This window comes from Flavobacterium cellulosilyticum (genome assembly GCF_004349355.1).
Lineage (GTDB): Bacteria > Bacteroidota > Bacteroidia > Flavobacteriales > Flavobacteriaceae > Flavobacterium > Flavobacterium cellulosilyticum.
In genome coordinates, this window is the sequence record NZ_SMFK01000007.1 from 1 (window position 1) to 57,671 (window position 57,671).

Below are 57,671 nucleotides of genomic sequence, written 5' to 3' on the forward strand. Positions count from 1 at the left end.
GAGGAGGAACAACGAAATACCATTGATTCATCATTCAGACAGAGGATTGCAATATTGTGCGAATGATTACCAAAATACTCTAAATAAAAACGGAATATTGCCAAGTATGACACAAAATTCTGATCCCTATGAGAATGCTGTAGCTGAAAGAATAAACGGAATATTAAAACAGGAATTCATGATTGATAAATACAATTTAGATTTAAACATCATCAGAAAAATTGTCAAAGAATCAGTCAATATATACAATGAATTAAGACCTCATTATTCTAATCATATGCTGACTCCAAACCAAATGCGTTTACAAAGTCAAATTAAAATGAGGACCTATAAAACAAAAAACACTTGCAAAAACGTTTTTGCAAGTGTTTAATTAAATATTTTTGTCTAATAATCTGTATCGGTTATTTAGGACAAGACATAAATTAAAAATTGACTTCCACTATTAACAAACTTTCAAAATCAGAAAAAAGACACTCGCAATTTTCAGGATGTCATCAAAAGCAATCTTGAAGATATAGAACCACAATTCTATTCACAGAATAAAAAGACTACCACAGATTCTATTTCGTATCATTTAATGTAAAAAATAAAAGCAAAATAGATAAATCAATGACAACAAAAAAGAGAACCCTTTGATGAAAATTATTTTTTACAAATCAAAAACACTCATAATTTCAAGTAAAATCTTAACTTATGTACAACAAACTAATAACATATCCTTAACAGCTAAAAGGGGAAAAGTATACGATCTTTGCAGTGTAATAAACTGGTTATTTATTACATGGTTTTGGTTAGTTAGTAAGAAAGTTGTCCCGCAAATTGCGGGACTTTTTTTATTTTATTTTGAAACACCAATAAATGCCAGCACTGCATTATTAAAAACAATAGGTTGCTACACATTTACCACATGACCACATTGTGCAATAACAAATAATTTTGACGATTTATAATGCCTTTCAACCACTTTTCGTACTGATGGCAAAAACATATAATCTTCTTCTCCCATCACATAAAGTGTAGGGATTTCTAACTCCACTTGGCGAAACAATTTCAATAACGGATTAATCTCAGCGGTAAGTTGGAACCATTTTATAAATTCTTTTTGGTATAATTTTTTAGCCTCATTTATAAAAAGCAAACGGGATTGTTTATGATTCCTTTTAGGCATTATCACAAAAGCAAAAAACCGATACAATACCAAATAAGGCAAAATGTATTTAAAAACATTCCCTAATTGCATCAAGATTTGCGATCGGTAATTCATTTTTAAGATTGCACCGCCCAATATCATGCTTTGTACCCGTTCTGGATGAATTTCAGCCAATTGTCGAATGAGAATTGTACCTAATGAAATTCCAACAAAATGGGATTTTTCAATTTTTAAATGGTCAATTACTTCCAAAAGATCATTTGCAATCGACTCGAAAGTATATTTTTTCTGAAAAGCCTTTTTCAAAATAGTTTTAGAATTTCCGTGACCTCTTAAATCTAATAATAAAACATTATATTCTTTCTGAAAATCCCGAATTTGCTTGAACCAAATAGTCGAACTTCCGCCTGCTCCGTGAACAAAAGTCACCCACTGCGTGCTGTTTTCGTTTTTATAAATGCTGTAGTTTATCAAACGTTATTTTTTTTTAATGAAACACGAATTATCTCGAATTAATCTGTAGAATTTCGTGAAATTCGCGGCTAATTTTATTTTAAAATCCCTTCCATTTCCTGTTGCATTTTCAAGGCTTCTTTCCTAGCTTTTTCGGCAAAATCAATGCCGTTTGAGGCATAGATGATCGCTCTTGAAGAATTAATAAGCAATCCCACATTGGCATTCATTCCGTATTTACACACTTCAGAAAGACTACCTCCTTGAGCACCAACTCCAGGAACTAACAAGAAACTATCGGGTACAATTTTGCGGATTTCGGTAAAATATTCTGCTTTAGTAGCACCAACAACATACATCAGGTTTTCAGAATTTTTCCAAGATTTTGAAGTTTCCAAAACTTGTTTGTATAATTCCTTTCCATCCACGTTTAAGGTCTGAAAATCAAAAGCACCTTCGTTCGAAGTCAAAGCCAACATAATAGTATGTTTGTTTTCGAATGCTAGAAAAGGCTCCACAGAATCTTTCCCCATATAAGGAGCAACGGTAACACTATCAAAATTCAAATCTTCGAAAAAAGCTTTGGCATACATGGAAGAAGTATTGCCAATATCGCCCCGTTTTGCATCAGCAATCGTGAAGATGTCTGGATGAGTTGAGTTGATGTAATTAATGGTTTTTTGCAATGACATCCACCCTTTTATCCCATAAGCTTCATAGAAAGCTGTATTGGGTTTATAAGAAACCGTCAAATCGTGTGTTGCATCTATTATCGCTTTATTGAATTCGAAAATAGGATCTTCTAATGTTAATAAATGCTTTGGAATTTTATTCAAATCAACATCCAGTCCTATGCATAGGAATGATTTTTTCAATTGAATTTGATTGTAAAGTTCTGGTGTTGTCATGTACTTTTTTTTTCTGTGGCAAATTTACAAACTAGAATCCAAATAACTTGGAATTATACAACAATCATAAAAAATTGTGTAATACAAATAACTTATACCTATAATAACTTTGTAATAAAGGTTGTAAATATATTTAAAACCTTCATTGCAATGTTGCATTAAAAGGTCTTAGGTAATTTCAAAATTGTCTAAAAACCGTTTCATCAAATTGACACAAACGATATTCGATGTATTAGAAAAGATTAGTCAATTCAATAGCAATGTAATTAGAAAGAAAATTCAAATAAAATTGACCATAAAGAGGTACTAAATAACAATAAACAAACCACAAAAAGCATACAAAGAATTAATTGTTTTTTTTGTCACAAGAATTGAAGAATTGGATGAATATGGCTGTTGTTAGCATGACACGACCTCAGTAAAATTATAAAACCAAATTAAGCATGTTGCGCAATTATGCAATCTAATAGTAACAATTACAAATAATAATAATAATAATAATAATAATAATATTTAAAACTAGAAATTATGAACTCTACAGAAATCAAAGGAAATTGGAACGAAATTAAGGGAAAATTAAAACAAAAGTATGCCGTTCTTACGGATGACGATTTGATGTACGAAAAAGGTAAAGAAGATGAGCTTTATGGAAAAATTCAAAAGAAAATAGGCAAAAGCAAAGACGAAATTACAAAATGGATTGCTGAATTGTAATTCATTCATTTAAGTACAAATTGGAACTGCCTTTTCATTAATAATCCTTTAGAGAAGATTATTTTTGTTAAGGCAGTTTTTTTTTAGAAAAATAACACTATAAACACAAGGCGAATCAAACACCATATTGTACAGGTATTATAGTATTTTTCAAATGTTTGATTTAAGATATTTAAGACCTCAATTTAGCATTACTCCATCACCATTACATTAAAAATCTCTTTTTGAACATTTTGATAAGATGCGCTCCATTTGTCTTTTATTAAGAGCATCATAAGAAAAAAGTTTAACAACAAGTCAATGAACCAATTGAAAATTTGAAAGGAATTAAAGTATAAAAAAAGTTATAAAATCAAATCTAAAATTTATCAAAAAAACAATATTTACAGCAAACATGTGTTAATAAATAAAGTCTTATAAGTTTTTTTATTAATTTAGAGGCAAAAATTACGACATATGAAGGTATATATAAAATTTGATTTCAATACAGTTTGTAATAAAATCCTAGAAGAAAAATTGGCCGAAAGCCAAATAAAACATAGGAATTTGGGTTTTGGAGAAGTTGAATTTTTAGAAAAAGTATCTCAAGAAAAACTTCGTTTTTTTAGAAATTCATTACAATCCTACGGAATAGAAATTGTAGAAAACCAAAAAGCCATCTTAATTCAAAAAATTAAAGACGCTGTTGTCGATTTGGTGTTCAATGAGGATATAGCTATAAATGTAAAAACTTCAGTTTATTTGGCTGAAAAACTTGAATTAAGTTACGGTCATTTGTCTAATCTATTTTCAGAAGTGACCTATACTTCTATAGAAAATTTTATCATACTTCAAAAAATTGAACGTGCCAAGCAATTAATCTTAAGCAATCAATTATCTTTAACCGAAATAGCTTTTCAATTAAATTATTCAAGTGTAGCTCATTTGAGTTCTCAGTTTAAAAATACAACTGGTATTACACCATCAGCATTTCAAAGAATTATCAAAAAACGAAAAGAAAACACTTCTAAAAATTAAAATCAAAAAAATATGCAACACGATTATATTTTAATCACATTAGCAGACGACGATGAAGACGATCGGTTATTTTTTACAGATGCCTTTGATGAATTAAAAGTCAATACGGTTGTAAACACATTTAAAAACGGCTTAGAATTAATGGATTTTTTAAACCATTCGGAAACCGTTTTACCTAATATCATTTTTCTAGATTTGAATATGCCAATTTTAAACGGTATTGAATGTCTCAAAGAAATCAAAAAAAATGATAAATTTAAAGACATTGCAATAGCTATTTATTCTACCTCATCATCAGAGCAGGATATAGAAAATACTTTTGTCTTAGGTGCCAATATTTATATAAAAAAACCAAGTGACTTTAATGAGCTAAAAAAAATATTGGCTGATGTTGTCATTATCAATTGGCAATACCATACTAACGGTTTAAATAAGGATAATTTTTTACTTCGTCTATAAATAATGAAAAACTTAAAGCTTAAATCTACTTTTTATCATAAAATAATTTTTGCAATAAGTTTGCTAATACTATTGGTTGTTGGTGTAATTACAATAAAACACATTAATAGCATCTCTGCCTCTTCAAAATTACTAATGCATACTTATGAAGTAAATTTAGAATTAGAACATTTGTACTCCTATATTAAAGATTCCGAAAATAGCATACGAGGTTATTTAATTTCTAGAGACACTGTCTATCTCAAACCGTATCGAGACGATATAAAACAAGTTAACAAATCATTTGAATTACTACAAGAGCTAACTAAGGATAGTCCCAAACAACAGAAAAATCTGGATTTTTTGTACAAAATCATCAATACCCGAAACCTGTACATGTCCAGCTATTCTAACTTCAATAATAATTTTGATGTTACTCAGAATATCACTTTTAAAAAAAACTTTAATGAAAGTGGTCTTTTATTAGCTGCCATCAGAATAAAACTGAATGAGATGGTAACTATTGAAGAATCATTTTTAAAGCAACGTAATTTCAATTATAATAGTCAAATCTACCTGACTCCAATTTTAACTTTAAGTATTTTATTTCTCACCTTACTACTTTTAGTTTTTGCTTATTATCAAACCACAAAAGATGTCGAAAAACTCCAGGCTTATAATTTTAAATTAAATAAATCCCATTTCTTAAGTTATCAGGCAGAAATACTTTCTGAATTTGGCACATGGGATTTGAATTTGAACACCAATACAATTGTCTGTTCCGATAATTTATATCGAATTTTGGGAGTAGCTCCTCAATCATTTCAAGCTTCTCAGAAGAACTTTCTAAAATTCATACATCCTGAAGACATTCCATTTGTAACCCGTATTTTTGACAAAATAGTAGCAGATGAAAACCTCCCAAATTCTTACTTTAGAATAATTAAACCAGATGGAGCGGTTCGACTGGTACGCTCGGTTGGAAAACTATTTGTAGACCAACTAGGGAATAGAACTATTTTAGGTGTAACAAGTGATATCACCAACGAACGCCGCAAAACCGAATTATTAGAAGAAAGAAACCAAGAACTCGAACAACGTATCAAGGAGTTGAACGAGTTTAATCATGTCGCCAGTCATGACTTACAAGAACCTTTACGAAAAATTCAGACTTTTATCTCCAGAATTAATGAGAAAGAGAAAGAAAATCTATCCAATTTTGGTATTGAATATTTATCGCGTATTGAAAATGCAGCGAACCGAATGCGTACTTTAATTAATGATTTGTTACAGTATTCAAGAACGAGTAGGCCAGAAAAAAATCTTGAAATAACGGATTTAAACGAAATACTAAACGATAGTTTAACAGAACTATCTCAAAACATTGAGAACAAAAAAGCAATAATAAACCATGAAATATTGCCAACAATTGAAGCAATACCTTTTCAAATGCAGCAACTTTTCTCCAACATGCTTAGTAATTCTTTGAAATATTCCAAACTGACTAGTACACCAGTAATTGACATAAATTACACCGAAATTACCGCCAAAAACGAGCCTCATTTAGTCGAATATGGGCAGAAAAAATATCATAAAATAACTTTCACTGACAACGGAATAGGATTTAATCAAGAACATGCCGATAAAATATTTCTATTATTTAACCGACTACATGGTAAAAGTGAATATAATGGAACTGGTGTAGGATTAGCCATTTGCAAAAAAATTGCAGAAAACCACAAAGGATTTATTTTCGCCGATAGCAAACTTGATGAAGGAAGTACTTTTACCGTATTTATTCCTGTGTAGAGAAGTGCTTTGTAATTTATTGTTTTATTACATGGTAATTATATAAATCTAAAATCAAATCATATAATTATAATATTCGCTTTTGTAGTCAACTTTGGGGTAACATATTGCCATGATAAATCTACTTCAAAAACGGATCTTTTTCTACTCGCTATTCTTTATAATTATGATTAGCACTGTTTTATTATGCACAAATCTAACTAAGGAATACCTGAACATTACTTTCGAAAAAAACTACAGAACTACCGGATCTGCAATAAATTTTAATTTGATTAATCAGCTAAATAAATCCAACCAAAAAGCGATTGAATTATCTACTTATATTTATACCAAAACAACCGATTTAAATACACTGCAATTGATTTTAAAAATCAAAAAAGAGCAGAAAGAAATTGAAACTGAATTAAAACAGCTCAGCGAAAAAAATTTGATTATCATACCAAATTCGATTTATAATAAAAGTTTAAAACTAGACTCCTCTAGTTTTAAAAACATTAAAAAGCTTTATTTTAACTTATTAGAAACCGAGCTCAACAAGCAAATCAATATCTTCGATAGCATAAAAATAAGCACTCGAAATCCAGATTTTAAACAATTTGCTATACGATCATTAGCAAAATTGAATAGCAATCATAAAATACTAGAAGCCCGTTATACTTTAATTCAATTTACTCCTAAAACTTCCTTTTGCAAGAAAAGTTTTTGATTAAAAAGTAAAATGGACTAGCAATATGGAAATTCTGTAACACATCCAAAATATATTATAACACAAAGGCAGTTAAGCTATCGCATCTTTGTAATGTAGCAATCAATATAGTAAAATTTATTAAAAAATAATTGAAACGCAATTTGAAATAAAGGTGGAAACAATTTTCACATTTCCACACATAACTTCATGACGGCGAGCATTTTAACTTATTTAAAACAAATAAAACTATTTAAAACATAGAAATCATGCAAAATTTATTGTACACCATCGCAGTTATTTTAGTACTACTTTGGGCCATTGGGTTCTTTGTATACAATGTTGGATCATTAATCCATATTTTATTAGTAATCGCTGTAATAGCCATTTTACTAAAATTAATCAGAGGATAAAAAAATTAAAATAAAAACAATTAAAAAAACAAAAAAGATGAAAACGAATAAAACAATTTTGGGAGTAGTAGGTGGATTAGCAGTTGGTGCTGTAATAGGAATATTATTTGCTCCAGACAAAGGATCCAAAACGAGAAAAAAAATTATCGATAAGAGCACAGAAGCTACTGATGATATAAAAGATAAATTTGATAAAGTAGTACATACTGTTTCTGACAAATACAATTCACTGATTAAAAAAGGAGAAGAATTGGTCGAAAAAGAAAAAAAAGAGATAGAAAATTTGAAACAAATCAACAAATAGTTGGGCAGAAAATATCGATTTAAAAGAAATCAATTAATTTATAAAAATGAAAAAAAAATGAAAAGTTTAAAAATATCATTCGCATTAATTGTAACTGCAATTGCTTTTACTGCGTGTAAGGATGAAAACCAAATGAAAGCGAATGAATCACTTGATGCCTTTGACAAATATACTGATTCTGTAAGCAACGTCGCTGAAGAAAAAGCAGCAGAAAACTGGGAAGCGATAGAGACTAAATACCGTGAATTGAAAATGAATGCCGAAAATTCATTGTCTGCTGCCAAAGACAAAGTTACACTTCAGACAGACTTCGATAAGACTTCGATGAAATATGAGGATTATAAACGTAAAGTTATGTCCGAAAAAGAAAAAAACCAAAAAACAGCCATGTATCTTTCCTTATTGGGGCCAAGCTATGTTAATGATGACATGCAGTTTAATTGGGTAAACAAAAACAATATTCTTAGTGTTTATCAAAACTTTGTAAACACCGTACAAAAAAACAAAGATTCGTATTCTCGTGAAGATTGGGACGAAATAAAGCTAGTTTATGAAGCCTTAGACACTAGAAAAAACACCGTTGAAAAAGAAGGTTTAAGCTCTTCCGATAATTTGAAAATTGCTGGACTAAAACTTAAATTCAGTCCGATGTACACCCTAAATAGAATGGGCGCCAAGTCGGAAGAAAATGCTGAAGCCAAAAAATAAGTATCGCATATTATGTTGCAAAAAAAATGAGGTCCGAAAAGACCTCATTTTTTTGTATACACTATTCTGAAATTAGAAAACTTCGCTGGCTTCTTTCAGTTTCTCCATATTATTAACCAACGCCAATTCGTCAACAATTTTCTGGATATCTCCATTCATAATATTTCCTAGATCGTACAAAGTCAATCCAACTCTATGATCCGTTACCCGACCTTGGGAGTAATTATAAGTTCTAATTTTTGCAGAACGGTCACCAGAACTCACTTGTGATGTACGTTTTGTAGCATCTTCGGCTTGTTTTTTGGCCAATTCTTGTTCGTACAAACGAGAACGCAATACGCCCAATGCTTTATCTTTATTCTTATGTTGCGATTTTTGATCCTGACATTGCGCCACTAATCCCGTAGGTAAATGCGTCAAACGAACCGCCGATTTAGTTGTATTTACAGATTGTCCACCAGGTCCCGAAGAACAAAAGAAATCGACACGAACCTCGTTCATATCAATTTGCACATCAAACTCCTCCGCTTCCGGAAGCACCATAACCGTTGCTGCTGATGTGTGAACACGACCTTGCGTTTCCGTTTGTGGCACGCGTTGTACCCGATGCACACCCGCTTCAAACTTCAAAGTTCCATAAACATCTTCGCCCGTAACTTCAAAAATCACCTCTTTAAAACCACCTGAAGTACCTTCGTTCATATCGACAACCGAAGTTCTCCATCCACGGTTTTCACAATATTTAGTGTACATACGAAACAAATCCCCTGCAAAAATACTGGCTTCATCCCCACCCGTTCCGGCGCGAATCTCGACCATCACATTCTTAGCATCTTCCTCGTCTTTCGGAATCAACAAAAACTTGATTTCTTCCTCCAGGACCGGCAATCTTTCCTTCGCTTCATCGAGTTGCATTTTGGCCATTTCGGTCATATCTGCATCACTTCCACCGGCAATTATTTCGTTGGCCTCTTCAATATTCGCCATTATCAGAATGTATTCATCACGCTTTTCGGCCAATGCTTTCAAGCCTTTGTATTCTTGATTCAATTGCACATAACGCTTCTGATCGCTGATTACATCGGGCTGAATAATCAAGTCCGAAATCTCGTCGAAACGCTGTTTTACTATTTGAAGTCTATCTAACATATACCTATTCCTTTTATTCTTCTAGTTAATATTTTTTTCCCATGGGCAGAAGTAACCTCTTAGAACGTTTTTTTATCTTCATCAAAAATCGTTTTTCGGTTCGGAGTGCAAAATTACGAAAAAGAATGCAGATTGCAGTTTTTAGATTTCAGAATTTTTTTTAGGAGCTATTTCCAGCTGTCATTCTAATCTTTTTTGATAAAACTTGCTTCGCGTTTTATCAAAAAAGGATTTTCCCTTCCATCTGGGCTAAGATTTGTGGTAAATGACTTCGTTTACGGTTTCCCGTAAAATTACTGAAGCAAAAGGAGTTAGATTTGAAAAAACATTTAAGAACTAGAATGATTTTATCAGTATTTTTGGTAGGAAGTATTATATTTGATATAATATAAAGTATGACGGTTATCATACATATCTACCCACAATTGGGTGGATTTGTATGATTTTGTCAGACCTATATGCTAGTTATGCACAATTATCCCTCAACATCACGAAATAAAAGACGTTAATATGGAAGACAACCTTCGCCCAAATAATCAAGAAACGGAATTTTTAACTTTAGCTTATAACCGATTTTATGATTTGTTTGATGAAGTTTTCGATGATTCCTTTTGGGAAAAAAGCGATTGGGAAAGATTCTCAAAAGTTAGCCAAACATTTTCTATATATTCAGAATTATTGAACTATGAACCGCTTAAATGGGTAATTAAAGAGCTTAAAACAAAAAGACCCCCAATGGAATCTGAAATTGGAAGTGAACTTTTCAAGTTTGTTAGAAATGTTCTTTCACATTTTCCGTTTTTTGAAAAGTGGGATGATGTTTGGATTGGAAAATCTATAATAAATTGGCATAAAGAAGGTCTAACTATTGATAAATTTTTACTGAAATATGAAGGAAAGAATGAAGTTAAATACCGATTTTGGGAACCCAAAAAAAAAGAAATGACGTATTTGACAATATCGTTTCCTGAGATATATGATGAAAATTCCAAAATATTCTTAAAAGACATAATCTCCGAAAAAGAAGGTGTAAAATTTTCATTGATTTTAATGAAACAAATATTAAACACTCAAGTTGAAACTATAAAACAATAATATTAATTCAAAACTTAAAAATATGCCATATTCAATTGGTCAAAAGGTTATTTATAATTCAATTGGCGGAAAAAACGTAGAAGCTAAGATAATTGCTAAAAAAGATCCTCAAACAGGAACAATTAAAACAGATCGCGCAAGTGGAAATTTTGATTATCTTGTTTCAGTTGATAAGAATGGAATAACGGAGGAACACTTTTGTAATGAAAAAGATATAAAATAACTGTGCATAACCGCCATTTTGAGCTAGCTGGAATTTAGTGGAATTACCGTTTCGCATCAAGTTTTCGTTAATCCGAAAATTGAGCAGTTACGAACTTCCAGCCATCTCAAAGTGGCATAACGTTATATGCTACTTGCGCCGAAAAGACACAGTTGAAAATAATTAGAATATTAACAGTTATTTAATGGCAAGCTTAGAGCCAAACAGAGATAAGCAATAACATAAAGTGATTGTTAACAGAAAAAATGACTAAAAAATAATATGAAGATTATAAGACCGAAAATTATTGGAACTTTAAAAGTACAAGCTATGATGGCTGGTAATTTAGCTGTTAAAAACGATATTAAAAATGCTCCGAACAAAATAATTGTGCAATGTAATTCGTATGAACACGGTAATGAAATTATTACTAAAATTAAAGAGGCGAAGTTTGGAGATGTTTTACATTTTTAACAATTAAAGAGTATTAAATTTAATAATCTGTTACGACGACCAAAGTCGAAAATAATTACGAAATTGTGAATGAAGGTGAAATAATAAAGTTTTAATCTGCTAACAGAAAGACGAATGTTGAAATCTGCCAACAGAAGTTGGAAAGTTTGAGGTTTAAAAAGCACAAAGTTTGAAATTATAAATTTATTTTTAGATTTATAACAGAAAAATTAGAAATGAAACGTTGAAAATTACGAACCGAAAATCAGAAGGGCGAAAGTTGGAATTTGCCAACAAAAACTTGAAAAATTTTGTGGTTTAAATCGTAATTTCGACCAAAAACAAGCAGCATATAACAGCTGTTTCAATATACTTGCGGATTTAGTGGAATTACGTGCTATAATCATAAATCTGCATAACCAAAAACACTCTGCTATTAGGTCCGCAAGCATCTTGAAGCAGCGACACGTTATGCCTCAGTTTAAAGAACCAAATAACCTAACAATGAAATTAGATATTAAAAGTATTTCTAACGGAAAAGCAAAAGATATAATTTTGGAATCTATAGTTCGTAAAGAGAATAATCTGAAACAAACTAAAGAATTCCAAAAAGAATTGTTCTTAAACGCAACTTTAGATGATGTAAACTTTTTGTTGAAATCCATTGTAGATTCAAAATTGGACTTAATTAAAGTAAATTTCGGTAATGAAACGTACGTCACGGAAATTGGACATATTAATCCATTTTTAAAAAACGGAGGTTTTGAAAAAATTGAAGCTGAAGAAATACAGAAAAATAGAAAAGATATTATTGATTTCAAAATTTCAAATTTTAAATATTATACTTTTTGGCCTTTGTTTTTATTTGCTTTTGTAGGTTTTGGGTTTAGTGTCTCTAACTTCATCAGTAACCGAAAAAATCAAGAGAATACAAAACTAAAAGAACAGCGAATTGAGCAAATGGAATTGGAATTAACCAAATTGCAAACTTCCATTTTAAACCAAAAAAATCTTGATTCTTTGCATAATCCCAAGGGGTTGACCAAGAAAATTGATAAATAAGCATTGCTAAATAAACAATGGCGAATATTGTAAAAATAAGTATGTATAAGTTATCTATTGACATAATAATTAATTTAAAATTGTTTCCGACTTAAACGGTGCGGAAGCGAAACCGAAAATTGAAACCGAAAAAAATGGCGTGAAAAAACCGAAGGCATAACCGCTGTTTTGAGCTAGCTGGAGTTTAGTGGAATTGCCGTTCCGCAATCATATTTTAGTTAAGCCGAAAATTGAGCGGTTACGAACTTCCAGCCATCTCAAAGTGGCAAAACGTTGTGGTTAATTTAAATAAACAGAATATGAAAACTAAAATAATACTATTACTTTTCTTTCAGCTTGCAGTATCTAGTCTTTATGCGCAACACAATGAACTTGAAATGAAAAAACATTCCAGTTCTGACACTCTCTCACAAAGTAAATATGCTAAGGAATATTCTAAAATAATGATAGAAATGCATACGAAAATGTCTAGTGTTGCAACAACCATGAATGATGACCTAGATTTCTTAAAAGAAATGATTCCACATCATCAGGGTGCAATCGATATGGCTAAAGCAATACTTCAAGGCACGAAAGATAAAAGAATACAAAATTTAGCACTTGGTATTATTACAGAGCAACAAAATGAAATCAATATTATGAAGCAATTAATTAGTGATATTGAACTTAAATCTAAACAACATGAAAACTAAAACTTTAACTTTAACTTTTGGGCTTTTACTAATTGTAGTTATAAGCATAAAAGCACAAACTACAGATGTGATCTACACAACTGATCAAAACTCAAATACTGTAACGGTAATTGACGGTGATAAACAAGAGATTTTAGGAACATTAGTTTTAGGTTATCCTAATACCGATTCTCGTGTGTTTAGTCCCTTGTATAATGGAGACATAAATGTGCATGGAATTAACCATGATCCAGTCCATCAAAAAGTTGCTGTGGTATCAACAGTCTCAAATTCGGTAACTATAATAGATGCAAACACTGCAAAAATAATTGGCCGCACTAATGTTGGCAGAAACCCACACGAACCGAGATTCACTAAAGACGGTCATGAAATATGGGTAACTGTGCGTGGAGATAACTATGTGAGTGTTTTAGATGCAAAATCTTTAAAAGAAAAACAACGTATTATTTTAAGCGAAGGACCTGGGATGATATCCTTTTCCAATGATGGAAAAAAAGCCTTTGTATGTTCCAGTTTTGATGATAATTTTTGGGTGATTGACGTAAAAACAAAAAAAATAATTAAAACCATAAAAGTACCATCAAAATTCTCGCCGTTTGTGAATACAACGCCTGATGGAAAGGAAGTATGGGTAACGCACAAAGACGTAGGGATGGTTTCTAGAATTGACGCAATTAATAATACCTTGATAGAATCTTTTGAAACAGGTAAAATCACCAATCATATTGGATTTTCTCCAAATAAATATTTCGTTACCGTAGGTGGAGAAAATAAAGTGAAAGTTTATGAAATAGGTTCCGATAACAAAGCAAAAATGGTAAATGAAATTAAGACAAATGATTTGCCACATGGGATTTGGGAAAGCACCGATGGGACAAAACAATATATTGTAAATGAACTGGCGGATTCATTCCAAATTATAGATGTAAAAAACATGGAAATTGTAAATACACTACCGATAGGAATGAGACCTCAAGCACTTATTGTAACTCCTTTTAAAGGGAATTTAGAAGTTCTGAAAAATAATATTAAAAATCAAAATCCAGAATTTAAAGGGCCGAAAAACTAAAAACATGAAAAACTACCCACAACAGCTAGAGTTTCGTTGGATGCGTAGCACCAACAATGAAACCCCCACTGGCGCTCGTTTGTCGGAAACTCTGGTGCTTGTCTGCGGCGAGTACCTATTTAAATTAGAAGAAAAATTGTAGCGTTTGCAACGCGGATAACAACTTTAGAAGCGTTAATTGTATTTTATGAAAGTGATTTTGTAAATAGTAGTTATACAGAAAAAGTTATTACTCTATTTTGTAATTTAAATGTCGAAACTTTATGGTGATTTAATATTGAGCCGCGCTGCAAACGCTTTGAATCATTTTCAAAAATAAGTAGATACTCGATTCAATCGAGCACCAGATTGGAGTAAATCATAAGAGAAAATAAACAGCTCTGCGGAATAAGAATAAGTCATATCAGCAATTATAATCGTGATTACACTGCCGAATTCTCCCGACATTTGCTTTACTTTGATAGAATAAAAACTTTGTTACTTCCACAACTATTCTTAAATTGAGAAATTTAAAATACAGCCGATAAAAAACAATCTTTGCTCACGAAAGCTAGCTATCATTATGGAAAAATATTTGCGTCAATTGATTACAATTGAATTTGAAGATAAAAAAGACGTTTTTACCGGTTTTCTAATTGATTGGACCGAAGATTGGATTTTGCTTAAAAACAATCCCGTCGATTTCATCATAGATGGTTTTACGATTTTGAAAAACATGAATGTAAAATCAATTATTCAAGATAAAGACCACGAATTCACTGAAAAAGTCATTAAATTAAAAGGTTTAAAAACCAGTGCCGAAGAAATAATACCACTTACTAATTTGGAATCCATTATCCATTTTTTAGCCCATAAATATGAAATTTTTCAGATTGTAAAAAAGTCTGATAAAGCAGTTTATCTTGGTAAATTAATCGAAATCAATGACAATGAATTGGTCATGGATTTTTTAGGTCCGGAAGGAAAATTTGAGGGAGAAACAATTTTTAAACCTAAAAAAATAAGAGTCATTGAATTTGACACAGACTATATCAATTCCTTAAAATTAATTATTCAAGAAGAAAATAAAAAATAGGTCTTTTTCTTTTATTCTTCTGACGCTGAGTCATAATTCCTAGCCTAGAGCTATGCGAAGTCAAGATATGTTGTAACAACAAAATATAATCAGGAATGTTAAGCCCAGCAATGAGAAGTTTTAGTAAGTCGCAACAAAAAATATATTAGACATTTCTCTACGAAGTCTTCCGACTTGGTAGCTATTCCAATTATCAACAAACATTGGAAAATATTATAGTTGTAGCGGCAAATAGTAATGGGTACGAAATCGGGAGACTTCCCAGAGCAGCGTAGTTTTTATTATATTATGACCAAGAAAACTATAAAAACATGGTTCAGCCGATGTAGGACTAATTTTTACGACCTACAATCTGCGCTGAATTTTCAACCTAATTGACCCAAATCTATTACAACAATATCTAAAAATAATGGATTTGTTTATTTCTGATAGTAAATTCATTTTTAGAGATTTACACCGTAAAATTATATTCGAAATTAATATTATACACTTAAAAAAAAACATTTTTTTGTAGCTTAAATAGCTTATATTTACTTGATTTTTAATCAATTTTAAAATAAACGGAGGTTTTTAGACAAACTGACGTTAGGGGCAAGTTTAAAAAAAAAGACGGATTACGAAAGCTTAAGGGCTCACCGCCTTAAGTGACAAAAAATAGAAATATTAAATTTTAAAAGTGGAGACCAGAACCCACTGTGAAAAACGGGGCGTATTCTGAAAAGCCATATGAGTAGGAAATATAATTTAAAAACATGTACAAGAAGTTTACACTCACAGACAAATTACTCTTTATTTCGGCTATGCTTTCGTTGGTATATTCCGAAGTATTATTTTTTAATGGAAATTCGGATCAAGCTATTTTCATAGGGCTTTGGGTTCCAAGCATTTTAGCTTTTGGTATTTATTTGAAACTAATAAACAATAAGAAAAATGATTGAATTTATCCCCTATTTTGCCGGTATAATAACTTTACTATTCGGTGTCGCTTTTAGTTATGCTATTTCTGACGGCTGGAATTTTAAAAAGAAATAAGAATTATATTTCTGATGTAAACTAAATCTACTCCTAATTGATACAATGGGAAAGTACTAATAAGGAAACAATTTATAATAGAGTCGAATATAGGGCTTACGATAACGTATTGTTTGTTATTGAAAAGCTATTATTATAATAAAAAAGATAAAAAATGATGGAAAATATTTTTTTAAGTTTAACGCAAATTACTGTAGGACTATCTGTTGTCTATGTTTGGGTTTTTAGATTTGACAATGTAGTTAAAGAATTTAAGCAATTTGGATTAAGTGATTTAATCCGCAACTTTGTAGGAGCATCTAAAATTGCATTAGCAACATTGCTTATAGCTGGTATTTGGCATTCATCCTTAGTCCAAATTCCTTCGATACTTATGGGTATGTTTATGATAGCTGCCCAATATTTCCATTTTAAGATTAAAAATCCATTTATTAAACACCTCCCCTCGCTAATTCTATTGATTCTTTCTGCAATCATAGCAATAGGTTCAAGTAAATCATTTTGAAATGACTTTAATCATAATTTGTATTATAATATCCAGTTTTTCATTCTATGCTTATGTAGTTTCCTATTTCATATCACCCCATATGAAAAACGAATTCAAACGATTTAATATGGAAAAATTAGGACTATTGACAATAATTTTAGAATTATTGGGGGCTACTGGGTTATTGATAGGGATCGAATTCAATCTAATGTTAACGATATCATCTTTAGGACTTGGGCTACTTATGTTGTGTGGTTTGGTAGTAAGAATAAAATTAAAAGATAGTACCTGGATATCTTTACCAGCATTATTTTTTATGATTTTGAATCTATTTATTTTCTTTGAGTCAATAAAATAATTTTCAATCAACTATAACTGATTTTATGGATAGAAATGAAGAAAAAACCAGCCCATAACAGCACCTAAAAGAAATTGGGGGTTCAGTGCTTCGTTTGACAGTTTTGTGGTTATCAAACATTTGTTCTACGTATGAACATCTGTGGCAAAAACCCCACTCTGTGAAGTATAAATTTAGTCATATTTCATCAAATACAAAGTAAAGACGAAGTCTCCAGACTTCGTCTTTATTTCAACAATCTACAAACACAAGAAAATTACTAAAGTTTTAAAGGCATATAGCAATAAGTACGAAGTCGGGTGACTTCACACAGCAGCAAATTAAATCTCCACAAGCGAGTCTCGACTGCGCTCGACTTGACAAAACCACTAGGCTTACATATAAAGTCTGTCACATCGAGCGTAGTCGACATGCAATCTGTTATTAGAAAAACTATTACCTAGCACATTTCACGCAAAGCAAACTTTGTGGTCTAAAAAGAATTCTTCCCAATGCAATAGGTTTATGGCATTTTAGGCATTTCCCAAAATCATTGGTGCCAATTTGAGCCATTACTTTATTGAGGCTGGCTAGTTTTATTTTGGCATTATTCAAGGGAATGGCCAAAACATTATCATTATTAATCGAGTTCATTCTACTCACGTGACCTATCGCATCCTTAGAAGTCACTGGTTTTGACAACTCTTCGAGTTTGGCAATCGCTATTTCTGTTTTCGCTATTTCTGCAACAATCTTTTCTCTTATTTCGTCTGTGGTTTTTTGGGTGGTCTTTTTCAGTTTTTCCCCTATCCTCAGCGAGGAGTATTTTTTATATCCTAATCTCAGGGCCGATAGATTCAGGACTAAATATTAAAGCTATCGCATTACTATTTAAAATCGAAGTGACGAGGTGTTTTTAATTCCATTAATTTCAAATAGAAAAAGAATTATTTTAATTTACTAAGAATAAATTCTAATCCCAGTGCAGCAACAACGGTATCTTCTTCCCCAGTAGCGCCCGAAAAAACGGCTAGAACGTAACCATTATTTACTTTTTCAATCACTCCTCCAATAAATTTAAACTCGCCCAATAAAGGCGTTCTATCGGAAGTGCCACTGTTTTTGAGTGTATCCACCATTTCACCGGCTTTAGAATAGGCAACTGCCAAAAAGTTGACTTCCTCATTTTTTAAAGCACCCATAACTTTCATTTTCGAAACCCAATTTCCTTTTCCGCCTTCCAAAAAGGCAATTATGCCAACACCTCTTATTTTCATTTCCTTTGATTTGTGTTCCATTGCAGATAAACTTGCATCAGAATTATCTGAAAATAAGTTTTCGGAATTTTGTGTAGCTGTTGTCATTTTTGATGTTTTTTAATACACAAATGTAGGACTAAATCCGATACCTTGTTACAGCTAAGTACAGAACCCCGCTCGTGAACACAATCATTGTAATTGGCACGATTGAGACGCTCGTATTAGCCATTACTAGAAAAATCTATTACCACTATTTTATGCTTTTTTCTTTCGTTATTATGAAAATAAAACATCATCAACAGCCCTGATGGTAGCGGCATCCTCGTAGTCCCGATGCATCGGGATGTAGAGATACAGCGGACAGCAGGAAGATTGGTTATTGAAAAAAGCAATTGGTCTGCTACTAAAAAAAACAATTTATCTCGCTCATACATGTTCATCGCTAGCGTAGAATTATATTTTGCCATTAAACGAGAGACAGCAAAATAATTCCCCATTTTAGAACGAGCATTCGACTCAGGAACACTACCATTGCAATTGGTACGGGCTAGGAAAACCTATACTATTATTTCAAAAAAAAAAAAACGACTGGTTTTCACTGGAGTTATTATAATGATGAATTACTTGTCGCGACAAGCGAAAAAGTTAAAAGAATTGGAAAGATTTTTTTTAATATTTTTTTAGCTATATTTGAATAAATGGCACTATCGATCTATTATCAGCTAAGTATAGAAACGATGGTAATAATGGCGTCAAAAAAAAAACAGTATGGAACTTGAAATAAAATTAATATTAGGATTATCCCTAATTATAAACGTACTATTAATAGCCACCTTTGCTTTTAAGTTTTATAATAATTGGTTTGAAATTGGGGTTTTAAAATCCTCGTTTAGAGAAAGCATTTTTAATTCTGCTCCAGACGATTTCGGAAAAATATATTTTGTAGGAGACAGTGATACAGAGGCTTTCGAATTGAATGAATTTTTACAAAATAAAGATGTTAGAAACAGAGGGATTTGGGGAGATGTTAGCAGCAATATTATTAAACGATTAGATAATATCATTAGACAACGGCCTAAAAAGATATTTCTAATGATTGGACAGAATGATATTTGCTCAGGAAGGTCAATTGATACTATTATTGCTAACGTGGAGCAATTTATAAAGATTTCAAAGGCCAGTTTGCCTGACGTTGAGTTGTATATTGAAAGTGCACTCCCTTCTAATGAGCCAATTCTTCACTCCAAAGAAAAAACCATAGATAGACTTAAAAAACTAAATGCAGGATACAAAATACTTGCAAAAAAACATGACGTAACTTACATCGACCTCTTTCATCATTTTATTGAAGATAATGAAATAAAAAAAGAATATAGTTTTGATGGGTCGCACCTTAATGGTAAAGGTTATTTGCTACTTGCTAAGCTCTTGAAACCACATGTAGAAATATAAATAACTGCGAGCAAAAAGGAATTATATCGGCACATTGTTAGCGAATTGCATACTGTGGTCACTAACGAGAGCAGCCAACAAAAGCAGAAAGAGATTGTTTTTTATCGGGCCGTCGATTTTGGCAGTGCCACTATAAATCTACAGCAGCATCTTAGTGATTGCAATGCGAGTTATTTACTAAAAGTGTTTAAAAAAGAAACTCGACTTTAGCCTGTCTTAATCGAAGTCGAAGGGTTCTAGCCTAACAAAACCTCAACGATTAAAGCAAAACGATTGTCACAGCGATTGCAATCGAGTTGCAACCAGATAGCTTCTTACAACATGCTATCAAATAAAAGCAATTATTTATTTAGCACATTTAATGCAAAGCAAACTTTGTGGTCGAAAAAGAATCCTGCCTAATGCAATTGGTTTATGACATTTTAAGCATTTCCCAAAATCATCAGTACCAATTTGAGCCATAACTTTATTGAGACTAGCTAATTTTATTTTGGCATTATTCAAGGGTATGGCCAAAACCGTATCATTATTGATCGAGTTCATCCTACTCACATGACCTATCGCATCGGTTGAAGTAACCGGTTTAGACAATTCTTCGAGTTTTGTAATTGTTTTTTCTGTTTTCTCGATTTCTGCGACTACTTTTAGTCTTATTTCGTCTGTGGTCTTTTTCATTTTTTTATATTTTATCTAAGGTGTTGTATGTGAAGCTATACTATATACATTTTTTTTCAAACAAATACATTGTAGATTCTAGTCAAAATATACGAAATAGAATCCAGTTTTGCAAATTGACGCTCTTGCTGATTCAATAATATAATTTACAATTCCAATTTACGATACCAACATAGCTTTTGCAAAGTAGTTTTTTATACTTTTATCAAACCGAAAATTACTCTTTATTTAAAAATACCAATAAAAATGAATACCAAAGTTGATGACTATATCAATAATGCTAAAAAATGGCAAGACGAAATAATCCAATTGAGAACGCTGCTTTTGGATTGTGGCCTTACAGAAGAATTCAAGTGGCGCACGCCATGTTATTGTTTTCAAGGAAACAATGTTGTGCTTATTGGCAGTTTTGCAGCGTGTTGTACACTTAGTTTTTTCAAAGGAACTTTGCTTCAAGACGCTAATGGTTTTCTAAGCAAACCAGGCGAAAACAGCCAGGCGGTACGCTTTTTTAAGTTCACCAATTTGGCTCAAATTCAGGAACTGCAACCCATCATAAAAAACTATATTTACGAAGCCATTGCAATAGAAAAAGTAGGTTTAAAAGTACTCTTCAAAAGCAATACGGAACTTGAATTTGTCGAAGAACTGCAAATTGCATTAGACAATAATCCCGCATTAAAAACCGCTTTCGAAGCCTTAACACCGGGACGACAACGAGGATATAATTTGTATTTTTCGGCTCCAAAACAAACCAAAACTCGGGAATCTAGAATAGAAAATCACATTCCGCGCATTTTGGATGGCAAAGGAATTCACGATTGTGTTTGTGGATTATCGAAAAAAATGCCTACTTGTGATGGTTCCCATAAATACATTTGATTTTACTTAATCCTAGTATTTTTTTTGAAAAAAAATCGACTATATTTACTTGCTCCCAATTAAAAACATTTAAATTTTGGATACTCGGTTTATCAATAATAATAATAATAATAGACTGCTGTTACTATTTTTCTTTTTAACCACTTGCCTACAAGGGCAAAATACCAATCAAAAAGATTTTGACAGCCTAAAAACCTCCTCGAATTGGCATTTACAATTCGAAGATGACTGTACAAAAGATTGGAAGTCCCATTGGTTCTTAGACGGACTCCGTGCAGTGATTAAAAATACTCGGGAAGGAATGACTTTTAGCGCAGGTCCTAAAGAAGGCAGTGATGCCAGTCATGCCGTATTATGGACAAAGAAATCGTTCAAAGGAGATGTAAAAATAGAATATCAATATACTCGAACGGATACTTGTACAGAATGGGTAACTATCTTATACATTCAAGCCACGGGAATACCGCCTTATTCCCAAGACATTTCAACTTGGAATGATGCAAGAACAATTCCAGCCATGCTTACGTATTTTACGAATATGAAAGCCCTTCATATTAGTTATTCCGCCTATGATAAAGACAATACCGACATCACTAACGATTATATAAGAGTACGGCAATATCCCGTACTTCCTGGCCAAAACTTTAATACGACCACAGCGATTCCTGAGGCCAGTTTTAAAACTGGACTTTTTAAACCAGGAGAAACCTATACAATTACAGTTATAAAAACAGCCGAAAAACTCTATTTTAAGGTGGAAGGAAAAAAAGATTCCAAGCTTTTTTCATGGGACCTCAGCAAGCAACTTCCTATTCTTGAAGGTCGAATTGGTTTGAGGCATATGTTTACTCGATCGGCACGGTATAAAGATTTTAAAATTTCTGTAAAAGAATAAGAACGCTGTAAAAAAGAACTTCAACTGCACATTTTTTTGATTCAATGCTTTATTGCTTCTTCTTTTAAAAAAAACTAATATTCCATCATCTTAAACTCTAAAGATTCCAGAAGAAACGGAATTGCAAATAATCAAAGCAAAAAGACAAAAATAGCTACCTTAGTTTTTCATATATCATTATGAAAATAAAACATACAACCCTGATGTAATCGGCCTTGTCAAAGCGGAGCGCTACAGCGGAGATAATAAAAAAAACACTCAATACAATTAATTTACACCAGAAGTCTGTAGCCGTCCGCTATCATGTAACTTAAATTTCATAAGCTTTTTATTGCGACAAACAAAATGTCCCGCTGGGACTTAAAACTAAAACAACTCCATGGGGGTTCTTCGGCAATTTTACGCTCCTTAATAAACTCGATTTCTATTTTTTACCTACCTCAATTTCCTGAGCTAAGTTCTCATTAGATTTCTGGAGCTCTTCTTGGATCTATATTTTTTGCTGCAATTCAGCTTTAAAATTGTTTTCAGGATTTTAGCTTCATCAGCAACGGGAAATATCTAAATAAAGCGATGCTAGTTGCCCAAGAAAATACGGCTGTAAAAAACTTAACCAAGCCATGTAATCTATAGATGGGTAACCAAAAAATGGCAGCATATATAATATGTGTCTATCCAAAAAGTAGAATAAAACTGGAAAAATACCATAAACTATTTGGCATCGAAATGCCTCGTTTTTTTATCAGGAAATGCATCAGAAAATATGGAATGACCTTTTAGACGGCTCAAATGGCAAGATCTGAAAGAATGTAAAACCATATATGAAATTCAGTACCTTAACAACTTATTAAAAAATGCTGCGATTTGCTGCCCTAAATCCATTTCATTATTTGTCTTTTTTTAAAGGCAATTGCTCTTTTTGTTGGTACATTTTAATTTATTACAATTTTTTTTTGAGTTGTAATTACCGCTACTATGTTTAGTTTTATTATCGTGGTTATTTACCAATTTCAAAACATCTTAACAATGCGTTCAATGCAGAAAATAGAAAAGCAATTTATCTTTAAAAACTATAACAACCAGCTATTTAAAAAACATAGATACTGATATCAAAATTGATCTTTTGAAAGGCTTGCCCTAGCTGGAATTGAATCTAGAAAATTTTTATTAATTGGTTTCATTTGAAAACCGGCTAAATTAGGATTATCACTGGCCGCGTTTATATCTTTATAATTTTGGGATGATGAAACAATGTAAACTTTGCAATGGTTTTTAATTTTGTAATACAATTGGTCATAGATTTCCATAAATTCAAAACCTGTCATTAAAGGCATCATTATATCTAATAGTATAATTTCTGGTAGCGCAGTTGTATCGTTTTGATTTTTGATTAAAAATAGTAGTGCTTCATTTGCATCGTTGTATTTAAGGATGTTTTCAGCGAATGAATTTTTCACTATTAAGCGGGAAGTAATGAAAATATCGATTTCACTATCATCGATAATCATTACATTTTTGAATTTCGGATTTAAAATATTTGTCATGACTTTAAATTTTTTAATGTGATAATGAAAGATGTCCCCTTATTCAATTCAGAATCAATTGTAATAGTACCGTTTAGCATTTCTACAGTATCCTTGACAATGTATAAACCAATACCAGAGCCTACCTTTTTGCTGGCAAGGCGATAAAACATGTCGAAGATTTTAGTATGATGTTTAGGATCTATTCCAATACCGTTGTCAGTTATAGTCAGTTTGAGCGTATTGGCATCTGAAAAGCAATTGATTTTAATAAAATTGTTAGCCCCTTCTTCTTTGTGGTATTTTATGGCATTAGATAATAAATTTTCAATAATTGTATTTAATCGTATTTGATCCGTATAAAATGGTTGTTGCTCGTTTATATCAATTATGAAATCTATATTCTTAGTATCTGGATTTCCCATACAGGAATTTACAATTTCATTAATGTTTTTATGCAAAGCTATTTTCTGCACTTTCAATGATACCCGATTGTTTCTGGAATAGTTTAGTATGTTTTTTATAAAATTATCCAACCGATTAACGCTGTCGCGAATCATTAAAACATGTTTCAAAGTATCAGGTTCGCAAGTTTCCGCTTCTACAAAATTGATTAAACCAAGTATAGAGGTCAGTGGAGATCTAAGATCATGCGATACACTATAAACAAATCGGTCTAATTCGGTATTGGTTTTTATTAGTTTCTTGTTCTGTAAATCGAGATCAATTTCTGCTTTTTTTCGTTCGGTAATGTCGAATCGAGTGGCGACATATTGATAGGGCTTTCCTTTTATATCTAAAAATGGAATAATAGTTGTGTTTACCCAATATACAGTGCCATCTTTAGCCTTATTTTTAAGTTCTCCTTTCCAGGTTTTACCTTTGGCAATTGTCTGCCAAATTCCCTTGATATATTCTTTAGAATGATAACCGGAGCTTATGATTCGATGGTCCTGTCCTATCAATTCTTCTTTTGTATATTTTGAAATGGCGCAAAAGTTATCATTGGCATGGGTGATAATTCCTTTTTGATCCGTAATTGCTACAATGCAGGATTCATCGATAGCGAATTTAAAATCTGATAATTCTTTGTTTACATTGAGTAATTCCTCTTGTCTTTTCTTAGTTAAATCAATTTGAATATTTAGATCCTTATTATATCTTTCTAATTCTAAAGCTACTCGTTTGCTTTCAGAGATATCGGTAAACATTGCTAATGCACCATTGAATACATTGCCATCATCGAATAAGGGATTAGCCGAAATATGGGTCCAAATTTCACGTCCTGATTTAGATATAAATTTAGCTTCTAAATGAACAGTATGTCCTTCATTTATACGATATAATTCATTTAGCGTATTTTCCTTGTTATCTTCAGCCAAGAAATGACAGATTTTTTTATTCAACATCTCCTCCTGTTTAAATTCAAGTAAATCGAACATTCTATTGTTTATAAAGGAGGTATTGTGGTCTTTGTCCAATAACCAAATACCTTCCTGAGCAGTTTCAACAATCTGTCTGTATTTCTTTTCACTTTCTTGTAGGGCTTTTTCTATAGCAATTCTATCTGTAATATCAGTCATCAGATTTACAGCTCCCGTAATTTTACCTTTAAGATCGTAAAAAGGGACTGGATGAATAGTAACAACTCGTCGATCACCGCTAATTTTTTCAATAATTCCCTCACCTTTCTGCACCATTCCCGTTTTTAATAATAGGGCCATCGGACAAGAATCTAAAGGTATTAAGTCGTTTTCTAATGTAAAGATCTTGCTTGAACCACACCATAAATCAACACCTATTTTTGGTTCACGGCCCCATATGTCTACAGCTGCTTTATTGTATAGTAGAATGCGCCCATCTGCATCACAGGCATAAATCGCAATAGGAAGATTATGAATCAATTCCCTATATCTCTTCTCACTTTCTTCTACCTTTTTGCGGGACTCGACTTGCTCCGTCACATCATTTGCAAAGAAAAAGACACCATCAATATTGCCTTCGAGGTCCCGATGTGGCTGATACGTGACATCAATGTAAGTATCCTCTAATATTCCATTCCCATTAAAATCGAACTGGAACAGCATTTCACTTGCTGAAAAGGTTTCGCCAGTTTGGTAAACATCGTCTAAAAGTTCAAATATTCCCTGACCTTCTAATTCTGGTAATACCTCCTTGACTGATTTTCCAATAATGTTGCTTTTATCATTTTTTGATATTAATTGTAAATAGGGTGGGTTGGCCAATTCATAGATATGATTTGGACCTTTTAAAATGCCCATTGCAGAAGGAGCTTGCTCGTAGAGATCCTCAAAACGTTTTTTTTCCAGTTGAATGGTTTTCTCTAATTTTTTTTTATCGGTTATATCTTTCGCTATGCTAAAAACTAATTGATCTTTTTCATCCCATTTTGCTGACCACAGATTTGAAACAATAGAACCATTTTTATGTAAATAACGATTTTCAAAAAATTCTGTTTCCACACCATCTCTTAAACTTACATCCTCCTTCACGGATTTTTCTAGATCTTCTTTAAAAACTAAATCTAAGAATTTAGTGCCCTTTAGTTCCTGTGGGGTATATCCCCAAATTTCCAGCGAAGCGGCATTGACATCAACAAATCTCCCGTCGGAATCAATGGTACAAATAACATCCATTGAAGCATCTAAAGTTTTGTTAAGCCGATTGACGGTTTCTTTTAACAAATGAGTTGTATTATCTAATTTCTCTTTAGATTTTAAGTGATCAGAGATGTCATGAATTGACACAGAAACTTTTTCTCTAGCAAAAGAATCGAAGAATTTAGAAGCAGAAACAGAAGCCAAAAATTTACTTCCGCATTTGCGAATTAAAGTAGCCTCTCCTTTACTGCTGCCGTTAGTAAGGCGTTCCTTCATTAAAGACTTAATGCGGCGGTCGGTTTTATCGATAATTCCGTCGCTGCCTTTACTAATAATTTCTTCTTCGGTCATTTTAAACATCTCACAGGCAGCAGGATTAGCTCTGATTATCAGGCCATCCGTCTGAGAGAGTATTATTCCGTCGAGACTGTTTTCGAAAACAGCACGATATTTGGCTTCTTTTTCTGCCAACTCCGCTTCCATTTGTTTGCGGCTGCTGACTTCACTAAATTTAAATATAATACCGTTCAACTGGGGATCGCTCAACTGGTTATTGCCAGTTCCTTCAAACCAGCAATAATTTCCATTTTTAAGTTTCAATCTAAAGGAAGTCGGAATAACTTGTCCGGGATTGTTTTTTAGTTCCTTTAAAAAGTCATACACCAAGTCCCTGTCTTGAGGATGAATTATTTCAAAAATGTCGTAACCATGCACTTCATCAGGGGTCCATCCTGTAATCTTTTCTACTAATGGACTTCTATAAATGGGATTTAAATTTTCATCAACAACAGCGTAAATTATTTCGGTATTTTCTACCAATGTTCGATATAAATATTCTTTTTTTTCTAATTCTTCCAGACGGGATTGTGCTTTACCACTGATATCAGTATTTGCATTATTCTTTTCCATTTTATTTAAGGCTGATTTCATTTTGGTTGCCAGACTGCAGAGATTATCCTTGAATACAAAGTCAGTAAGACCATAATTAAAAAAAAAGTTCATCTTTTGTTCTGTTGCGGGATAGGAAACAAATATAAAAGGTGTTGTAGGTATATGTTTTTTTGCTGTTTTAAAGATTGTTGTTCCCTCAAAATCAGGAAATATATTATTGGACAAAATAATATCAGGTTTGTAACTTTTTATTGCCTTTTTAAAACCTTTTTTTGTATTGGTTATCTCAATAATATAATTAGTGTATTCTTTATCCAAAATCTGATTAACCAGTTCTATATTATCAAGAAATGACTCTACCAACAGTATTTTAGTCAATTTAAAATTCATGGATATGGGGATGCATTTGGGGAAGTTTTAAAAAAAAATATGATAATTCTTCTTTTAATAAACTATTTATTTATAAAAATATACAATAATTAACACATAAAAAGATGCTTTTAATAAGTGTAATTATGTTTTAATAAATGCGGTCTTACGGCGATAAGTGTTTATTATAAAAATAGTAGATCAAAAACAAACGGGGACGTAATTCTTGTTTCAATTTTTAAAACAAAAAATTATGTAGTGTTATTTTGAAGTTAATTTACACTTTAGCATTATGGTTGATTTTAATAGAAAAAATAGAGAATGCTACCGATTAGGCTTAATGGGAATTGTTAGGATTTTCAATCTGTAGGATGTAAATCGTATAAAATCAAAACATTTAATTAAGGCAAAAGAGTATATTCCTCCATACCAGAGAACACCAGATGGAATAAAAATATTTAGGTCTGAATTCTAGGACCAAAAAGAGGAGAAATAATTTTAGTGAAACATCAAACCATTAAAAAAGTCATTAGTAATTGGTTTTACTACAAATAGAGAAACTGTTTTATCCTGTTTAGCTTTAGAGATGTCACGATCGTCAATGGTGGATGAAACCATAATAATTTTACAATGGTCAATAGCGGTTTGGGAAAGGTTCTTAAATTTTTCTAAGAATTCAAATCCTCCCATTAGAGGCATGTAAATATCTACAAATATAATTTGAGGCAAAACTGCTGTTAGGTTTTGATTTTCAATGAGATATTCGAGGGCGGTTGTGGCATTATCATACTCCATAATGGTAGAAGCAAAATTACAATTCGTAATCACCTTAGATGTAATATAGAGATCTAAAGAATTGTCGTCAATTAACATCACTCTGTCAAACTTCGGTTGTGTTACATTTTTCATGAAAAAAAATTAAGTTGGTGAGGGAATCGTTTTTTTTTAAGATTTTTATATAGGTTATAATTTGATGAATTTGGTAAATTCTTCTTGTCTTCGTTTGGCTACTGGAAGTGAAGATCCATTAGTAAATTCACAGCTATATCCATCCTTTTTTGAAATTTTGGTGATGTGTTTGATATTGATGACATAGGAATGATGAATTCTAAAAAAATAGTTCGGATTTAGAATCGCTACATATTCTCCAAGATTTCTACTGGATAATATATTTTTATCATTAATCAAAAAGAAATTAGTGTACTTTCCTTCCGCTTTACAAAAAATAATATCATCCATTTTAATAAGTTCAATTTTATCTATTGAAGAAACGGCAACGTACTCATTGTTTTGATACATAGTATTCAAAACATTAATATCATCTACCTTTTTATTCTGAAAACATAATTCCATTTCAATTCTTTTAATAGCTTTATAAACCGAGAGGATTAAATCATTGTAATTTAAAGGCTTAACTAAAAAATCAATTGCGTTTAATTTGAGTGCTTTTAGTGCGTAGGAATCGTCAGAAGAAATAAAAATAAATTTCGGAGGATTAAAATCCAATTCGTTTATATATTCAAATAGACTTTCATTCTTTTTTGAAATACCGATGAATACTACATCTGGTTTATGTAATTTAATTAAATCTAAACTTTTTTCAACAGAAGACTCATTCCCGACAATATTTATTATCAGCGGGTTATCAGCTGCAAACGAATGTAGTATTCGCGCGGTCTCTTCCTGATCGTCAATTAAAACAGCGGTAATTTGTTTCATTAATTCAAAAAATAAAAATGAGGAGTAAATTTAACAAAATTGAAATATACTTTATACGAAGCAATTGTTAAAAAAAAAAAAGATTAAGAATATAATCAAATGTATTTTCATTCAATTATTCATCATTTTTAGGTTCGCAAATTCACTGCAATTCGATATTATTTCTTTGTTTGAAATAAAACTAAAATCGTTTCCGATTTGATCATAAAAAATACCTTTTCTAATTTCATACATTGAATTAATAACTTTTCTTCTTAATTTTCGGGGATATTCATTTTCTACTATTTCTCCGTTTTTAAGGTGAATTTCGAGTACGTAGGATTTATATTCCATAGATATAATACCGATTAATGTTGGTAGTAGTACTATAAACATTAACACTAGCTCTACATGTTGCAATACTACGAAGGAAATTGCAATACACGATATTGCTATGATTGATAAGGTTTTATATAAGGGCGCCAACTTTTTTACTACTATATGAACTTTCTTCATGTCGGAGAACAAAATTTCTTTGCTGTTGGCCAAATTAAGGTTTAAAAAAATTCCATTTTCTTTCAGACCTAAGTGTCTGTTATGAGTGTTAAATCGCATTTTTTATGAGGATAGGTAAAGTTGTTTTATAGAACATTGAATTAAATTGATATTGTGTATTTTTTTATGCTTTTCCCTTGGTATTACATGTTCGTATTAATCATGGGTCCGTTCCTTAACAATGCTTATTTTGGTTATATTTAAAAAGAATCGAATAGTTACAGTATTTATATTCCTTAATTCAGCTCGTCTTTACATGAGCGAGAATTGTAGATGAAAAATTTGGTGGAATTTGTATTTTACAATAAAGACGTGTTTTGAGAACGCATTAAACAACATATTTTGCAGTAACAAATCTATTGTTATAAAGTCACTCTATAGATCTTTAATCGATGTAGTTATTAAATGACAGCATAGGAAAATAAGTGTAGTCTTAATAATAATAAGTGTAAATAAATTAAGTTTATGGGAGCCATTTTATAGAAATTGTGAAGTACGAAGTAGAAAAAAAAACAGCTCGCTTAAAGAGTTACCAATAGCTTTATAAGGGTTGCGTTTATTAAAACAGGGAAGGAAGCAATTATTATATAAGAGCTATACCAATGAATGATCTGTGCGTTAACAAGGCTAATAAGCCATTATTGAAAAAGAAAGTGTTACTGGTCAATAAAAGTGCTCTGAATTTCCAATTCGATTGGCGTTTTGTCTTGCTTCATATTATTAAACTTTCCTTTATAGATTGTTCCCCCTTTTCCTTGCCAAGTCCCAAAGGACAGTTGCATTTTTGCGATCTCATCCAGAGTTCTAATCTCCTTAATTGTCAAGGACAGAAACTCATTCAAAGTGTATCCGCAATGTTATATTGCCGCTTGATTGAGATCTAAAAAATAAAGGGTTTCCATATCAAAAACCCAAAAAGGTATTGGACACAAATGAAATAAGTCCTTATATCGATTCTTTGACTCTTCTAATTCAATGCTCTTTTTTTTTACTTGCTATTTTATATAAAATACTTATATGCAATAAGATGTGATTTTGCTTTCGCCATAAGAGGAGGAAAGGTACTCTTTGATCAAGAGAAAATATACTAGGTTATCTTCGATCAATAAAATATGTGACACTAATACATCTTGTTTCATCTTTTAAGCTTTATTTGGAAGTTTAACGATATTAACCCAAAATTCACCCAGGTGTTTTTCGACAATCTTTCTGCAAGATGCAGACCCAAGACCACTTCCAACAAAATTCTTTTGAGGGTGCAACCTTTTAAATGGTTTGAGATATTCGTCTTTGTTACCCCTCCCATTGTATTGAATAGTAAAAGACTAATGTAGTGATTGATCATCAAAAAATAGCACTCCAATTTGCAGGATCGTATGAATCCTGATGGAAACGGCATCCTCTTTGTCCCGATGCATAAGGACGAAGAGATACAGCAGCCAGCAAGACGACTTTTGATTAAAGCATCTAATGTTGTGCTCATAAAAACAAATTGCAACGCATTCGTTCATAACTACTGAAGATTTCTTCTCTATACCAAAATCTAAATTCCTAATTTGCGCCTTCAAAATTAATAGTAAAAATGAAGGTCTGTATCGCCGAAAAACCAAGTGTCGCCCGTGAAATCGCATCCGTTTTGGGTGCCAATACCAAGCACGATGGGTATTTTGAAGGTAACGGATATTATGTTACTTACACCTTTGGGCATTTATGCACCCTAAAAGAACCCAACGATTACAAACCACATTGGAAAAGTTGGGATTTGAATAATTTACCCATGCTTCCTGAAAAATTTGAGACCAAAGTAGTCGATAATCAAGGGATTCAGAAGCAATTTAGGATTATAAAAAGTTTGTTTGACAAGGCCGATTTGGTCATCAATTGTGGGGATGCGGGACAAGAAGGAGAACTTATCCAGCGCTGGGTGATGAACGAAGCTAAATACCATGGCGAAGTGCAACGTTTGTGGATTTCGTCATTAACCACCGAAGCCATCAAAGAGGGTTTTGAGAATTTAAAACCGTCTTCCAACTACGATAACTTGTATTATGCTGGATTTTCTAGAGCCATTGGCGACTGGTTACTCGGTATGAATGCGACCCGCTTGTACACCGTAAAACATGGCGGATACAAACAAGTCTTGTCTATTGGTCGGGTGCAAACGCCAACCTTGGCCATGGTAGTGGATCGCTTTAAGGAAATTGAAAACTTCAAACCACAACCCTATTGGGAGTTGCAAACTTTATACAGAGACACGCTTTTTAGCTATGAGGAAGGCCGTTTTTTGAAAAAAGAAGATGGAGAACTTTTGGCCAATAAAGTTAAAGAAAGTGATTTCGAAATTGTTTCAGTAGATAAAAAAAACGGAAATGAATTTGCACCAAAACTGTTTGACTTAACAGGATTGCAAGTATATTGCAATACCAAGTTTGGGTTTACAGCTGATGAAACACTCAAAATTGTACAAACTTTGTACGAACAAAAAGTTGTAACCTACCCTAGGGTCGACACTACATTTTTACCCAATGATGTCTATCCAAAAGTTGCGGGGATTCTGCAAAAATTAACGAATTATGCAACCTTAACTCAACCTCTTTTAGAAAAAAAGATTAAAAAATCGACAAAGGTTTTCAATGATAAAAAAGTTACGGATCACCATGCGATAATTCCAACAGGGATTCAATCCAATTTGCAATACAATCAGCAGCAAGTGTATGATATTATTACACGCCGATTTATTGCGGTTTTTTATGACGATTGTTTGGTTGCCAATACGACAGTTTTTGGTAAAGCTGCCGAAGTTGTATTTAAAACCACCGGAAAAGTTATCCTAAAAAAAGGATTTCGAGTAGTATTTGAAGATCCGAATGCCAAAGAGAAAGAAGCCGATTTATTACCGAATTTTGTCATTGGCGAAAAAGGGCCACACCAGCCTTCGTTTTTGGAAAAAGAAACCAAACCGCCCAATCAGTTTACAGAAGCGACCTTATTACGGGCTATGGAAACCGCGGGCAAACAGGTGGATGATGAAGATTTACGGGAGTTAATGAAAGAAAACGGTATCGGACGACCGTCTACGAGAGCCAACATTATCGAAACCTTATTCAAACGCCAGTACATCATTCGAAACAAAAAACAGGTTTTGCCAACGCCAACGGGAATTCAGTTGATTGATACTATTCAGAATGATTTGGTCAAATCGGCTGAACTTACGGGAAGCTGGGAAAAACAATTGAAGGATATCGAAAAAGGAACCTATACTGCCGGAGCGTTTATCAACAACATGAAACAGATGGTTGATGCTTTGGTATATGAAGTACGCAGTGAAACTAGGCGTGCCAATATCTCGCATGCAGGAAGTGTACAAAAGGAAGTCGCCATCGTTGAAAAAAAGAAAGCGGCAGGAATTATGGCAGAAAAGTGTCCAAAATGTAAAAAAGCCACGCTTATAAAAGGAAAATCGGCTTATGGTTGTGGCGATTATAAAATGGGCTGCGATTTTAAAGTGCCTTTTACTTTTGCGGATAAAAAAATATCCGAAAACCAATACTTGCGTTTGCTTCAAAAAGGATCTACGGTAAACTTAAAAGACTTCAAAACTGATGCTGGAACCGTAGAGGGTTTGCTGCGTTTTGATAACAATTTCAAACTTAAATTAGAACCTAAGAAAACGAGCGCTCCTACTCCATCAACAGGAGAGCAAGCAACATCGGATGCATTATCTTGTCCGAAATGTCAAAAAGGAACGGTCATCAAAGGAAATGCAGCTTATGGTTGTAGTGATCATAAAATGGGATGTGATTTTAAAGTGCCTTTTGATGTAGTTCGTGCTAAACTAAAAGATCAAAAACCAACTAAGGAACTGGTTCATATAATTTTGAAAGAAAGTTGCTAGAGATCTTTAACTTCATTTTAGTACTAAGGACAGAATCGCAACGTTTTCAATGTAAAAACATCAAACTTTTAATTTTACGTTAAAAAAACACCCTGTCACTTAAAGTGATTTTGAAAAGTAAATCGACCGCTTATTAAATAAAAAAATCGAATAATCGTTTCTAATTAAATTGATTTACTACGGTACATTCAAAGCTTCAAGGGCATAACATCTAATAAATTGATTGGTACTCTTAAACAAAACAGTCACACTGTATAAATTTAAAATTGAATCATTCCGAAAAAAAATCGATTTGACTTTCACTTTTAGCTATGTCAAATTCAATCTTTTTCTTAAATTCGCAAATCTTAATATAAAATATCAATGTCCATCTAAAATGAAAAAAATAACACTAATTCTGCTTTTATCCTTATCACTGACTTCTTGCTTTACTTCTAAAGAAAAATCTAAAATAACAGCAGCAAACTGGTTACCAGGAAAATGGGAAAACAAATCAATAGATGGAGATCTTATAGAAACATGGACAAAAGTAAACGATAGCGTATATGATGGTCAAAGTTTTTTTATCAAAGGAAAAGATACCTTACATTTTGAACACATCCAATTAGTCCAAAAAGGAGAAAACCTACTCTATATTTCGAACATTAGAGGTCAACATGAAGATAAACCTGTAACGTTTATTCAAAACATTACCATCGAAAAGCAATTGGTTTTTGAAAATCTTAATAATGATTATCCCAAAAAAATAAGTTACAATCCGATTTCTAAAAATGGTTTGATTATTGAAATTTCAGGAATTCAAGAAGGAAAACCTAGTTTTGACACTTATACATTGAAAAAAGCGAAGTAATAAACTCCTATTTATTAAAAATTAGAAACCTTGCCTTAAAAAAGCAAGGTTTTTTTATTGCCTATTTTTTTGATATTCAATCAGATAATAACTTTATTTATAATTAGTCTAAATAACCTTTGGCGATTCGAAAATGGTTTTTATATTTGCATTATTATTTTTAATCAGTCTAAATAAATATAAATGAAAAGCATTTTACTTCAAACAATTCTACTATTTTCCTTTGTTAGTTTTGCGCAACAATCTAATACAGGAAATATAAAAGGAAGCGTAGAAACTAGTGACGCAAAGCCAGCCGAAGGCATTTCGGTTTCCATAAAAGGGAGCAATCGCACTACTATTGCTAATAATAATGGTGAATTTGAATTGAAAAATATTCTTTCAGGAACACAAACTTTAATTATCACTTTAGTTGGGTACACTGATTTAGTGCAAAAAGTGGAAGTAAAAGCAGGAGAAACAGCTCAAGTTCAATATCAACTTGGATTATCCAATACCGAACTGAATCAAGTGGTTATTTTAAGTAACAAAAGTGCCTTTAAAACCAATCGGATATCTTCCTCACTACGTTTGCAATCCCCTATTATACAAATTGCACAAAATATTCAGGTTGTAACAGGAAAGCTAATTCAAGACCAACAAATTAACAATATGCTTGAAGGTGTAACTCGCAACGTGAGTGGAGCTACACGTGTAGAGCATTGGGATAATTATGCCAATATTACCATGAGAGGCAGTCAGGTTGCCGCTTTTAGAAATGGTATGAATGTGAGCACTACTTGGGGTCCGTTGACAGAAGACATGAGTATGGTCGAACGTATCGAATTTGTAAAAGGTCCTGCAGGTTTTATGTTGGCTAATGGAAATCCCAGTGGTTTTTATAATGTAGTCACCAAAAAACCAAGTGGCAGAAACAAAGGAGAGGCCAGTGTATCTTTGGGCAGTTATGGAATGTATAGAGCTACAGTAGATTTGGATGGAAAACTAACCAAAGACGGAAAACTGTTATATCGTTTCAATGCCATGGGAGAAAAGAAAGACAGCTACCGTGATTTTGACTTTAATGACCGCTACACTTTTGCACCCGTATTAAAATATTTATTTTCAGACAAAACTTCGGCAACACTTGAATATACGCAACAATTCTCTAAAGTAAATGCCATTGGTAGTAATTATGTTTATGCTAAAAAAGGGTATGAAGAATTACCTAGAAGTTTTACCACTTCTGAAAAAGAATTAGACCCTACACGAATGCTGGAAAGAAATTTATTGGCTATTGCAGAACATAAAATAAATGACAAATGGAAAATTACTGCCCAAGGTTCTTACTTAAATTACCAGCAGGAAGGAATGTCGTTATGGCCAGCTGGTTTTGATCCAAACAATGACGCTATCCTGAAAAGAGCTGGTGGAAATTGGGATATTTTAGGAAAAATATATGTTGGACAAGCTTATCTAAATGGGGAAATTCAAACAGGATCCGTTTCCCATAAAATACTATCAGGAGTAGATATGAGTGACAAAACTTATTATCATGATTGGTCACACTATTTTGTATTGCCAGATCTAGACATTTATAATCCTGTACATGGTATAACGGCTTCGCCAACTTTTGACAGAAGTAAAGACATGGAGGACAGAGGTGTCAAATATCAAAATAATTACAAAGGATTTTACGCACAGGACGAACTAGGATTCTTAGACAATTCATTACGATTAACATTGGCAGGAAGATATACCCTATTAAAAGCAGGCAATGTTTATTCTGGAAGTTCGAAAAACGAGAAATTCACTCCCCGCATTGGATTGAGTTATTCTGTGAACAAAAACACATCGGCCTATTTTGTAAGAGACGAATCCTTTACCGAAAATTACGGAAGCGATTGGCAAGGAAAAAGTTTCAATCCTCAAACTGGAACCAACCTAGAATTAGGTTTCAAAAGAGACTGGTTGAACGGAAAATGGAATTCTACATTTGCAGCCTATCAAATTACAACCAACAATGTCCTTACATTTGATGCTGAACATTCTTCGGGGGTTATGCAATATAGTAGAGAAAGTGGTCAACAGAAAGTGAAAGGTCTTGAAATTGACATTAAAGGGGAAATCTTCAGAAACTTTGATGTTGTTGCAAACTATGCGTTTACCGAAGGAAAAACAACAAAAGATACCAATCCAGCAATGGTTGGAAATCAAATTCCCGGAAGTACGAAACACATCTTAAATACTTGGTTAAATTATAAAGTAGACAACGGATTACTGAACGGATTTGGTGTTTCATTAGGATATCAGTATCAAATAAAAAGAGCACCTTGGTATATTTCACCTGCCAACACTGGTACATTACCCGACTATTTCCGCCTGGATGGTGGATTATCGTATCAAATAAAAAAAGTATCAATAAATCTTATTGTAAATAATATACTGAACAAGTACTTGTATTCTGGAGGATATTACAGCTACACTGATATGTATTACTGGCAAGCGGAAGCAGGTACAAATGCAAGAGTAACTGTAAGTTATAAATTCTAAGATTGTTTTTGTTTTGTTTAACCAAACTCCTCCTTTCGGCGAGGAGTTTTATCCATTTTTAATGAAAAAAATTAGTTTCAAAAAAGCGATAGGGCAACTACATTTGTGGCTTGGATTATCATCTGGAATAATTGTCTTTATAATTGCCATCACAGGTTGTTTATATGCTTTTCAGGAAGAAATTCAAAATTACACAGAGGAATATCGTTTTGTAGAAAAACAAGCCAAACCCTATTTGCCGCCCTCCCAATTGGAACTAATTGCCCGAAATGCAGTACCGGATAAAATGCTTCACGCCATTAAATATAATAGTCCTGAAAAATCGGCAGAAGCCATATTTTATCATTACGAACCATATTACTATTATACAATATACTTAGATCCGTATTCTGGAAAAATACTTGAAAAAGTAAATATGGAAGAAGGTTTTTTTAGATTTATTTTGGATGGACATTATTACCTTTGGTTGCCTCATGAAATTGGACAAATAGTAGTTGCATCAGCCACCTTAGTTTTTCTTGTTCTTTTGATTTCAGGCCTAATACTTTGGTATCCCAGAAATAAAAATGCCAGTAAACAACGGTTTAGATTTAAATGGAAAAAAGGAACAAAATGGAAACGTAAAAATTATGACTTGCATAACATCACTGGGTTTTATCTGTTACTAATTGCCTTAATTTTTGCAATTACAGGTTTGGTTTTTGGCTTTCAATGGTTTGCTTCCTCTTATTATACTGTACTTGGTGGTGAAAAATCGTTGGTATATCAAGACCCTATTTCGAGCAAGTCTAAACTAACTGTAGAAAAGCCATTAGACAAAGTTTGGCATCTAATGCAAAAAAAATATCCTCAGGCAAAATCAATCGAAGTGCATCCTCCTGAAAATGACCTTACCGCTATTGCAGCAAATGCAAATCCAGAGGAAGGAACTTTTTGGAAAATGGACTACCATTATTTTGACCAATATACTTTGGAAGAAAAAGAAGTGAATCATGTTTTTGGAAAGTATAAAAATGCAGTTATTTCAGATAAATTAATGCGAATGAATTATGATATGCACACTGGAGCAGTACTTGGACTCGTCGGTAAAACAGTTGCTTTCATTATTAGTTTGCTCATTGCCAGCCTTCCTGTATCTGGATTTTATATTTGGTGGGGAAGAAATAAAAAAGGTAAAAAGAAAATAATTGAATAATTCTTTTAAAAAATCAACATCCTGTTTAATAAAAAACAGGATGTTTTTTTTTGTAATTCACTGAATATAAGCATTGTTAATAATAACCTAAAATTTTATTTATATTTAATCTAAATAAACTTTGTGAATTTCAAAATGCTTTTTATATTTGCATTATTATTTTTAATTAATCTAAATAAGAATGAAAATCAAAACACTTTTTACAACATTAGCAGTAACTGCCATTTTATCATTAACCTCTTGTACAGATAGTGATGATGCAGGAAAGTTCAATTACACAAGCCCATCAACGTATACATTTGAAAGAAACAGTAGTTCATCGGTAAACTATTCAGGACAAACTTCTCGTTTATTAATGCTTGATGAAATGGGGAATTACATCAAAAATACAGCTACCAATGGAACTATTGCAGATAATACTGTATTAGTAAATATGTATTCCAATACTAGCAACCCTTTTTCGACTTCTGATTTGAATACTTCGGGAAAACAATTAAAAGACAAAACGGCATCTTCCAAAGATTATTTTACTTTATTCCTTGGAGGTGGTACAACTACAGAACAAATCAGTGTACGTGCACTTTTTGAAACACAATTCCTTAACGCAAAAGTAGCCAGTCAAGGTAGTGCAGCAGCAGCTGGTGTTGCAGGTGTTTACTTAGACGGAACTACCAAGCGATTATTTGCCGCAAATGGATTAGAACCTCAACAAGTACTCTTAAAAGGAATGATGGGAGCCTGTTTGTTAGATCAAATCGTAAACAATTATTTGAGTGTGAATAAATTAGACGAAAGTTCTAATAAGGAGAATAACACTAATAAAATAGTAGAGACTGGAACTTCTTATACTACAATGGAACACAACTGGGATGAAGCCTATGGTTATATTTATGGAGGAGACAATCTAACTACCACTCCAATTGCATTGAAATATTGGAGTAGTTACATTAGTCAAGTCAATGCAGATGCTGATTTTAATACTATAAGCGAAGATATAAATTTGGCTTTCCGTAAAGGTAGAGCAGCAATTGTTGCCAATGATTACAATACCCGCAATGAACAAATTGACATTATAAAGGCCAAAATTGCATTGGTTCCAGCCGTAAGAGCAGTATTTTATTTAAAAGAAGGAAAAGCAAAATTAGTTACTGATAATGGTGCTAAAGCTTTTCATGCACTTTCCGAAGCTTATGGTTTTATAATGGCTTTAAGATATACTAATAAACCGGGAACTAACAGCCCTTATTTCACTAAAGCAGAAGTAGATACAATGCTAGCATCTTTAACAAGTGGCACGAATGGTTTATGGGCAATAGACAGTCTCAGTCCTAAACTAGATGCAATTGCATTACAAATAGCAACAAAATTTGGATTTACTGTTGCGCAAGCTGAAACAGTAAATTAAAGGATAAACTATTTTAAGCAGAAAATCATTTGTACTTTTGCAAAAAAATTGTTTTCACAAACAATATTTTTAAAATGCAAATTCATTAATACCGTTACAATATAAACAACTACTTATGAAAAAAATACTTTTATTAACAGTAACAATTTGTTTACTTATTGCTTGTTCATCAGGTGATACTTCTAACGGAAATGGAGATAATTTTGATAGAACAGCAATGTTAACGAATTGGGCCGATAATATAATTATTCCAAGTTACACTGCTTATCAAGCAAAAGTACAAGTGCTTTTAACGGCTGTCGCTACGTTTAATACCGCTCCTACAGAAACCAACTTACAAGTGGTTAGAAGTTCCTGGACAGAAGCTTACAAAGCATATCAAAAGACTTCCCAATTTTATTTTGGAAAAGCAATGGAAATCCATTATAATGAAAAAGCAAATACATACCCAACTGATATCGTCAGCATTAACAGCAATATCAGCTCAGGAAGCTATGATTTAGAACTATTATCTCAATATTCCAAACAAGGTTTTCCTGCCATTGATTACCTAATAAATGGCTTAGGCGCTACCGATGCCAACATAGTTAGTTTCTACACAACAAATACAAATGCAGCCAATTATAAAAAGTATTTGACTGAGCTAACGACACAACTAAAATCGAATATTGATCTTGTGGTTACCAATTGGAATACAAGTTATAGAACAAGTTATATTGCCAGTAACGGAAATTCGGTAAGTAGTTCAGTAAACATCACGACCAATCTTTTTGTGAAAAATTTAGAAAAATACATTCGTTCGGGGAAAATTGGAATTCCGGCTGGTGTTTTCTCCAGTGGCGCCCTATTCCCAGAAAAAGTAGAAGGATTGTATCATAAAACTATTTCCAAAGAATTATTAACAGTTGCATTGCAAGCAGAACAAGATTTCTTTAACGGAAAACACTTTAACAGTACAGCAACTGGACCAAGCCTACAATCGTATTTAGATTATGTCAAAGCAGTTCGAAGTGGTCAAAATCTAAGCACCATCATCAACAATCAATTTACGGCTATTTTTACGGCTAACACTAATTTAAGCACTAATCTATCAGCACAAATCAGTTCGGATAATTCTAAAATGATTTCTTCGTATGATGCTATTCAACAAAATGTAGTTTATATAAAACTAGACATGATGCAAGCATTAAACATTACGCTTGATTATGTAGATAGCGATGGAGATTAGTTATGAATAGTAGCATCACAAAATATTTAAACACTTATTCTTCCGCTGCTACTTTAGCCTTTTTTAGGCTCGCCTTTGGTATCATGATGTTTTTTAGTTTAATTCGTTTTGCTTTAAACGGTTGGATTGAAAAATTTTATATCACACCCCAATTTCATTTTACCTATTATGGTTTCGGATGGGTAAAACCAATTGGGAACTATACTTATTTGTTATTTATTATTTGTGCGCTTGCGGCTATTTTTGTAGCTATTGGTTACAAATACAAATTGGCAATACTCACCTTTTTTTTAAGTTTTACCTATATCGAATTAATAGAAAAAACGACTTATCTCAATCACTATTACTTTATTACTCTTGTCAGTTTTGTTCTGCTGTTTTTACCCGCCAATTGTTATTTTTCTGTTGATGCGCACCAAAAACATTCATTAACATTTGAAAAAATACCGCGTTGGAATATTGATATTCTTAAAGTCCTTTTGGCTATAGTGTATATCTATGCTGGATTGGCAAAAATAAATTCGGATTGGCTTTTTGAAGCAATGCCGCTGAAAATATGGCTTCCTGCCAATTCTAATCTTCCTATCGTTGGCTCATTTTTCAATCAAAACTGGCTGCAATATGCTTTTAGTTGGATAGGGATGATTTATGATTTAACTATTGTATTCTTATTGATAAATAAAAGAACTCGCTATTTTGCATTTGCCTTAGTAGTCATTTTTCACGTACTTACTCGGATATTGTTTCCAATCGGGGTGTTCCCATTTGTTATGATTATCAGCACACTGGTCTTTTTCGAATCGAATTTCCATAGTACAGTATTAAAATGGATTTCTAATAAACTGAATTTTACGGCTGTTTATTTTGAAAACAATAAAGAGAAAACACCAGAGTATTCCTTCCTATATAAATCCAAAATACTTTTCCTCTCCTGTTTTTTGGCCTTTCAAATAGTATTTCCTTTCCGCTATTTATTATATCCAAAAGAGCTTTTTTGGACAGAAGAAGGCTTCCGGTTTTCATGGCGAGTAATGCTTATGGAAAAAGCAGGTTATGCTGAATTTACGGTTACTGACGCTTTAACAAAAAAAGAAATAAAAATAAACAACAGTCTGTTCTTAACTTCTTTTCAAGAAAAACAAATGTCTTTTCAGCCCGATTTTATATTAGAATACGCCCATTATTTACACGATTATTACCAACAACAAGGCATTAATAATCCCGAAGTTCGCGTAGAAAGCTACGTAGCTTTAAACGGAAGATTAAGTCAAAAATTCATAGATCCCGAAATAAATTTAGCCAACATACATGATTCTTTCCAACACAAAACTTGGATATTGCCTTTCAATGACACCATTGATGGCTTATAGCCTACTGTTTTTTATCTTATTTTCCTTAAATTGCTTTGCCCAAAATACAATCTCTGGTTTTGTAACCAACAGTAAAGGGCATAAACTAGCAGCTGTAGTAGTATTCAACAAAACTTTGGGCACAAAAAGCACAACCGATGCAAATGGCGAATTCCAAATTAATACCGAAAACAATGCTACGATAGCATTGGCTTTCTTTAAAGAAAACTACATGTTTTTAGAAAGAACCATTAGTGCTTCGGATAAAATCATACACATTGAGTTAGAAAGAATTACTTCACTTTCAGAAGTAGTTATCAACATCCAAAATGACAAATTGTTTGCACTCAGAAAAATGAGCGACATTGAAGGCACCGCCATATATGCTGGGAAGAAAACCGAGGTGATTTCGATTAGTAAACTAACTGCTAATAAAGCGACAAACAATGCCCGACAAATATATGCTCAAGTTCCAGGCTTAACTATAAACGAAAGTACTGATGGTGGATTACAATTAAGTATTGGAGGTCGTGGCTTAGACCCAAATCGAACTTCTAATTTCAACACAAGACAAAACGATTATGACATTAGCGCCGATGTTTTGGGTTATCCTGAAAGCTATTATGCAACCCCTACAGAAGCCTTAGGAGAAATTCAATTAATTCGAGGGGCTGCTTCTTTACAATACGGAACCCAATTTGGTGGATTGGTCAATTTTAAAACCAAAGCTCCTTCGACTAAACCTTTTGAATTAACAACACGAAACACTCTTGGTTCTTATAATTTGTATACCAATTTTACATCATTATCAGGCACCAATGGCAAATTCAGTTATTATTCATTTGTAAATTATAAAAAGGGAGACGGTTTTAGACCCAATTCCGAGTTCGAAAGCAAAAATTATTTTGCTAATTTGAATTATCAATTTACAGAAAAAACATCCTTGCACTTTGATTATACTTATTTCAATTATCTAGCGCATCAAGCCGGCGGGTTAACCGATGTTATGTTCAATCAAAATCCACAACAAAGCAATCGCAGTCGAAATTGGTTTGCCGTAAATTGGAATCTCTTTGCCTTGAGACTGAATCATAAATTTGAGAATAATGCCGATTTCTCTTTACAGCTATTTGGTCTGGATGCTAGCCGAAAAGCGGTTGGATTTCGTTCTAATAGAGTCTCTATTCCAGATCCTGGGGTAGGCACAGAAAGGGATTTAATCGTGGGGGAATTTGTGAATTGGGGAGCCGAAACTCGCTATTTAAAACGTTATTCTTTTATGGACAACAGCAGTGCTTTTCTTATTGGCGCCAAGTATTATCAATCTAAAAACAAAGCAACCCAAGGACCAGGAAGTTCTTCCGACAATGCTAATTTCTCGATGGCCTACGATGAGTTTCCGCTCTATGCCAATCAATCCAATTATACTTATCCTAATTTGAATTTTGCTTTTTTTGGTGAAAATATATTTAAGATTAGTAATAAATTTTCAATTACTCCAGGGTTTCGTTTTGAAAAAATAAAAACGCAAGCCATAGGTTCGTATCGTGAAATTATTTTTGATTTGGCAGGCAATTCCATCTTTGATAAAACCATAGATGAAAATGAAATCAAAGACCGTCATTTTGTATTATTAGGTATAGGCCTAAGTTATAAACCTCAAAACGGGATGGAATTTTACGGAAACGTTTCACAAAATTATCGTTCCGTTACCTTCAATGACATTAGAGCCGCAACTCCAGGACAAGTAATTGCAAACGACATTACTGACGAAAAAGGATTTACTTCCGACATTGGAATTCGTGGACAAATAGGTTCCAAAGTGAACTTTGATGCTAGTATTTACGGCTTGTACTATGACGCTAAAATTGGAGAATACCCTGTTGCGATTCCTAGCTATGCGCGTTACCGCGATAATATTGGAACTGCAGTAACTTATGGTTTCGAATTGATGTTGGATTGGAGTATCAATAAAACATTCTTTCAGGACAAAGAGAATTTTGTTTGGAATTGGTATACAAATACCGCTTTTACCAACTCGGAGTATTTAAAATCTGATGCCCAAAATATAAAAGGAAATAAAGTCGAATTTGTTCCTTTTATCAATTTCAAAACCGGAACTGGAATTGGCTATAAAAACTTTATGTCTAGCATTCAGCTTACGTATGTATCCTCTCAGTATACCGATGCCACCAATAGTAGGACTGACCCTAATGACAACACTTATGGAATTTTTGGACAAATCCCATCCTATTATGTAGCCGATATTTCAACTTCTTATAAATGGAAAAACTTCAAACTAGAAGCAGGAATTACCAATTTTACCAATAATAATTATTTTACACGAAGAGCTACAGGATATCCAGGACCTGGAATCATTCCATCAGATAACCGAACTTTTTATACCACTTTAGAATTTGTATTTTAAACTCCTTAATTCATAATGAAAAAAATCATTCTCAGAAACCTACACCGCGATTTAGGTTATTTTTATATCGGACTGATTGTGTCCTTTGCCTTTTCTGGTCTAATGATGAACCACAGAGAATCTTGGCATCCTGAAAAATATACTACTGAAACCAAAGCTATAGAAGTACAACTTCCTGAAGAAAGCGCTATCAACGATGCCTTTGCTAAAGAATTAGGAAAGAAACTAGGCATTGATGACAAAATGAGACGTCAAATGGTAAAAAAGGAAACTTTTAAAATTTCTTTTGAGAAACACGATGTCGAAATTGATATGAAAACGGGAAAAGGCGAAATTGTCTCTTTTATTAAAACACCGATTGTAAGTCAGGCTATGTTTATACATAAAAACACCTCTAATTTCTGGATTTATTATTCTGATATCTTCGCATTAAGTTTAATTACAATCGCTTTGACAGGAACAATCATGATTAAAGCAGGTAAATTCAGTTGGAGAAACCGAGGTTGGAAATTGGCAGTTGCTGGTCTTGTTTTTCCTTTGTTATTTTTGATTTTGTTTGGGTAAAAAACTAGTATATTCTATTATAGAAATCCGTGGCAACATGGATTTTTTTGTTTTTGGAAAAAATGTAGTACTGGATTTTCATTAATTAATTCATACATTAGCTACTAAAACAAAGAAACCTTTTAGTAAAAAGAACCAGAAGATATTTTAAAAATTGGAGAACTTTTATGGTTGATCAAAAATAGTTATAAAAATTGTGCCACCGCGTTTCACTAATATAACGCACATTTCTCCAAAAACTATCCTTTTTACAATTGGGAACTACCTATGCCGCCTTATAAATTAAAACAAATTTGGCGAGAAATAAAACTGCAAAAAAATTACCTAAAATAATGAAAAAACAAACACTACTATCATTTGTCATTTTAAGCTTGCTATTTTCTTCCTGCAAAGGGCAAAATAAAGAATCTAAAAAAGAAGCCTTTCCATATACTAACGAACTGATACATGAAAGCAGCCCTTATTTATTGCAACATGCCCACAATCCTGTAAATTGGTATCCCTGGGGTGACAAAGCTTTTCAGAAAGCAAAAGAGGAAAATAAATTAGTTTTGATAAGTATTGGTTATGCAGCTTGCCATTGGTGTCATGTGATGGAACAGGAGAGTTTTGAAGATGTTGAAGTTGCAAAATACATGAACGAACATTTTGTTTGTATAAAAGTAGATAGAGAGGAACGCCCCGATGTAGATCAAATTTATATGACTGCTTCACAGCTATTAACAGGAAGTGGCGGTTGGCCTTTGAACGCTTTGGCATTATCCAATGGAAAACCTTTTTATGCAGGCACTTATTTCCCTAAAAAAAGTTGGTTAGAAATGTTGGCTTATTTTGTAGACATTCAATCTAAAAATCCAAAATCCTTAGAAGAACAAGCACAGAAAGTGACAGAAGGCATTAATAATTCAGAAACAATTACATTTTCAAATGAAAAATCTTTTGCTACAATTGAGGACATCAACACTATTTTTAACCAATGGAAAACCAGTATTGATTTTAAAAAAGGAGGAGAAAATAGAGCTCCAAAATTCCCTATGCCATCTAATTGGGAGTTTTTATTGCAATACAATTATCTAACTAAAAACGCCGAAGCTTTAAAAGCGGTAACTATTACTCTTGACAACATGGCCTTTGGCGGTATTTATGACCAACTGGGTGGTGGATTTTCAAGATATTCAACAGATGTAGATTGGAAAGCCCCACATTTTGAAAAAATGCTTTATGATAATGCGCAATTAGTCAGTTTATATTCCCACGCCTATCAAGTAACAAAAAATCCTTTGTATAAAACTGTAGTTGAAAATACTATAGCATTTGTAGAAAGAGAATTAACCGCAGCCAACGGTGGATTTTATTCTTCCTTAGATGCCGATAGTGAAGGCGAAGAAGGCAAATATTACGTATGGACAGCAAAAGAAATTACCGCCACTTTAGGCAAAGAAGCTCCCTTATTTATAGATTATTTCCATGTTTCTAAATCTGGAAATTGGGAAAAAGGAAATAATATATTGTATAAAAGTTTGAAGGAAGAGCATCTCGAAAAAAAATACAATTTAACGACAACACAAATTCAATCTAAAATTGAAGAAGCTAAAAAAAAGCTGTTAAAAGTGCGTTCAAAAAGAATAAAACCAAGATTGGATGATAAGATTTTAACATCTTGGAATGGGCTGATGATTAAAGGATATATCGATGCTTATGAAGCTTTTGGTGATGAAAAATACAAAAACAAAGCGACGAAAAACACTAATTTCTTACTTGAAAAAATAGTTCAAAAAGATGGTGAATTGAAACGAAATTTCAAAAACAATTCTGCTACAATCAATGGACTTTTAGATGATTATGCTTTTACCATTTCGGCATTTATTGCTGTTTACCAAGCCACTTTTGACGAAAGTTATCTCAACAAAGCAAAAGAACTAACCGATTATAGTATTAAACATTTTTTTGATGCCAAAACAGGAATGTTTTTCTACACACACAATCAATTTTCAAATTTAATTTCTAGAAAAATGGAAATTGCAGACAATGTAATTCCCTCGTCGAATTCACAAATGGCGAAAAATTTGTTTCAACTAGGCTTATTTTTCGACAATGAAGATTATACTTCTAAATCAAAGCAAATGCTTTTGAATGTTAAAAATGATACACACAAAAACATTCGTTACTATTCCAATTGGGGCAGTTTAGAATTGCAATTTATTTCACCACCAACTGAAATCGCCATTGTTGGTAACAATGCAGAATTAGTAAGAAAAGATTTTTCAACCTATTATTTGCCCAATTCTTTATTTTTAGGAGGTAAAAATGAAGGAACACTAAGTTTATTAAAAGACAAACTCATTGCTACTAAAACGATTATTTATGTTTGTACCAATAAATCATGTAAGGCACCAACGACCACTGTTGATGAAGCAATGAAACAGATTAACAAATAAATTTTAAGCATTATAAACTAAAAATCCCAATTCTACAATTATTTCAGAATTGGGATTTTAAATTTATAAAAAAGGATAGCTGTTGCGATTTCAACCTAGCCTGCTATTTTCCAGCGTTTTTATTTTAACCAAATCTTCGGCTTCTTTTGTATTTCGTTAGCCAAAACTTTCTTCTAAATAGGAAACAATTATTATTTATTATGTAAGGTTTTAATCTGCAATAGACCACAACTTTGTATAGTTATGAAAATTAATCTGTTGACTTCTACAGCTCGACAGCATTTGGTACTATTGTATAAAGAAAATCTAAAAATGTAGTATAAAAACAACACTACAAAATTAAAATAGAATTGATTACCATATTTGCATGTATTAATTAAATGAATAATGAAATGACATCAATTATGAAAAAAGAAGCAATTAATAGAGTAGCTAGTTTAGGCATCTTATTTTGGATTATTAAAATATTTTCAACGACAGTTGGAGAAACTGCAGCTGATTATGTTTCGGTAAACTTAAAATTTGGCTTAATAAATACAGTAATATTAATGGGTGTAATTACCATTTTAGTTACTATTTGGAATTTTAAACAAAAAAAATATTATCCCACTTCCTATTGGTCCTTAATTGTAATGATGAGTATCGAAGGAACTTTAATAACTGATCTCTTGGTTGAAAAATCAAGTGTCTCTTTAGTGACTTTGGATGTAGTTTTCACCATTGCAATGGTCTTATTATTTTACTTTTGGTATAAGAAAGAAAAAACACTTTCCATTCATGATATAAATAATGATAACAGAGAAAAATTTTATTGGATTATAGTTTTAACCACATTTGCTTTAGGAACTGGAGTTGGAGATACGGTATCTGAGTATTTCAACGTTGGCTATTTTTACTCTTTAATAATTTTTGGTTTGATTTTTATTATCGCCGGCGTATTTTACTATTTCAAAATTATAAATGCTGTTTTAGCATTTTGGATCGCTTTTATTGTAACCAGACCAATTGGTGATTTATTGGGTGATTTATTTATTCAAGTTCCAAAAGATGGTGGTCTTGGAATTTCTGTAGCAACAATAAATAGTGTCTTTTTTATTGTAATAATTGCTTCCGTTTCCTATATAACAATAAGTCGCTACAAAAAGCCCCTTTGATTACTGTGTTTTATTTACTATTTTTTAGTGCTTGATACAATCTATTTTACTGAAAAAAAATGTTCAAATATAAAACTAATATCCCATCTCATTTTTTACAATAAGATGGGATATCTCTATTAAAAACTAAAATCCTTATTTTAACCCAGCCAAACTATTTTCTAGCGTTTCAATTTTTGCCAATGCATCCGCTTCTTTTTGTCTTTCGTTTGCCAAAACTTTCTCTGGCGCGCCGTTTACAAATTTTTCGTTAGATAATTTGTTTTGAACAGATTTCAAAAAACCTTGAGTATAAACCAATTCGGTAGTTAATTTCTCAATTTCAGCAGCAACATCTATATTTCCTGTAATCGGGATGAAATATTCATTCGATTTTACACGGAAAGACAAAGCACCATCTACTTTATCCGAAACGTATTCTAAAGAGGTTATGTTTCCTAATTTGGTCACCACTGAATCAAAATATGTAGAAGCCGCATCATTATTAATGGCTTTCAATTCAATCGTATCCTTGAACGGAATGTTCTTGTCTTTACGAATGGTTCTAATTCCAGAAATTACTTCGATAGTGTTTTCAAAATCAGTTATTAATTGCGCATTGAATGGTTTCATTTTTGGCCAAGTCGAAACGATTAATGCTTCTTCTGGTGTTCTTTCTGCCAATAATTGCCATATTTCTTCCGTCAAAAACGGCATAAACGGATGCAATAATTTCATATTATTTTCCAACATTTCTATGGCTTTCTCCAAAGTTGCGCTGTCAATTGGTTGTTGGTAAGCAGGTTTTATCATTTCCAAGAACCAAGAACAGAAATCATCCCAAACGAGTTTGTAAATTCCCATTAAAGCTTCGGAAATTCTGTATTTTTCGAAATTGTCCTCGATTTCCAAAAGTGTTTGTTGCAATTTGGCTTCATACCATTCTATCGCAACTTTTGAAGATTCCGGTTGTGGAATAGCATCCGATACTTCCCAACCTTTTATCAGTTTAAAGGCATTCCATATTTTATTCGTAAAGCCTTTTCCTTGATTGCATAATTCTTCGTCGAACATAATATCGTTTCCTGCAGAAGCGCTCAGAAGCAAACCTACACGAACTCCGTCAGCACCAAATTTTTCAATTAACTCTAATGGTTCTGGTGAATTCCCTAAGGATTTCGACATTTTACGTCTTTGTTTGTCACGCACTAAACCGGTCAAATATACATTCGAAAATGGTTTTTTACCCGTATATTCATAACCTGCAATGATCATTCGTGCGACCCAGAAAAACAAAATATCTGGACCAGTAACCAAATCATTGGTTGGATAATAGTATTTGAAATCTTCGTTTTCAGGATCCATAATTCCACCAAAAACCGACATTGGCCACAACCAAGAAGAGAACCAGGTATCTAACGCATCAACGTCTTGACGAAGGTTGTTGGTTGTAAGTTGTTGGTTGTTGGTTTTTTCTTTGGCTAAAGCCAACGCATCTTCAATGTTTTCAGCAACAACGAAATCTTCTTTTCCGTCACCGTAGAAATAAGCAGGAATTTGTTGTCCCCACCACAATTGACGCGAAATATTCCAATCACGAATATTGTTCAGCCAATGAGCATAAGTATTATTAAAACGAGTGGGATGCAATTTCACATCGCCATCTACTAAAACGGATTGGATTGCTGGTTTTACCAAATCTTCCATTTTCAAAAACCATTGATCGGACAAACGAGGTTCGATTACGGCTTTCGTTCTTTCCGAAGTTCCTACTTTATTCAAATGGATTTCGGTCCTCGCCAATGCACCGATTGTTTCTAATTCTTTGGCTATTTCATCACGAACTACAAAACGATCTTTTCCTTGATAATGCAAACCAAAACTATTTACTGTTGCATCTTCATTGAAAATATCGATGATTTCTAGATTGTGTTTTACACCTAATGTTTTATCATTCATATCGTGAGCAGGTGTCACTTTCAAACAACCTGTTCCAAATTCGATATCGACATATTCGTCTTCAATAATGGGTACCACACGGCCACAAATGGGCACAATCGCTTTTTTTCCTTTTAAATGAGCAAAACGTTCGTCATTTGGATTGATACAAATAGCTGTATCCCCAAAAATAGTTTCGGGACGTGTCGTTGCTACAGTCAAAAATTCTTCAGAACCCTCTATTTTATAGTTAAGGAAATATAATTTTCCTTGTTGTTCTTCGTATATTACTTCTTCATCGGACAAGGTCGTTTTAGCTTCCGGATCCCAGTTTACCATTCGGTATCCACGATAAATCAATCCTTTATTGTATAAATCCACAAAAGATTTGATTACGGAGGCTGACATATCAGGATCCATAGTAAATTTCGTCCTGTCCCAATCACAAGAGCAACCCAATTGTTTCAATTGTTCTAGGATGGTTCCTCCATATTTGTCCGTCCAATCGTAAGCGTGTTTCAAAAATTCTTCACGACTTAAATCGGCTTTATTAATTCCTTCTGATTTTAATTTGGCAACCACCTTGGCTTCAGTAGCAATTGAAGCGTGATCTGTTCCAGGAACCCAACAAGCGTTAAATCCTTTTAGACGAGCACGACGTATCAAAACATCCTGAATAGTATTGTTCAGCATATGTCCCATGTGTAAAACTCCAGTAACATTTGGTGGTGGAATTACAATAGTATATGGAGTTCTGTGGTCTGGTTCTGAGTGAAAATAATTATTTTTCATCCAGTAGGCATACCACTTATTTTCAATGGTTTTTGCGTCAAATTGTGCAGGAATTGTCATTGTATTGTTGATTCGTTTTATCTTTAATTCGTTTAAATTACTAAAATATTTAGTCGTTTATTATCACTCAAATAACCGATTAAACAGTTAACCAAATAAACCATTTATACTTTGGTCTGATTTTTGTAATTTAATATAGTGCACAAAAGTAAATAATTAAGTACAGTATAAAAAGAGAAATAAATAATTGTACACTTAATTAAAAGAAGTATTTTTACTAACCCTAAATTTAAAAAACATACAAATGAAAAACATTACTCTCATTATAGCAATTTTATTAATCAGTAGTTTTGGTTTTGCACAATCTGGTGCTAAAATTGAGTTTAAGGCAAAAGACAATACTATAGATTATGGAACCATAACTAAAAATGGTGATTCTGGTATTCGTATCTTTGAATTCACCAATACTGGAAACGCTTCTTTAATTATATCTAATGTACTTTCTACATCAGGATTTACGATTCAATCCAAACCATCAGAACCAATTTTACCAGGAAAAAGTGATAAAATTGTCATCAAATACAATTTGACAGAGGGTCCAATTAGAAAAACGATTACGGTAGAATCGAATGCTGTAAATTATGACAATGGAAGAATTCCACTTAAAATAAAAGGAGAAGTGATAGCTGATTAATTATTAAAAAATAGGTTATGAAAATACTAATTTACTTTAAAGGTATTGGATTACTGTTTTTACTGCTAATTTTAACTTCTTGTACGGATCAAAACGACTCCAATAATGAAGGCAACAGTCTATCAGCAACTTGGGTTTGGGTTTCATCATCTGGAGGAATTGCTGGGGTTACCAATACACCAAAATCTACTGGTAATTCGATAGAATTAATAATGACAAGTGACTTTAATTATACTATTTACACCAATGGAAGTATAACAAGTCAAGGAACTTATAAAATGAGCACTCAAAAATGCATTCACGACAATACAATTAAGAACAGCCTTATTTTTTCTAACAATACCGAAATGACGATCGAGAAAATAAATCCTATAAATATATTGTTATCAGATGATTATTATGACGGGTTTGACAATTTGTATACTAGAAAATAACAACTCAAATATTAATATCGCTTCATGAAGAATTTCAAGAAGCGATATCTTTTTATAAAACATTAAACAATTTAAATTTTATAATCAAAATCTGATTGTCTCTTTCAACTTCAAATGTCATCCATTTTTCTTCATCAGGTTTTAGAAAAGACTGAATTTCTTGTAAAGTAAATCTATAGGTTTTCAATTTATTAATACTAATTATTATATCTCCTTTTTGTAAACCACTAAGATCTGCTGTAGAACCTTTTCTTACATTTGAGATTTCATAAATTGGTTTTAAAACAAATTTATATTTGAAATTATTTGTAATATTACTACTACTCGGGTCATAAGAAACTCCAGATATTGGTGTTTCAAGCGAAACCGTTTCCTTTACCCACTGTAAGTCATTATGTTGTACTTCTATACCACTTTTGTTATAATGAAACGGGTCTTTGAAATTTAGATTTTTCTTTAAAAACAAATTACCGTTACTATAATCTAAAACAATATTAAATCTTTTCAAAATTTCTGAACCAACAGAACCAGCGCGATCCTGAACCATTTTTACACTCTTTATTGAACTGGAGTCTGGAAAAGCAGCAATTGGGCCTTGAAATTGAAATTTTGAAATTGAAAAATCTTTAATTTTGGCTCTTTTTCCTTCGACATCTCCGCTAAACCCTTTTCCTAAATAATCTTGAAAATTTTTCTCAGGAATTGTGACTCCAATGAAATCATTTTCGAAAAGCCAAATCGCATCACCATTGCCAATATCTATCAATAATTTCAAAGGAATCTTGATAGAATCAATAGTCACATCACAAAAAACATAAGGTTTTGAACGTTCTATAGTTATTGGTAATCTCTCGTATTTTTTATCAATTTTTCGATTAATTTTTTTATTGCTTTTATAAACTGATATCTTTTTTTTTCGATAATTTATATCAACTAAATTGTTTTTCAAAAATGAATATCCAATAATTCCATTCACTGGAATCCCAATATGTGAGGAAATATTAAAACTTTGGTCTAAGACTACATACAACAAATGGTCAGTTGATTTCAAACCATTTATTTCTAAAGTATTATTGGTTGATTTCAACCCTTCAACAGAAGATTCGCTACCCAAACCTCTTAATGTAATTTTTTCAACATTAAAAAAGCGCACTTCTGTATTATCTCCCAAACTAAATAGAATCGTTTCTTCCACACCTGAATCCAATAAAAAATTCAACTCAATGCCATTGACTTTTAAAGGAATAAATATTAAATTATTAATGAATTTAAATGGAATGACTACTTTCTCGATCTCTTTTTCAAACTGAAACCCTTCTTGACCTAAACTAGGCAAGGTGACAAGAAAGAGAAAAAGTAAAATAAGTTTTAGTTTCATTGAAAATAGATTGGATTAAAGTTAATTAAAAATCAAGGATTACACTATATTTATGCTACAAATAAGAGTATTGAAGCTAAAAAATTCGAAAAAAAATCGCAAATTTGCATTTCAATAAATAATATTATGCCAAACATTTCTATCAGAGGTAGAAGAATGCCTGAATCACCAATTCGAAAATTGGCTCCATTTGCCGATATAGCACTCAGTAAAGGCCTAAAAGTATACCACTTAAACATAGGTCAACCTGATATAAAAAGCCCAAAAATCGCCATTGACGCGATAAAAAATATTGATTTAGATATCATTGAATATGGTCCATCAGCAGGTTATGAAAGTTACCGAAAAAAACTGGCACAGTTTTATGTAGATCAAGACATTGCTATCAGCTTTGAAGATATCATGATTACTACTGGAGGCTCTGAAGCTTTGCTATTCGCATTAGGAAGTATAATGGATCCGGAGGATGAAATTATTATCCCTGAACCTTTTTATGCTAATTACCATGCCTTTTCAGAAGAATCAAGTGCTACGGTTGTTGCTGTAAGTACAACAATTGAAAATGGTTTTGCTTTACCTTCAATTGAGGTTATTGAAAAAGCCATAACGCCTAGAACAAAAGCAATATTAATTTGTAACCCAAGCAATCCAACTGGTAATTTATATTCTGAAACTGAAATAAGACAACTAGGTGATTTGGTTAAAAAATATGATTTGTTTTTAATCTCTGACGAAGTTTACCGTAAATTCATTTATGATGGCGATCCTTTTTTCTCTGTAATGAACTTAGAAGGAAAAGAGCAAAATGTTATCATGATTGACTCTGTATCTAAAAGATACAGTATGTGTGGCGCGCGAATTGGATGTATGGTTACCCAAAACAAAGACGTAATTGCCACAGCGATGAAATTTGCACAAGCTCGATTATGCCCTCCAACTATTGAACAAATTGCTTGCGAAGCGGCAATAGATACTCCTCAAAGTTATTTTGATGAAGTAATCGAGGAATACAAAGAAAGAAGAGACACTTTAATCAATGAACTACTTAAAATCGAAGGAGTTGTTGTCAATAAGCCAAAGGCTGCCTTTTATTGTATTGTTCAATTGCCAGTAGATAACACTGAAGATTTTGCTCGATGGTTACTTGACAGTTACGAATTAGATGGCGAAACTGTAATGGTAGCACCTGCTGCAGGATTCTACTCGACACCAGGCATGGGACTAAATCAAGTTCGAATTGCTTATGTTTTGAAAAAAGAAGATTTAATCAAAGCAGTTCACATTTTAAAAGAAGCCATATTAGTTTATAATGCTAAAAAATAATCTTGTTTTATAAGGATTTTAGTCCTAAAACACATAAAATTAAATAGTAAAAGCCATAGAAATTCTTAGGCTTTTATTATTTATATTTGCTACTTAATTTATTTCACATATAATTGACCCTTTTAATGATAAATAACGAAGAATTTCAGGACGAAATAGGAAACGATCATTTAAGTTCATCTGCAAAAAACCCAATAAGAGATGATGCTTTTGATATTACTGATGAAGTAAAAATCGAAAAAATAAAAAAAGATGTAGAAAGCATCCTTTTAACTCTTGGGATGGATTTAACCGATGATAGCCTAAAAGGAACACCTAATCGTGTTGCAAAAATGTTTGTAAAAGAAATTTTCGGTGGACTTAATCCTACCAAAAAACCAAACGCTTCTACATTCGAAAATGAATACAAATACGGGGAAATGCTTGTCGAAAAAAACATTACTCTTTATTCAACATGCGAACACCATTTACTTCCCATAATTGGTAGAGCTCACGTTGCTTATATCTCGAATGGCCGAGTTATTGGACTTTCAAAAATTAATAGAATTGTTGAATTTTATGCCAAAAGGCCTCAAGTACAAGAGCGTTTAACTATGCAAATTGTTCAAGAACTACAACTTGCATTAGGAACTGAAGATGTTGCTTGTATAATTGACGCCAAACATCTTTGTGTTAATTCAAGAGGAATTAGAGACATCGAAAGCAGTACAGTTACTTCGGAATTTGGTGGTAAATTTAAAAATGAGCAAACACGAAGAGAATTGTTGGATTATATAAAATTGGAAACTAAATTTTAGTTTTGCTTAACTGGTTATTTGCTTAACTGGTTAAACACGTTAAAGAGAAACCATTACAACACATTAAACGATTAATCATTTAACCGATTAAACCAAAAAAACGACAATGCCTTTATATAAATCCCAAACATTAAAAATATACAATTCTCTTTCTGGAGAAAAAGAAATTTTCTCACCAATAAACGAAGGAAATATAGGAATGTATGTTTGTGGTCCTACAGTATATAGTAATGTTCACCTAGGAAATGTAAGGACTTTCATGTCGTTTGATGTGATTTTTAGGTATTTTTTACATCTTGGATACAAAACACGATATGTTCGAAACATTACTGATGTAGGTCATATTGTGGATGATGTGGATGATGGAGAAGATAAAATTGCTAAAAAAGCTCGAATTGAGCAATTAGAACCTATGGAAGTGGTACAACAATACACTGTTGACTTTCATGACATTCTAAGTTTATTCAACTTTTTACCTCCTAGTATAGAGCCTACCGCAACTGGCCATATCATTGAGCAAATCGAAATAGTCAAAAATATTATGGACAATGGATTTGCTTACGAAGTAAATGGCTCCGTTTATTTTGATGTAATAAAATACAACAAAACCAATAATTACGGGATTTTAAGTGGACGAAATATCGAAGATATGTTGTCGAACACTAGAGATTTAGATGGACAAAGTGATAAAAAAAATGCACAAGATTTCGCTCTTTGGAAAAAAGCTGAACCGCAACACATCATGCGTTGGCCTTCGCCTTGGAGTGATGGTTTTCCGGGTTGGCATTTAGAATGTACTGCGATGAGTACTAAATATTTGGGCAATCATTTTGACATACATGGTGGCGGAATGGATTTAAAATTCCCACATCACGAGTGTGAAATTGCACAAAATGAAGCTTGTACCGGTCATACGCCTGTAAATTATTGGATGCACGCTAATATGCTGACGCTAAATGGAAAGAAAATGGCCAAGTCAACAGGAAACAACATTTTACCAAGAGAAATTCTAACAGGTGAAAATCCAAATTTAAGTAAAGCCTTCTCACCGAGTGTCGCTCGATTTTTCATACTTCAAGCGCATTACAGAAGCAATCTTGATTTTACTAACGATGCTATTCTTGCTGCCGAAAAAGGATTCTATAGATTAATGGAAGCCGTTGATGGATTAGCAACGATTAGCGCAACTACTAATTCGAGTATTGATATTTCAAGCTGGAAAC

General features: G+C 32.5%; 54 protein-coding genes (1 of these 54 running past the window's edge). 37 read left to right on the forward strand and 17 right to left on the reverse strand.

All coding sequences use genetic code 11. The features are described 5' to 3' along the window. Positions 1-373: integrase core domain-containing protein (locus E0F76_RS11555; RefSeq protein WP_165932689.1), on the forward strand; the 373-nt coding region annotated here is incomplete at its 5' end. 522 nt (positions 374-895) lie between these two features. Here the strand turns inward: E0F76_RS11555 and E0F76_RS11560 are convergent. Next, positions 896-1,627 carry an alpha/beta fold hydrolase gene (locus E0F76_RS11560; RefSeq protein ID WP_132005928.1) on the reverse strand — a complete coding sequence of 244 codons (732 nt, stop codon included), beginning with the start codon at positions 1,625-1,627 and terminating at the stop codon, positions 896-898. A 74-nt stretch (positions 1,628-1,701) separates the two neighbouring features. Next, entirely contained in the window at positions 1,702-2,514 is an 813-nt protein-coding gene (gene pyrF / locus E0F76_RS11565; protein WP_132005931.1) for an orotidine-5'-phosphate decarboxylase, read from the reverse strand. Between the two features lie 528 nt (positions 2,515-3,042). Here pyrF and E0F76_RS11570 point away from each other — a divergent pair. From E0F76_RS11570 to E0F76_RS11605, 8 genes are all read left to right on the forward strand, one after another. Then, positions 3,043-3,228, forward strand: a complete 186-nt coding sequence (locus E0F76_RS11570; RefSeq protein ID WP_132005934.1) for a CsbD family protein — start codon at positions 3,043-3,045, stop codon at positions 3,226-3,228. Between the two features lie 456 nt (positions 3,229-3,684). Then, positions 3,685-4,245 carry a helix-turn-helix domain-containing protein gene (locus E0F76_RS11575; protein ID WP_132005937.1) on the forward strand — a complete coding sequence of 187 codons (561 nt, stop codon included), beginning with the start codon at positions 3,685-3,687 and terminating at the stop codon, positions 4,243-4,245. Positions 4,246-4,257: 12 nt separating this feature from the next. Further along, positions 4,258-4,704 carry a response regulator gene (locus E0F76_RS11580; RefSeq protein ID WP_132005940.1) on the forward strand — a complete coding sequence of 149 codons (447 nt, stop codon included), beginning with the start codon at positions 4,258-4,260 and terminating at the stop codon, positions 4,702-4,704. Positions 4,705-4,707: 3 nt separating this feature from the next. After that, entirely contained in the window at positions 4,708-6,492 is a 1,785-nt protein-coding gene (locus tag E0F76_RS11585) for a CHASE3 domain-containing protein (RefSeq protein ID WP_132005943.1), read from the forward strand. 166 nt (positions 6,493-6,658) lie between these two features. Next, on the forward strand, positions 6,659-7,198 hold the full coding sequence (locus E0F76_RS11590; RefSeq protein WP_132005946.1) for a hypothetical protein: 540 nt from the start codon (positions 6,659-6,661) through the stop codon (positions 7,196-7,198). Between the two features lie 248 nt (positions 7,199-7,446). After that, positions 7,447-7,590, forward strand: a complete 144-nt coding sequence (locus tag E0F76_RS11595; protein ID WP_132005949.1) for a lmo0937 family membrane protein — start codon at positions 7,447-7,449, stop codon at positions 7,588-7,590. A 37-nt stretch (positions 7,591-7,627) separates the two neighbouring features. Beyond that, a complete protein-coding gene (locus tag E0F76_RS11600) occupies positions 7,628-7,894 on the forward strand; it encodes a YtxH domain-containing protein (RefSeq protein ID WP_132005952.1) in 267 nt (88 codons plus the stop codon). A gap of 57 nt (positions 7,895-7,951) precedes the next feature. Further along, complete coding sequence (locus E0F76_RS11605) at positions 7,952-8,602, forward strand: DUF6565 domain-containing protein (protein WP_132005955.1); 651 nt, start codon at positions 7,952-7,954, stop codon at positions 8,600-8,602. A 72-nt stretch (positions 8,603-8,674) separates the two neighbouring features. On the opposite strand, the gene prfA is transcribed toward E0F76_RS11605, so the two are convergent. Next, complete coding sequence (gene prfA / locus E0F76_RS11610; RefSeq protein ID WP_132005958.1) at positions 8,675-9,751, reverse strand: peptide chain release factor 1; 1,077 nt, start codon at positions 9,749-9,751, stop codon at positions 8,675-8,677. Positions 9,752-10,261: 510 nt separating this feature from the next. On the opposite strand from prfA, the gene E0F76_RS11615 reads away from it, so the two are divergent. From E0F76_RS11615 to E0F76_RS11640, 6 genes are all read left to right on the forward strand, one after another. Beyond that, positions 10,262-10,846 (forward strand): hypothetical protein, encoded by a 585-nt coding sequence (locus E0F76_RS11615; protein ID WP_132005961.1) that lies wholly within the window; start codon positions 10,262-10,264, stop codon positions 10,844-10,846. A 22-nt stretch (positions 10,847-10,868) separates the two neighbouring features. Further along, positions 10,869-11,069: a hypothetical protein gene (locus tag E0F76_RS11620; RefSeq protein ID WP_132005964.1), complete on the forward strand. Its 201-nt coding sequence runs from the start codon at positions 10,869-10,871 to the stop codon at positions 11,067-11,069. 261 nt (positions 11,070-11,330) lie between these two features. Beyond that, positions 11,331-11,522, forward strand: a complete 192-nt coding sequence (locus tag E0F76_RS11625) for a hypothetical protein (RefSeq protein WP_132005967.1) — start codon at positions 11,331-11,333, stop codon at positions 11,520-11,522. Positions 11,523-12,005: 483 nt separating this feature from the next. Next, positions 12,006-12,563, forward strand: coding sequence for a hypothetical protein (locus E0F76_RS11630; protein ID WP_132005970.1), 558 nt, complete (start codon positions 12,006-12,008; stop codon positions 12,561-12,563). 299 nt (positions 12,564-12,862) lie between these two features. Further along, positions 12,863-13,255: a DUF305 domain-containing protein gene (locus E0F76_RS11635; RefSeq protein WP_132005973.1), complete on the forward strand. Its 393-nt coding sequence runs from the start codon at positions 12,863-12,865 to the stop codon at positions 13,253-13,255. Then, positions 13,245-14,324, forward strand: a complete 1,080-nt coding sequence (locus E0F76_RS11640) for a YncE family protein (RefSeq protein ID WP_132005976.1) — start codon at positions 13,245-13,247, stop codon at positions 14,322-14,324. Before E0F76_RS11635 ends, E0F76_RS11640 begins: the two co-directional genes overlap by 11 nt. Before the next feature lie 309 nt (positions 14,325-14,633). Here E0F76_RS11640 and E0F76_RS19335 read toward each other — a convergent pair whose 3' ends face one another. Beyond that, entirely contained in the window at positions 14,634-14,771 is a 138-nt protein-coding gene (locus E0F76_RS19335) for a hypothetical protein (RefSeq protein ID WP_165932690.1), read from the reverse strand. 115 nt (positions 14,772-14,886) lie between these two features. Between E0F76_RS19335 and E0F76_RS11645 the strand changes: the two genes are divergently transcribed. The 3 genes from E0F76_RS11645 (at position 14,887) to E0F76_RS11660 (ending at position 17,276) form a co-directional block, all read left to right on the forward strand. Then, positions 14,887-15,399 carry a hypothetical protein gene (locus E0F76_RS11645; RefSeq protein ID WP_132005979.1) on the forward strand — a complete coding sequence of 171 codons (513 nt, stop codon included), beginning with the start codon at positions 14,887-14,889 and terminating at the stop codon, positions 15,397-15,399. 1,186 nt (positions 15,400-16,585) lie between these two features. Continuing rightward, on the forward strand, positions 16,586-16,936 hold the full coding sequence (locus tag E0F76_RS11655) for a DoxX family protein (RefSeq protein ID WP_246022047.1): 351 nt from the start codon (positions 16,586-16,588) through the stop codon (positions 16,934-16,936). A gap of 82 nt (positions 16,937-17,018) precedes the next feature. Next, positions 17,019-17,276 carry a hypothetical protein gene (locus E0F76_RS11660; protein WP_407920988.1) on the forward strand — a complete coding sequence of 86 codons (258 nt, stop codon included), beginning with the start codon at positions 17,019-17,021 and terminating at the stop codon, positions 17,274-17,276. A gap of 435 nt (positions 17,277-17,711) precedes the next feature. On the opposite strand, the gene E0F76_RS11665 is transcribed toward E0F76_RS11660, so the two are convergent. Together E0F76_RS11665 and E0F76_RS11670 are read right to left on the reverse strand one after the other, a co-directional pair. Continuing rightward, complete coding sequence (locus E0F76_RS11665) at positions 17,712-17,957, reverse strand: TraR/DksA family transcriptional regulator (protein WP_132005988.1); 246 nt, start codon at positions 17,955-17,957, stop codon at positions 17,712-17,714. A 245-nt stretch (positions 17,958-18,202) separates the two neighbouring features. Beyond that, on the reverse strand, positions 18,203-18,619 hold the full coding sequence (locus tag E0F76_RS11670; RefSeq protein WP_132005991.1) for a hypothetical protein: 417 nt from the start codon (positions 18,617-18,619) through the stop codon (positions 18,203-18,205). A gap of 663 nt (positions 18,620-19,282) precedes the next feature. Here E0F76_RS11670 and E0F76_RS11675 point away from each other — a divergent pair. After that, positions 19,283-19,966, forward strand: a complete 684-nt coding sequence (locus E0F76_RS11675; RefSeq protein ID WP_132005994.1) for a GDSL-type esterase/lipase family protein — start codon at positions 19,283-19,285, stop codon at positions 19,964-19,966. Between the two features lie 345 nt (positions 19,967-20,311). On the opposite strand, the gene E0F76_RS11680 is transcribed toward E0F76_RS11675, so the two are convergent. Continuing rightward, on the reverse strand, positions 20,312-20,641 hold the full coding sequence (locus tag E0F76_RS11680) for a TraR/DksA family transcriptional regulator (RefSeq protein ID WP_132005997.1): 330 nt from the start codon (positions 20,639-20,641) through the stop codon (positions 20,312-20,314). Between the two features lie 246 nt (positions 20,642-20,887). On the opposite strand from E0F76_RS11680, the gene E0F76_RS11685 reads away from it, so the two are divergent. Both E0F76_RS11685 and E0F76_RS11690 read left to right on the forward strand, forming a co-directional pair. Next, on the forward strand, positions 20,888-21,523 hold the full coding sequence (locus tag E0F76_RS11685; protein WP_132006000.1) for a YdeI/OmpD-associated family protein: 636 nt from the start codon (positions 20,888-20,890) through the stop codon (positions 21,521-21,523). A 76-nt stretch (positions 21,524-21,599) separates the two neighbouring features. Then, positions 21,600-22,418 (forward strand): DUF1961 family protein, encoded by an 819-nt coding sequence (locus E0F76_RS11690; RefSeq protein WP_220398919.1) that lies wholly within the window; start codon positions 21,600-21,602, stop codon positions 22,416-22,418. 527 nt (positions 22,419-22,945) lie between these two features. On the opposite strand, the gene E0F76_RS20075 is transcribed toward E0F76_RS11690, so the two are convergent. The 8 genes from E0F76_RS20075 to E0F76_RS20035 all read right to left on the reverse strand — a co-directional run bounded on the left by E0F76_RS20075 (position 22,946) and on the right by E0F76_RS20035 (position 31,391). Then, positions 22,946-23,083: a hypothetical protein gene (locus tag E0F76_RS20075; protein ID WP_456236439.1), complete on the reverse strand. Its 138-nt coding sequence runs from the start codon at positions 23,081-23,083 to the stop codon at positions 22,946-22,948. 444 nt (positions 23,084-23,527) lie between these two features. Further along, on the reverse strand, positions 23,528-23,962 hold the full coding sequence (locus E0F76_RS11695) for a response regulator (protein ID WP_132006003.1): 435 nt from the start codon (positions 23,960-23,962) through the stop codon (positions 23,528-23,530). Further along, the gene (locus E0F76_RS11700; protein ID WP_165932691.1) at positions 23,959-27,831 is read right to left on the reverse strand and encodes a PAS domain S-box protein; all 3,873 of its coding nucleotides are present in this window, start codon (positions 27,829-27,831) and stop codon (positions 23,959-23,961) included. The genes E0F76_RS11695 and E0F76_RS11700 overlap by 4 nt, the downstream gene beginning before the upstream one ends. A gap of 489 nt (positions 27,832-28,320) precedes the next feature. Beyond that, positions 28,321-28,731, reverse strand: a complete 411-nt coding sequence (locus tag E0F76_RS11705; protein WP_132006009.1) for a response regulator — start codon at positions 28,729-28,731, stop codon at positions 28,321-28,323. Positions 28,732-28,785: 54 nt separating this feature from the next. Then, positions 28,786-29,541: a LytR/AlgR family response regulator transcription factor gene (locus tag E0F76_RS11710; RefSeq protein WP_132006012.1), complete on the reverse strand. Its 756-nt coding sequence runs from the start codon at positions 29,539-29,541 to the stop codon at positions 28,786-28,788. Positions 29,542-29,652: 111 nt separating this feature from the next. Beyond that, complete coding sequence (locus tag E0F76_RS11715) at positions 29,653-30,135, reverse strand: hypothetical protein (protein WP_132006015.1); 483 nt, start codon at positions 30,133-30,135, stop codon at positions 29,653-29,655. 596 nt (positions 30,136-30,731) lie between these two features. Further along, positions 30,732-30,857 (reverse strand): hypothetical protein, encoded by a 126-nt coding sequence (locus E0F76_RS19885; protein ID WP_281275283.1) that lies wholly within the window; start codon positions 30,855-30,857, stop codon positions 30,732-30,734. A 360-nt stretch (positions 30,858-31,217) separates the two neighbouring features. Further along, positions 31,218-31,391 (reverse strand): hypothetical protein, encoded by a 174-nt coding sequence (locus E0F76_RS20035; RefSeq protein WP_407920990.1) that lies wholly within the window; start codon positions 31,389-31,391, stop codon positions 31,218-31,220. A gap of 266 nt (positions 31,392-31,657) precedes the next feature. Here E0F76_RS20035 and E0F76_RS11720 point away from each other — a divergent pair, with 266 nt between their 5' ends. The 11 genes from E0F76_RS11720 to E0F76_RS11770 all read left to right on the forward strand — a co-directional run bounded on the left by E0F76_RS11720 (position 31,658) and on the right by E0F76_RS11770 (position 49,113). Beyond that, on the forward strand, positions 31,658-33,970 hold the full coding sequence (locus tag E0F76_RS11720; protein ID WP_132006018.1) for a type IA DNA topoisomerase: 2,313 nt from the start codon (positions 31,658-31,660) through the stop codon (positions 33,968-33,970). 376 nt (positions 33,971-34,346) lie between these two features. Then, positions 34,347-34,820: a DUF6265 family protein gene (locus tag E0F76_RS11725; protein ID WP_132006021.1), complete on the forward strand. Its 474-nt coding sequence runs from the start codon at positions 34,347-34,349 to the stop codon at positions 34,818-34,820. Positions 34,821-35,003: 183 nt separating this feature from the next. Next, a complete protein-coding gene (locus E0F76_RS11730; protein ID WP_132006024.1) occupies positions 35,004-37,352 on the forward strand; it encodes a TonB-dependent receptor in 2,349 nt (782 codons plus the stop codon). A gap of 61 nt (positions 37,353-37,413) precedes the next feature. Beyond that, on the forward strand, positions 37,414-38,547 hold the full coding sequence (locus E0F76_RS11735; RefSeq protein WP_132006027.1) for a PepSY-associated TM helix domain-containing protein: 1,134 nt from the start codon (positions 37,414-37,416) through the stop codon (positions 38,545-38,547). Positions 38,548-38,728: 181 nt separating this feature from the next. Further along, positions 38,729-39,952 (forward strand): DUF4856 domain-containing protein, encoded by a 1,224-nt coding sequence (locus E0F76_RS11740; RefSeq protein WP_132006030.1) that lies wholly within the window; start codon positions 38,729-38,731, stop codon positions 39,950-39,952. Positions 39,953-40,067: 115 nt separating this feature from the next. Beyond that, a complete protein-coding gene (locus E0F76_RS11745; protein ID WP_132006032.1) occupies positions 40,068-41,180 on the forward strand; it encodes an imelysin family protein in 1,113 nt (370 codons plus the stop codon). A gap of 2 nt (positions 41,181-41,182) precedes the next feature. Continuing rightward, a complete protein-coding gene (locus tag E0F76_RS11750; RefSeq protein ID WP_132006035.1) occupies positions 41,183-42,550 on the forward strand; it encodes an HTTM domain-containing protein in 1,368 nt (455 codons plus the stop codon). After that, positions 42,540-44,957, forward strand: coding sequence for a TonB-dependent receptor domain-containing protein (locus tag E0F76_RS11755; RefSeq protein WP_246022049.1), 2,418 nt, complete (start codon positions 42,540-42,542; stop codon positions 44,955-44,957). Before E0F76_RS11750 ends, E0F76_RS11755 begins: the two co-directional genes overlap by 11 nt. A 15-nt stretch (positions 44,958-44,972) precedes the next feature. Continuing rightward, positions 44,973-45,521, forward strand: a complete 549-nt coding sequence (locus E0F76_RS11760; RefSeq protein ID WP_132006038.1) for a PepSY-associated TM helix domain-containing protein — start codon at positions 44,973-44,975, stop codon at positions 45,519-45,521. Positions 45,522-45,853: 332 nt separating this feature from the next. After that, complete coding sequence (locus E0F76_RS11765; protein WP_132006041.1) at positions 45,854-47,959, forward strand: thioredoxin domain-containing protein; 2,106 nt, start codon at positions 45,854-45,856, stop codon at positions 47,957-47,959. A 404-nt stretch (positions 47,960-48,363) separates the two neighbouring features. Continuing rightward, complete coding sequence (locus E0F76_RS11770; protein ID WP_132006044.1) at positions 48,364-49,113, forward strand: COG4705 family protein; 750 nt, start codon at positions 48,364-48,366, stop codon at positions 49,111-49,113. A gap of 135 nt (positions 49,114-49,248) precedes the next feature. On the opposite strand, the gene E0F76_RS11775 is transcribed toward E0F76_RS11770, so the two are convergent. After that, positions 49,249-51,882 carry a valine--tRNA ligase gene (locus E0F76_RS11775; RefSeq protein WP_132006047.1) on the reverse strand — a complete coding sequence of 878 codons (2,634 nt, stop codon included), beginning with the start codon at positions 51,880-51,882 and terminating at the stop codon, positions 49,249-49,251. 244 nt (positions 51,883-52,126) lie between these two features. On the opposite strand from E0F76_RS11775, the gene E0F76_RS11780 reads away from it, so the two are divergent. Together E0F76_RS11780 and E0F76_RS11785 are read left to right on the forward strand one after the other, a co-directional pair. Further along, on the forward strand, positions 52,127-52,516 hold the full coding sequence (locus tag E0F76_RS11780; protein ID WP_132006050.1) for a DUF1573 domain-containing protein: 390 nt from the start codon (positions 52,127-52,129) through the stop codon (positions 52,514-52,516). 17 nt (positions 52,517-52,533) lie between these two features. Then, positions 52,534-52,950 (forward strand): hypothetical protein, encoded by a 417-nt coding sequence (locus E0F76_RS11785; protein WP_132006053.1) that lies wholly within the window; start codon positions 52,534-52,536, stop codon positions 52,948-52,950. A 52-nt stretch (positions 52,951-53,002) separates the two neighbouring features. Here E0F76_RS11785 and E0F76_RS11790 read toward each other — a convergent pair whose 3' ends face one another. Next, the gene (locus tag E0F76_RS11790) at positions 53,003-54,328 is read right to left on the reverse strand and encodes a PDZ domain-containing protein (protein WP_132006056.1); all 1,326 of its coding nucleotides are present in this window, start codon (positions 54,326-54,328) and stop codon (positions 53,003-53,005) included. 126 nt (positions 54,329-54,454) lie between these two features. On the opposite strand from E0F76_RS11790, the gene E0F76_RS11795 reads away from it, so the two are divergent. The 3 genes from E0F76_RS11795 to cysS form a co-directional block, all read left to right on the forward strand. After that, positions 54,455-55,651, forward strand: coding sequence for a pyridoxal phosphate-dependent aminotransferase (locus tag E0F76_RS11795; RefSeq protein ID WP_132006059.1), 1,197 nt, complete (start codon positions 54,455-54,457; stop codon positions 55,649-55,651). A gap of 125 nt (positions 55,652-55,776) precedes the next feature. After that, positions 55,777-56,448, forward strand: coding sequence for a GTP cyclohydrolase I FolE (folE, locus tag E0F76_RS11800; RefSeq protein WP_132006062.1), 672 nt, complete (start codon positions 55,777-55,779; stop codon positions 56,446-56,448). A gap of 106 nt (positions 56,449-56,554) precedes the next feature. Further along, a protein-coding gene (gene cysS, locus E0F76_RS11805) for a cysteine--tRNA ligase (protein ID WP_132006065.1) crosses the window boundary here: on the forward strand, positions 56,555-57,671 show its 5' portion. It continues 365 nt past the right edge of the window; 1,117 of the gene's 1,482 nt are visible here — the first part of the coding sequence; its start codon is at positions 56,555-56,557; the stop codon falls past the right edge of the window.

What these genes read in the sequence shown, in the direction of transcription:
- E0F76_RS11580 (WP_132005940.1), top strand. Translation starts at nt 4,258, where the DNA reads ATGCAACACGATTATATTTTAATCACATTAGCAGACGACGATGAAGAC.
- E0F76_RS11640 (WP_132005976.1), top strand. Translation starts at nt 13,245, where the DNA reads ATGAAAACTAAAACTTTAACTTTAACTTTTGGGCTTTTACTAATTGTA.
- E0F76_RS11745 (WP_132006032.1), top strand. Translation starts at nt 40,068, where the DNA reads ATGAAAAAAATACTTTTATTAACAGTAACAATTTGTTTACTTATTGCT.
- E0F76_RS11585 (WP_132005943.1), top strand. Translation starts at nt 4,708, where the DNA reads ATGAAAAACTTAAAGCTTAAATCTACTTTTTATCATAAAATAATTTTT.
- E0F76_RS11685 (WP_132006000.1), top strand. Translation starts at nt 20,888, where the DNA reads ATGAATACCAAAGTTGATGACTATATCAATAATGCTAAAAAATGGCAA.
- E0F76_RS11765 (WP_132006041.1), top strand. Translation starts at nt 45,854, where the DNA reads ATGAAAAAACAAACACTACTATCATTTGTCATTTTAAGCTTGCTATTT.
- E0F76_RS11720 (WP_132006018.1), top strand. Translation starts at nt 31,658, where the DNA reads ATGAAGGTCTGTATCGCCGAAAAACCAAGTGTCGCCCGTGAAATCGCA.
- E0F76_RS11625 (WP_132005967.1), top strand. Translation starts at nt 11,331, where the DNA reads ATGAAGATTATAAGACCGAAAATTATTGGAACTTTAAAAGTACAAGCT.
- E0F76_RS11675 (WP_132005994.1), top strand. Translation starts at nt 19,283, where the DNA reads ATGGAACTTGAAATAAAATTAATATTAGGATTATCCCTAATTATAAAC.
- E0F76_RS11590 (WP_132005946.1), top strand. Translation starts at nt 6,659, where the DNA reads ATGATTAGCACTGTTTTATTATGCACAAATCTAACTAAGGAATACCTG.
- E0F76_RS11575 (WP_132005937.1), top strand. Translation starts at nt 3,685, where the DNA reads ATGAAGGTATATATAAAATTTGATTTCAATACAGTTTGTAATAAAATC.
- E0F76_RS11735 (WP_132006027.1), top strand. Translation starts at nt 37,414, where the DNA reads ATGAAAAAAATTAGTTTCAAAAAAGCGATAGGGCAACTACATTTGTGG.
- E0F76_RS11695 (WP_132006003.1), bottom strand. Translation starts at nt 23,962, where the DNA reads ATGACAAATATTTTAAATCCGAAATTCAAAAATGTAATGATTATCGAT.
- E0F76_RS11780 (WP_132006050.1), top strand. Translation starts at nt 52,127, where the DNA reads ATGAAAAACATTACTCTCATTATAGCAATTTTATTAATCAGTAGTTTT.
- E0F76_RS11750 (WP_132006035.1), top strand. Translation starts at nt 41,183, where the DNA reads ATGAATAGTAGCATCACAAAATATTTAAACACTTATTCTTCCGCTGCT.
- E0F76_RS11635 (WP_132005973.1), top strand. Translation starts at nt 12,863, where the DNA reads ATGAAAACTAAAATAATACTATTACTTTTCTTTCAGCTTGCAGTATCT.
- E0F76_RS11605 (WP_132005955.1), top strand. Translation starts at nt 7,952, where the DNA reads ATGAAAAGTTTAAAAATATCATTCGCATTAATTGTAACTGCAATTGCT.
- E0F76_RS11755 (WP_246022049.1), top strand. Translation starts at nt 42,540, where the DNA reads ATGGCTTATAGCCTACTGTTTTTTATCTTATTTTCCTTAAATTGCTTT.
- E0F76_RS11730 (WP_132006024.1), top strand. Translation starts at nt 35,004, where the DNA reads ATGAAAAGCATTTTACTTCAAACAATTCTACTATTTTCCTTTGTTAGT.
- E0F76_RS11570 (WP_132005934.1), top strand. Translation starts at nt 3,043, where the DNA reads ATGAACTCTACAGAAATCAAAGGAAATTGGAACGAAATTAAGGGAAAA.
- E0F76_RS11710 (WP_132006012.1), bottom strand. Translation starts at nt 29,541, where the DNA reads ATGAAACAAATTACCGCTGTTTTAATTGACGATCAGGAAGAGACCGCG.
- E0F76_RS11770 (WP_132006044.1), top strand. Translation starts at nt 48,364, where the DNA reads ATGAAAAAAGAAGCAATTAATAGAGTAGCTAGTTTAGGCATCTTATTT.
- E0F76_RS11630 (WP_132005970.1), top strand. Translation starts at nt 12,006, where the DNA reads ATGAAATTAGATATTAAAAGTATTTCTAACGGAAAAGCAAAAGATATA.
- E0F76_RS11645 (WP_132005979.1), top strand. Translation starts at nt 14,887, where the DNA reads ATGGAAAAATATTTGCGTCAATTGATTACAATTGAATTTGAAGATAAA.
- folE (WP_132006062.1), top strand. Translation starts at nt 55,777, where the DNA reads ATGATAAATAACGAAGAATTTCAGGACGAAATAGGAAACGATCATTTA.
- E0F76_RS11615 (WP_132005961.1), top strand. Translation starts at nt 10,262, where the DNA reads ATGGAAGACAACCTTCGCCCAAATAATCAAGAAACGGAATTTTTAACT.
- E0F76_RS11655 (WP_246022047.1), top strand. Translation starts at nt 16,586, where the DNA reads ATGATGGAAAATATTTTTTTAAGTTTAACGCAAATTACTGTAGGACTA.
- pyrF (WP_132005931.1), bottom strand. Translation starts at nt 2,514, where the DNA reads ATGACAACACCAGAACTTTACAATCAAATTCAATTGAAAAAATCATTC.
- E0F76_RS11795 (WP_132006059.1), top strand. Translation starts at nt 54,455, where the DNA reads ATGCCAAACATTTCTATCAGAGGTAGAAGAATGCCTGAATCACCAATT.
- E0F76_RS11680 (WP_132005997.1), bottom strand. Translation starts at nt 20,641, where the DNA reads ATGAAAAAGACCACAGACGAAATAAGACTAAAAGTAGTCGCAGAAATC.
- E0F76_RS11715 (WP_132006015.1), bottom strand. Translation starts at nt 30,135, where the DNA reads ATGCGATTTAACACTCATAACAGACACTTAGGTCTGAAAGAAAATGGA.
- E0F76_RS19885 (WP_281275283.1), bottom strand. Translation starts at nt 30,857, where the DNA reads ATGCAACTGTCCTTTGGGACTTGGCAAGGAAAAGGGGGAACAATCTAT.
- E0F76_RS11595 (WP_132005949.1), top strand. Translation starts at nt 7,447, where the DNA reads ATGCAAAATTTATTGTACACCATCGCAGTTATTTTAGTACTACTTTGG.
- E0F76_RS11760 (WP_132006038.1), top strand. Translation starts at nt 44,973, where the DNA reads ATGAAAAAAATCATTCTCAGAAACCTACACCGCGATTTAGGTTATTTT.
- E0F76_RS11705 (WP_132006009.1), bottom strand. Translation starts at nt 28,731, where the DNA reads ATGAAAAATGTAACACAACCGAAGTTTGACAGAGTGATGTTAATTGAC.
- E0F76_RS11775 (WP_132006047.1), bottom strand. Translation starts at nt 51,882, where the DNA reads ATGACAATTCCTGCACAATTTGACGCAAAAACCATTGAAAATAAGTGG.
- E0F76_RS19335 (WP_165932690.1), bottom strand. Translation starts at nt 14,771, where the DNA reads ATGTCGGGAGAATTCGGCAGTGTAATCACGATTATAATTGCTGATATG.
- E0F76_RS11790 (WP_132006056.1), bottom strand. Translation starts at nt 54,328, where the DNA reads ATGAAACTAAAACTTATTTTACTTTTTCTCTTTCTTGTCACCTTGCCT.
- E0F76_RS11660 (WP_407920988.1), top strand. Translation starts at nt 17,019, where the DNA reads ATGAAAAACGAATTCAAACGATTTAATATGGAAAAATTAGGACTATTG.
- E0F76_RS11670 (WP_132005991.1), bottom strand. Translation starts at nt 18,619, where the DNA reads ATGACAACAGCTACACAAAATTCCGAAAACTTATTTTCAGATAATTCT.
- E0F76_RS11620 (WP_132005964.1), top strand. Translation starts at nt 10,869, where the DNA reads ATGCCATATTCAATTGGTCAAAAGGTTATTTATAATTCAATTGGCGGA.
- E0F76_RS11740 (WP_132006030.1), top strand. Translation starts at nt 38,729, where the DNA reads ATGAAAATCAAAACACTTTTTACAACATTAGCAGTAACTGCCATTTTA.
- E0F76_RS11600 (WP_132005952.1), top strand. Translation starts at nt 7,628, where the DNA reads ATGAAAACGAATAAAACAATTTTGGGAGTAGTAGGTGGATTAGCAGTT.
- E0F76_RS11725 (WP_132006021.1), top strand. Translation starts at nt 34,347, where the DNA reads ATGAAAAAAATAACACTAATTCTGCTTTTATCCTTATCACTGACTTCT.
- E0F76_RS11785 (WP_132006053.1), top strand. Translation starts at nt 52,534, where the DNA reads ATGAAAATACTAATTTACTTTAAAGGTATTGGATTACTGTTTTTACTG.
- prfA (WP_132005958.1), bottom strand. Translation starts at nt 9,751, where the DNA reads ATGTTAGATAGACTTCAAATAGTAAAACAGCGTTTCGACGAGATTTCG.